The organism is Acidimicrobiia bacterium (assembly GCA_035651955.1).
Classification (GTDB): domain Bacteria; phylum Actinomycetota; class Acidimicrobiia; order IMCC26256; family JAMXLJ01; genus JAMXLJ01.
In genome coordinates, this window is record DASRES010000069.1 from 57,672 (window position 1) to 115,342 (window position 57,671).

Consider the following 57,671-nt stretch of genomic DNA (forward strand, 5'->3'; position numbering starts at 1 on the left):
GTGCTCGCCTGCTAAGCGAGTAGGGGGTGTTGAGCCCCCTCGAGGGTTCAAATCCCTCTCCCTCCGCCAAGGAGCCTGCATGCCGAGCCCGGACCGAACCGCCGACGCGTTGCTCGCGCTCGGCGCGGCGACGTTGGGCGAGTCAGGTGCGTGCGCGATGCGCGACCGCATCCGCGCGGCATGGTCGGGCGCGCGTGTCGCGGCGCCCGCGTACCCCGTGCGGTGCAGCACCGGCGACAACCTCGCCGTGCACGTCGCCGTGACTCGCGCACCGGCGGGTTCCGTCCTCGTCGTCGACGTCGGTGAGCTGCGCGAGCTGGGCTACTGGGGCGAGGTGCTGACGACCGCGGCCGAGGCGCGCGGGCTCGCAGGCCTCGTCATCGACGGTGGCGTTCGCGACGTCGCCGCGCTCCGCGCACACGCGTTCCCGGTCTTCTCGACGACGATCGCCCTGCGCGGCGCGACCAAGTCGCGGCCCGGCACGATTGGCGCGCCGGTCCGCGTGGGCGACGCGACCGTCGAAGCAGGCGACTGGGTCGTCGGCGACGAGGACGGCGTCGTCGTTATCCCGGGACCCGCGCTCGACGACGTCCTCGCCGCGGCGCGCGCACGCGCCGAGAAGGAGGACGGCTTCTTCACGGCGCTGCGGTCCGGTGCGACGACCGTCGAGCTGCTCGGTCTCGACCCGGCACCGATCGAGGGCGCACGAGCCCGGCCGGTGGAGGGCGCGTGACGGAGGAGGAGACGACCGCGTGAAGGTCCTCATCGCGACCGACGGCTCGGAGCTCGCGGTCCACGCCGCGCGCCGCGCGGTCGAGCTCCTCGGCTCGCCCGCCGAGGTCGTCGTGCTGTCCGTGGTCGGCGACGTCCCGGGCGACGAGGCCGGCGGCTTCGAGGGCCCGGTCGAGAGCCCCGAGGAGCAGGAGCAGACGTGGCGGCAGGAGCAGTCCGACGCCGACGGCGCGGTCGCCGCGACCGTCACCGCGCTCGGCTCCTCGGGCGCGAACGTCGTCCGCCGCGTGGAGGTCGGTGACCCGGGCGGCGTGATCTGCGTGGTCGCCGAGGAGGTCGGCGCCGACGTCGTCGTCGTCGGCTCGCACGGCAGGAACGTGCTCGCGCGGGTGTTCCTCGGCTCGGTCAGCGAGCACGTCCTGCACCACGCGCCGTGCCCCGTGCTCGTCGTCCGCCGGGGCGCCGAGGGCGGCGCCGACGGGTCTGACGCGCGCTAGCGGTTGACCGCGTTCGCGGGTCGCTCGCCGGCGAGCACCGACACCACCGCAGCCGCCGCCATGCGGGCCATGCGCGTGCGCGTCGCGAAGGACGCGCTCCCGATGTGCGGGAGCAGCACGGCGCGCGGCGCGGCGAGGAGTCGCGGATGGACGGTCGGCTCGTGCTCGAACACGTCGATGCCGGCGGCGAAGATCGTCCCCCGCTCGAGCGCGTCCGCGAGGGCCTCCTCGTCGACGACCGGCCCGCGCGCGGTGTTGACGAGCACCGCGGTGTCCTTCATGCGCGCGAGCTCGCGCGCACCGATGAGGTGGCGAGTCTCCGGGGTGAGCGGCACGTGCAGGCTCACGACGTCGGACTCGGCGAGGAGCGTATCCAGCTCCGGCACGTAGCCGGGCTCGCCGACGTCGTTGCGCGCGTGGTGCAGGACCTGCATCCCGAAACCCGCGGCGCGTCGCGCGACGGCCTGCCCGATGCGCCCGTACCCGACGATCCCAAGGGTCGCGCCGTGGACGTCACGACCGAGGTACTGGTTGATGCCCCAACCCGGCCAGCGTCCGGCACGCAGGTCGGCCTCCGCCTCGGACGCGAGCCGCGACGCCGCCAGGACGAGGAGGAACGCGACGTCGGCGGTCGTCTCGTCGAGCACGCCGGGCGTGTTGCACACGATCACGCCGAGCTCGGTCGCCGTCGTGACGTCGACGTTGTCGTATCCCACGGCGACGTTCGCGACAGCGCGCAGCCGGGGTGCTCCCGCGCGCAGCACCTCGGCGTCGACCCGGTCGGTCAGCAGGCAGACGATCGCGTCGACGTCGCCCGCGAGCGCGACGAGCTCGTCGTGCGTGTACGGGACGTCGTCGTCGCGTGTGACGAGCTCGACGTCGGGACGGTCGAGCGGGTCGAGCCCGCCCGCGGGGAGTCGGCGGGTGACGAGAACGCGGGCCACGGGCGCGGGTCGCGCGGTCAGTGCGTCGTGTAGTCGACGGGACCCGAGTCGCGGACGCCGACCGCGAAGCAGAAGCAGTGGATCGGCGCGTGGTCGCTGACGGGCCGGAGACTGTGCACGGTGTCGGGCGGGATGTGGACGAGGTCGCCCTGCGCGATCTCGCGTTCCTCGTCGGCGATGGTCATGATCCCGCGCCCGGAGGTCACGTAATAGAACTCGTGGGTCGGGTGCTGGTGCGGGTCGACCATCCCGCCGCCCGCGACCTCGAACTCGCTGACGAGCTCCAGGAACCCGCCGTCGGTGACGTCCTTCATCTCGCGCGGGTTCACGAGCCACCACACGGGCACGGTCCCGTTGTGCTCCACGACCGGGGCGACGTCCTCGATCGACCGCACGTCCATCCCGACCTCCTCCTGCTCTGGCTCCCGCGCGCTCGGGCTCCCGCGCGCTCTGGCTCCCGCGCGCCGTAAGCTGACGGGCCCGTCAGCCTACGGCAGGAGACGGCGTGAGCGACGGCGAGACGATCGCACTCGATCCCGAGCGTGTCACCGTGGAGTCCTGGGCGCCCTTCGGCGAGTTGCCCGTCGACGAGACCGAGCCGGACGACCCGCTGCACCTCGAGTTCCGGCTCGCCGATCCGCACCTCAACTTCATCTTCCACTCGTTCGACGAGATCGAGCACACGCCTGCCGGCGTCGTGTGCGATCACCTGAACCGCCACGACACCGCGACCCAGGCGCTCATGCCGATGAACTGCGACGCCGTGCTCGTCGTCGCGCCCGCGTCCGTCGACTTCTCGGCGCCCGAGCACGCACGGACGATCCGGGCGTTCCACCTTCCCCGCTACGCGATCTGCAACCTCGCGATCGGCACGTGGCACTGGGGCCCGTTCCCGGTCGCACCGGGCCGCGTGCGCCTGCTCAACCTGCAGGGGAAGGGGTTCCCCGACGACAACGCGGTCGCCCACCTCACCCGTGATCTCGGCATCCGGGTGGAGGTTCGGCTCTGATCGGGCTCGGTACGCTGGAGTCGCACGGGAAGGCTGCGGTGCTCAAGCCGGAGGCGGCCGGCGACGATGCACTCGACGTCCGCTCGCAGGCGACGGGGCGGCGCGAAAGGACATGTGACGTGGCCACGACTGGCGACCGCGACGGGGACGCCTTCCCGAGCTCGGAGACGTTCGTCGACCTGACGGCCGTCCCCGCGCGCGAGGTCGCGCCCGTCCGGACGGTCTACGACGAGGTCCGCCGCCTGCTCGTCGACCGGGGCTGGGCCCGGGGCCGCGAGCACGACGACGAGGGCCGGATCGGGCTGGTCGCGGCGATCGACGAGGCCGTTCGGGACGACGCCGCCGGGCCCGGGACGGGTGCGTCGGACGGCCGGGTCATGGCTCGGGGCGCGCGGCTCGCCCGCCATCTCCGGGAGCTCGCGGGGACCAGCAACCTGTCGGCGTGGTGCGACAGCGCGGAGCGGTCCTTCGACGAGGTCCTCGCCCTTCTCGACCTCGCCGCGTTCGCGTACCCGGACGACTGACGCGCGGGGCCGCGCGGGCCGCCGCATCGCCCCCGCTCGCCGTCCGTTTTGCCGGGTTTCTGGGCGCTGGGTAGTGCTACCCCTTTGCGCGCGCGCTCGCGCGGACCGTCTCGACGGAGGGGCTCAGGAGCCCCTTATTGCCACGGAGCGCGCGCATTTTGGGTGACAAGGAGGGAACAATCAGACATGGTGTGTTGACCCTGCGTGAACTTGTCGTTTACCTTGCTCACCCACTGGGGCCGATCTTCGAACTTGGGGCGGGGTGACCCATGACGAGCAAGCCGGAACAGCGATCGGGGACGCGCAGAGCGGTCCCGGTCGAGGCAGGGGCTGCGACCGGAAGCGTGTGGACGGGGGCCGAGCGGGTCCCCGCGTTCTCGTTGTCCGTCATCGTGCCCACACGCAACGAGGCCGACAACATCGAGGCCCTCGTCGACCGGGTGGCGGCGGCCCTCGCCGGCATCCCCGCCGAGGTGATCTTCGTCGACGACAGCGACGACGACACGCCCGCCGTGGTGGAGGACGTCGTTCGCAGCCGGGAGGGCGAACGCGATCTCGTCGTGTCGCTGCTGCACCGTCCGATCGGGACGCGTGACGGCGGCCTCGGCGGCGCGGTCGTCGCGGGGCTGCGTCTCGCCCGGGCGCCGTGGGTCTGCGTGATGGACGCCGACCTCCAGCACCCGCCCGAGACGATCCGCCGGATGCTGGCGGCGGCCGACGCCGAGGACGCGACCCTCGTCGTCGCGAGCCGCTACCGCGAGGGCGGCGACGCGACCGGGCTGGCCGGGGGCACACGCACCGCGCTCTCGATCGCCGCGTCCGCGGCAGCGAAGGCCGCGTTCCCGCGCGTCCTGCGCTCCGTCACCGACCCGATGAGCGGGTTCTTCCTGTTCCGTCGGGACGCCGTCGACCCGAACGCTCTGCGTCCGCAGGGGTTCAAGATCCTGATGGAGATCGCCGTGCGCACTCCCGACCTGCGTGTCGCCGAGGTTCCGTACACGTTCGCCGAGCGTCACGCGGGTGAGAGCAAGGCGAACAGCCGCGAGGGCATGTCCTACCTTCGCCACCTCGGTCGGCTCCGCGCCGATCTGGCGAAGCAGCGGTGGGAGGACCGTCGCGAGCAGCGCGGCGCGTCGCACCGCTACGACATCCACGGCATCATCACCGTCGAGGCCGACGCGCGCCTGCCCGAGCTCGAGGCGTTCCGCGTGCGCGAGCTGAGCGGGCCGCCGACGATCCGTGTCCGCATCGGCAAGCTTCCCGAGCGCGCGCCGGCACCGACGCGGCGCGACCCGTTCCGCCGTCACCTCCGCTACGAGGAGAAGCTCGGGAACAACGGCTTCGCGGCGGACATCACGATCGGCGAGCGCGTCGAGATCCTTGCCACACCGCTGCTGCGCCGTTCGCCGCACGTGCTCTACACGAACCTGGTGGAGCCGATCCTGCGGTGGAGCTTCGTCGCACGCGGCTACGCGCTCGCGCACGGCGCGTGCGTCGTGCAGGGTGGCGACGCGTTCATGATCACGGCGCGCACCGACACCGGCAAGACGACGACGATGCTGAAGCTGCTCGACGCGAAGCCGTACGACTTCGTCGCCGACGACCTCACGATCGTCTGCCCGGACGGCAGCGTCCTCCCGTACCCGAAGCCGTTGACCATCAGCAACCACACGGTCGCGGCCGTCAGCACGCCGCTGCTCAACTGGCGCGAGCGTCTCACGCTCCCGCTCCAGAGCCGGCTGCACTCGCGCTCGGGCCGGAAGTTCGCGTTCTTCCTGACGCGTACGGGTCTGCCCGTCGCGACGGTCAACACCGTCGTCCAGCTGCTCGTCCCGCCGCCGAAGTACCCGGTGCAGCGGCTGGTGCCCGGCGTCCGGGTCGCGGAGCCCGCGAAGCTCGCGGCGCTGTTCGTGATCCAGCGCTCGAAGGACGGCTTCGAGTGGCTCGACGAGGACGACGCGCTCGAGATCCTGCTCGGCAACTGCGAGGACGCGTACGGGTTCCCGCCCTACCACTCGATCGAGGACTTCCTCCTCGCGTCGACGGGCGACAACCTGCGTGCCGTCGAGCGCCAGATCATCGCGGGCGCGCTCGAGGGTCGTCCCGCGGCCCTGCTGTCGAGCACGACGCTGGACTGGGCGACGCGCATCCCGCACCTGATCGACCAGGTGCAGGACGAGCGCTCGGTGGCGATCGACGCCGAGGAGCGCCCGGAGGCGCCGGTCCTCGCCGCCGCGAACGGCACCGACGGAACAGCGCACGCGAGCACCACGAGCGAGGGCGTCGCCACGATCGTCCCGGTCGAGGCCCAGGAGTGACAGTGTCCCGCCGCGGACGCCCGGACGCGGCGGGACGCGCGCTCCGTCGGCCCGTGCCGCGCCGCGAGGCGGCGCGCACAAGGAGGTAGCTGCGCCCGTGCCCGGCACGAGCACACTCGAGACCCCAGCGCGGACGCTCCCGGCGCCGCTCGCGCTCGTCGCGCGCCGGTGGCCGCGCCTGTGGGCGATGGTCTACCGCTTCACGCGCTTCGGTCTCGTCGGCGTCACCGGGATCTTCGTCAACGAGGCCGCCGTGTGGGCGTTCCTCGTGATGGGCCTCCCCGGGCTCGGCGCGGTCGTCGCGGCGACGCAGGTCTCGTCGCTGTGGAACTTCATCCTGATCGAGCGGTGGGCGTTCAAGCACAAGCAGCACGACGGCCGGAGCCTCGGGTACCGCGCCGCGATGTTCTTCGGGCTGAACAACCTCGTCACGCTCGTCCTGCAGGCGCCGATGATCATCGCCCTCGAGGCGGTCGGGATCGACGTGCTGTGGGGCAACCTGATCTCGTTGCTGATCCTGTCGGTCGCGCGGTTCGTGTTCTCGGACGCGGTGATCTGGGCGTCGGGCGGGTCGCGTCGCGTCGAGGCGATCGACGCGAGCGAGGACCCGGCCACCCGCGTGCTCTACGTGGCCGGTGACGTCGCGATCGAGGACCTCGCCGGCACCGTGGTCGGCGATCGCCAGATCGTCGACCTGACGGAGGAGGTGACGGTGCGCGACGCGGACGGGGGGCTCCGCGGACGTGGCAGTCACCGCAGGTTTCCCGTTCTCGGCAGCCTCCATGTCCGCTAGCCGCGTCGACACCCTCGGCATCGCGAGGCAGCGGGAGCTCGACGACCCGGTCGTCGTCGACGATCCCGTCGTCGCGACGCGTGTCGACGACGGCACCGAGCGCCCGCGCATCCCGGCCTGGGTGTGGGTCGCCGCCATCCTCGCGGTGGCGACCGTCGTGCGCGTCTGGCAGCTGAACCGGGTCGGCTTCAACAGCGACGAGACCGTCTACGCGGGGCAGGCCGCGTCGATCGCCGGCAACGTCACGCTGCAGAAGTTCTTCCCGATCTACCGCGCCCACCCGCTGCTGTTCCAGACGATCCTCTCGGTCGTCTACCGCGTCACGACGAGCGACTTCGTCGCCCGGCTGCTGTCGGTCGCGTTCGGCGTCGCGACCGTCTACGTCACGTACCTGTTGGGCCGGTTGCTCTACGGCCGGCGCGCGGGTCTGATCGCCGCCGCGCTGCTCGCCGTCATGCCGTACCACGTCGTCGTGAGCCGCCAGGTGCTGCTCGACGGCCCGATGGTCTTCTTCTCGACGCTGACGCTGTACCTGCTGGCGAAGTACGCGGTGACGCAGCGTTCGGCGTGGCTGTGCGCGACGGGCGCGGGGCTGGGCCTGACGTTCCTGTCGAAGGAGACCGGCTTCGTCTTCATTGCCGCGGTCTACGCGTTCCTCGCGCTCGCGCCGAGGCTGAAGGTACGGATCCGCGACCTCGCCGTCTCCGGTGCCGTGCTCGTGCTCGTCATGCTGCCGTACCCGGTGTCGCTGTACTTCGGGAAGTCGTCGAAGACGGGCAAGAACTTCTTCGCCTGGCAGCTGCTCCGCCGGCCGAACCACGGCGCGTTCTTCTACCTCTCGACGGTCCCGGCCGCGCTCGGCTTCATCGTGCTCGCCGCCGCGATCGCGGGCCTGCTCATCATGCGGCGCGAGCGCAGCTGGCGCGAGACGTTGCTGCTCTCGTGGATCCTCGTGCCGGTCGCGTTCTTCGCGCTCTGGCCGGTGAAGGGCTTCCAGTACCTGCTGCCGATCGCGCCGGCGGTCGCGATCCTCGCCGCGCGCGCGTTCGCGCGGCTCCCCGCCGATCCGCGCCGGCGCTTCGGCCGGACCTCGATCCCCGCGGTGGCGGTGACCGCGGTCGTCGGCATCGCGGTCGCGCTCAGCCTCGTCCTCCCGACCGTGCAGCGGATCACGCCGTCGAAGTCGGGCACCTTCCTCGCCGGGTCCGGTGGTGTGGCCGGCGGTCGCGAGGCCGGTCGGTGGGTCGGCGCGCACGTGCCCGAGAACGCCCAGCTGCTCGCGCTCGGCCCGTCGATGGCGAACATCATCGAGTTCTACGGCGACCGGAAGACCTACGGCCTGTCGGTCAGCACGAACCCGCTGCACCGCAACCCCGTCTACGAGGCGCTGTCGAACCCCGACCTCCAGATCCGCCGCGGCGACCTGCAGTACCTCGTGTGGGACTCGTACTCCGCGAACCGCTCGCCGCACTTCGCCGGCAAGCTGCTCCAGTTCGCCGAGAAGTACCACGGCCGCGTCGTGCACACCGAGAGCGTCGCCGTCACCTCGAACGGTCAGAAGACGAACAAGCGCGTCATCGTGATCTACGAGGTGCGGCCGTGACGGGCGCGCTGCGCCGTTGGGTGCTCGCGGTCGCGGGAGCGGTCGTCGTCTGCTGTCTCGCCGTCTCGCCGGTGTCCGCGTCCACGACGCACACCCGCGGCGCCGTCCCCGGCACGCCCACGGCGACGCCGATCAAGCACCTCGTCAGCGTCATGCAGGAGAACCACACGTTCGACAACTACTTCGGGACGTATCCGGGCGCGGACGGCATCCCGGCGAACGCGTGCATGCCGGTGGACCCGACCGACAAGGCGTCGAAGGACTGCGTGAAGCCCTTCCGGATCGGCAAGCGACCGATCCAGGACCTCGGCAGCAACCACGACGCGTTCCTCAGCGCGTTCGACAATGGTGCGATGAACGGGTTCGTGAAGGCGCAGAGCACGCAGGGCGTGCCGATCGACCTCGCGATGGGCCACTACGACGACCGCGACATCCCGTACTACTGGAACGTCGCCGACCAGTACGTGCTGTTCGACAAGTTCTTCACGTCGACGGGCGGCGGCAGCGTGTGGAACCACATGTTCTGGGTCGCGGGTACGCCGGGCGACACGACGCGCGAGACCGTCCCCGAGAAGGGCTACGCACCGACCATCCAGACGATCTTCGACCGCCTGGAGGCCAAGGGTGTGTCGTGGAAGTTCTACGTGCAGAACTACGACCCGAAGATCAACTACAAGGCGACGACGCAGACCGCGCACGGGGCGCAGGTGGCGCGCGTCCCGCTGCTCGCGATGGCGCGCTTCGTCGACGACCCGAAGCTCGCGAGCCACATCGTCCCGCTCGAGCAGTACTACAGCGACCTCGAGAACGGCACGTTGCCCGCCGTCTCGTACATCGTGCCCTCGGGCAACAGCGAGCACCCGCCCGGCAGCGTCCAAGCGGGGCAGGGCTTCGTGCGCACCATCGTCAACTCGCTGCAGCGCAGCACGGCATGGTCCTCGAGCGCGTTGCTGCTGACCTACGACAGCTGGGGCGGTTGGTACGACCACGTGGCGCCGCCCGCCGGGTACGGCCTCCGCACGCCGGCGCTCCTCGTGAGCGCGTACGCACGCAAGGGCGTCGTCGACCACACCCAACTCGACTTCACGTCGATCCTGCGCTTCATCGAGCGCAACTGGAACGTCGCGCCGCTCGCCCAGCGTGACGCCAAGGCGAACGACTTCAGCGCGGCGTTCGACTTCGCCGCTGCTCCTCGGGTCGCGTCGCTCGTCCCGTCGGTCCGTCATCCCGCGACGGAACCGGCTCCGACCCGGGGCGTCATCTACTTCGCGTACGGAGGCGGGCTCGCCCTCGCCGTCGCGCTCGTCGTGTTCGCGGCGGTGCGCGGTGGGCGTCGCCGCGCGGCGGAGACGCTGTCGTGACCGCGCGCCGGGTCTCGTCCCTGCTCGCAGTCGCCGCGCTCGTCGCCGTGGTGTTCGTCTCCACGGGCGCCGGTGCGGCGTCCGCGGCTTCGGGGCCGCCACCGCCCAAGCGCGCGCATCCGACGATCGGCCCCGCGCCCGGGCTGCGCAGCCTGACGATCAAGACGATCCCGCCGACGCCGGGCGCGACGTTCACGTTCGAGGGTCAGTCGTTCACGACGGCCGCCGACGGCGCGGTCACGGTCACGATCACGCAGCAGCAGCGCGACCTGCTCGCCACGAACCGCAACGACGCGCTCGTCGTGACGTCACCGACCGTGAACGTGAGCAAGGACATCCGCGCGAACTTCGCCGGCTGGTACGGCAACGGGTCGTACAAGAGCGGTGTCGAGACGCAGACCGCCACGTTCTCGTACGACTACCTGACGAGCTTCAAGTTCGTGAACACGAAGGGTGATCCGGTCCAGCCGTCGCTGCTGTCCTCGATGGAGCTGAAGAGCAGCATCGGCGCGACGATCGACCTGAGGTCCACCGATCCCGTCTGGCTCCAGGGCCGGCTCGTCACGCCCGGCGCGGGCGGCGTCGACGTCCGCGACGTCTCGTACCGCATCAACGAGGTGATCGTCGCCGGGTCGAACGTCGTGAACGCGGCGCAGCAGCAGTTCTTCCCGACGCAGCGCACGACCGCCACCGTGCGGTTGCTGTTCTTCTCCGTGCGCTTCGTCGCGACGGACGCGATGCTCGGCGGCGGCGTCGGGAAGTCGATCGAGCTGCAGTACCCCGACGGGAAGGTGCGCACGATCGCGCTCGGCCCGACGCACTCGGTCACCGTCGACGACCTGCCGCGCGGCGACTACCACGTCACGGTCGTCGGTGGCGGTCTGCGGATGGCGCGCCCGATCAGCGTCTCGCGCAACCAGGAAGCCGACCTCGACGTGATCACGTACCTCGACGTCGGCCTCGTCGCGCTGGCGATCCTCATCGTCGCCGCGGTCGTGCTGTGGTTCGGTCTGTCGATGCGCCGCCGGCATCACGGCACGGGCCGGCGCGCCGCGCGTCGTCGCCATCCCGCCGTGACCACCGCGGCCGATGCGCCCAGCCCGTCTGTCCGCGAGTCGCGCGACGTCCGCGCCGCGTCGCCGGTTCCGACGAGCAGCAACGGCAACCGCCCGGTGCGCGTCGACGACCGCGCGCACGGCAACGATCTCGAGTTCCTGCACGCGTCCGCAGACCGTGAGCCTGCCGAGCGGGCCAGCACGGAGGCGGTCGCGGAGGCGTTCGCCGACGCCGACGAGCACGTGTCTGCCGCGAAGGCGGCCGGCGAGCACGTGCCCCACGATCCGGACGAGGTCTCGGCCAACGAGCACTTCCTGGTCGACGGTCCGGGTCGGCGGCAGCACTGATGGCCCGGCCGCGCCGACGGTGGTCCCGCGCCGTGAGCGTCGTCGTCGCAGTCGTTGCCGCGCTCGGCGTGGTCGCGGCGCCGGCCGCGGGCGCCGCGAGCTCGACCGGTCGCGCCGCCGCGTCCGCACCGGCTCCGGCGGCCGCGCAGGGACCCGACGCGAGCACGTTGCGCGAAGGTGCCGTGCCGGTTCTCGCGTACTACTACATCTGGTACGACCCGACGACGTGGGACACGAAGAAGTCCGACCTGCCGAAGCTGGGGAAGTACTCGAGTGACGACACGCGCGTCATGCGCCAGCAGGTCGAGTGGGCGAAGCAAGCGGGGATCGACGGCTTCATCGTGAGCTGGAAGGAGACCCCGCAGCTCGACCGCCGGCTCGAGAAGCTCGTCGAGGTCGCGCGTGCCGAGGACTTCAAGCTCGCGATCATCTACCAGGGTCTCGACTACAGCCGGAACCCGTTGCCGGGCGGCGCGCCGCGCGTCGCGCAGGACCTCGACTGGTTCACCCTGCACTACGGCAACGACCCGGTCTTCCACATCTTCTCGAAGCCGCTCGTCATCTGGTCGGGGACGTGGGAGTTCAGCCCGACCGACATCGCGCTCGTGACCGCACCCCGCCGCAGCAACCTCTTGATCCTCGCGTCGGAGCGCAACGTCGACGGCTACTCGCGCCTCGCGGACTCCGTCGACGGCAACGCGTACTACTGGTCGTCGGTGAACCCGCGCACGTACAAGGGCTACGTCAGCAAGCTCGTCGAGATGGGACGCGCGGCACAGGCCCACGGCGGCCTCTGGATCGCGCCCGCCGCGCCCGGGTTCGACGCCCGCAAGATCGGCGGGTCGACCGTCGTGCCGCGCGACGAGGGCAAGACGCTCGACGAGGAGATCACCGCCGCGTTCGCGTCCAAGCCCGACGCGCTCGGGCTCATCAGCTGGAACGAGTTCAGCGAGAGCTCGTACATCGAGCCCAGTCAGAACTACGGCTTCACGTACCTCAACGCGGTCGGCGAACGCCTCGGGGACGGTCCGCCCGTCGTCGACCCGAGCGCGCTCGCGGGCTCGCACACGAAGAGCGACACCACGGACTCGAGCTCGCCGGGGAAGGGCTTCCCCTTGGGCGTCGTCGTGCTGCCCGCGTTCGTGCTGTTCTTCGTCGTGACGCTCGTGGTCGCGGCGCGGCGAGGCCGGCCGCGGGGCGGCCACGACGGCGGCTCGGGTGGCGACCAGGGCGGCGGTGAGGGCGGCGGCGGCTCGCCGCACGGTGGTCACCGGCCACCGCCGCCGGAGGGCAGCCGTCGCGCGCGCCGCGAAGCCCGCCGGCGGTTCCCGGCCGGCATCACCGGCTTCCGGATCGGGACCCGTCCCGCCCCGCCCCGTCCGCCTGCCGGACCCACCGACCCGCGGCGCGAACCCGTGCCGGCGGGTGCACCGACGGCGCCGCGGTCCTCCGAGGACGAGCCGGCGCCCGCGAGCGTCGCGCGGCAGCCGTGACGCGCCCGGACCCGCAAGGGTCCGCTGTCGTCTCGCGGCGGCGCTTCCTCGTCGCGTCGGCCGGTGTCGCGGGCGGCGTCGCGCTGGCCGGCTGCAGTGGCGGCTCGAGCTCGAGCCCGGCGAAACCGGTGCTCGACCCCGTGACGTCGCCGGTCGCCGCCAGCGCGGACGCGCGTGTCCGGCTGTCGTGGCGTTCCGCGGCACGGGCCCGGACCTACGACGTCGAGGTGAACGGCACGGTCGTCGCGTCGGGTCTGACGCAGTCGTCGTACGTGCTGGCTCCCGGTGACGGCGCGACGGGTCTCGCCGAGGGCCCGAACCGGTGGCGCGTGCGCGCCGTCAACGGGTCGTCGACGCGCTGGAGCGACCCGGGCACGTTCGCGGTCGTGCCGGTCGGTGTCGTGCAGGTGCGCAGGTTCGACCACGAGGACGACGGCGACATCGACCTGACGACGCGGTCCGCCACCGGGACGACCCTCGCGGTCGCATCCACCGCGGCCTTCGGTCCCGGCAAGGGGCTGGTGATGCGGGCAACCGACCCTGCCGATGCGGTCGCGTCGAAGAACCACCTGCAGCAGCCGATCTCGCAGTGCTGGGTCCGGCTCGCCGTCCGTCCGCAACAGTGGCAGCGCGACGGCGCCGTGGTGCATCTCATGCGGATTCGCTCGCAGGAGCAGACGGGCGCGACCGAGACGCTCCTGTGGACGACGGGACGCGGCCTGTCCGTCAGCAGTGCGCCGCGCGCCGTCGTCCCGATGCAGCGCAGCGCGTGGACCCAGGTACAGGTCGGCGTGGACGCCGACGGCGGCGTCGAGCTGTGGAGCTACGACGGACGCACCGAGAAGCTCGTCGCGCGGGCGCGCAACGACACGTTGACCGGCGCGATCAAGGACGCGATCGCGCTCGGGAACGACCGCGGCAGCCCGGGGACGACGTTCGAGGTGCACCTCGACGGGTTCGCGGTCGGCGAGCAGCGTCTCGCGTGGGCGAACCCGCTGCTCCCGGCGACGCTGCAGCGTCCGAAGCGCCTCGACCCGCGTGCGCTCCCCACCCCGTTCACGTTCTGCTTCGGGTCGTGCAACAACGCCAAGTCCGCGCCGTTCCGCAACACCGCCCTCGGCGCAGCCGCGGCGACGGATCCCGACTTCCTGATCCACCTCGGCGACTACGGCTATCCAGACAGCAACGCGTACCGGCAGAGCGTCAACGGCTACCACGCGCTCTGGAGCGACCTGCTCGTCGAGGACCAGCTCGCGCGCCTGGCGACGAAGCCGTGGATCTACATCGCGTCGGACCACGACATGGGCCGCAACGACTGCGACAGCACAACCTGTCTCCCCGCCGCGAGCACCGCCTTCGCCGAGTGGCAGAACAACGACCCGGCGGCCGACGGCGTGGGCCGGTACGGCAGCGTCACGCTCGACAACGGGCGCGTCCTGCTGATCTGGACGGAGGGCATCGCCTTCCGGTCACCGCTCGCGATGCCCGACGGCCCGGGGAAGACGGTGCTGGGCCCGAAGCAGAAGGCGTGGCTGCTCGACCTGTTGCGGACCACCACCGCGCGTCTGGTGATCATCGCATCGCAGACGTCGATCGGCTTCGTCACGGGCAGCGACTGGTCGCCTTACCAGACAGAGCGCGCCGAGGTGATCCGCGCGTGCCAGGCGTCGCCGGCCGCCGCCGTGCGGTTCGTCAGCGGCGACTACCACCATGCGGCCTGGTCCCGCTTCGGCCCGAAGGTGGCCGAGTGGCTCGCGGCACCGATGGCCGAGTTCCCGGAGCCCGCGTACGTGCCGGACACGCTCGTCGACGCGTCGGCCACGGCCGCCATCGGTCCGGGGTTCGACTCACGCCCACACGCGCTCGCGGGCGAGACCTGGGCGCAGTTCGACGCGGCGTCGTCGTTCGGCCACGTCGAGATCGACGGGAACGCCGGGACCGCGACGTTCGAGGTGCGTGACAGCACCGGGAACGTGCGCGTCGACGACCACGGCTTCCGGTTCCACGAGGTCGTGCAGTACGCGTAAAGGTCGGTTACGGACCGACCCGCTGGGTGCCGAAGGCGGCGTCGTCGAACACCACGTTGTAGGTGCGGCCGCTCTGGACCTCTCCGATCTGCATCTTGCCGACCGCGGTCGTGCCGAGGTTCGCGGAGGTCGTCGACAGCGCGTCGACCCGCACGCCGTCGAGCCACACCTCGATCGTGCTCGAGGTCCCGTTGACGATCGTGTGCAGCTCGACCTCGTGCCAGCCGCTGCCCGGCAGGATCGCCGCGCTGCTCGTGGTCGTCGTGCCCGCGACGTCGTTGCGGACCCCCAGCTGGCCGGACGCGGTCACGAACACGTAGGCCAGCGAGGCGTCGGCGGCGGTCCGGTGGCGCAGGAGGTTCACCTGGCTGGACGCGCTCTGCAGGTTCACGAACACGCGTGAGTACGCGTCCGTGTACGTCGACGGGAGCGTCTTCTTCGCGTAGGTCGCGCCGGTCGTGGTGTTCGCCTGCGCGGCGAACGACCCGGTGTGCGTGATCGCGCTCTCGACGGTCAACCCGGACCACGACGTCCAGGCGCTCAGCGTCCCCGACTCGAAGCCGTCACTGAAGATCGCGGCGGTCGGCGGAGGCGTCGTCACCATGAGCGGCGCGCTCGGCGCAGACGCGTTCCCGGCGCCGTCGTGCGCGACGACCTGGTACTGGTAGGTCGTGTTCGGCACCACGGTCGTGTCGAGCGCGCTCGTGGTCGAGCCGGGAACCGTCGTCACGATCGCGCCGTTGCGGAGCACGTCGTACGACGCGATCCCCGACGGATCGGTTGCCGCGCTCCACGACAACGTCACGCTCGACCCCGCGTTCGCGCTCAACCCGGTCGGCGCGGCAGGCGCGGTCGTGTCGACCGTCCACGACGCGATCGCAGGGCTCGGGTCCGTCAGACCGGCGACGGTGGCGGCGACGCTCACGGTGTGCGCGCCGTCGGTGAGCCCGTTCAGCGTGAGCGGGCTCGTGCACGGCGACACCGTCCCGCCGTCGACCGAGCACGCGAACGTCGCGCCCGGCAGCGTCGAGTGGAAGGCGACCGACGCGGACGTCGCGTTCGTCGCGCCCGTCGGTGCGCTGTCGATGACAGTGTCCGGCGGTACCGCACCCGAGAAGTCGTAGGTCTGGACGTCGAACGTGCGGCCGAGCTCGTCGGTCGGCGCGACCGTGACCTGCGAGCCGTTCACGGTGACCTTCAGGAAGTGGAACACCCGTGCGGCAGCGTCAGGGACCGGCGCGGCGCCGCACTTCGAGCCCTTGGACTTCGTCGGCGACCACCCGATCGCGTACGCGTCCCACGAGCTGCAGCCGACCTCTCCGATCGGCTCGAGCGTCCCGCCTCCGCCGCCGGTGACGTAGCTGGGGATCGTCCCCGGCCCGTTCGCGGTGTTGCGCTCGTACACGTGTGCGTGGCCGTTGAACGCGAGGTTGACGCCGTTCGACGCGAGGAGGCCCTCGAGGCTGCTCGGCCCGCGCAGGTACGTGTCGGAGCTCTGCGACTTCTGGTCGGAGTACATCGGATAGTGGAAGAACGCGAACTTCAGGCCGCCGGGATGGGCCGCGAGATCGGCCTGCAGCCACTGGTACTCGGGGCTGCTCGGCGTCCAGTGCGCGGCGTAGTCGTCGGAGTAGACGGTGCCCGTGCCGACGTTGCCGTCGGCCCACGTGGCCTGCAGCACGTAGAACCGCGCGTTGCCGGCGTCGAAGGCGTACCACGCGCTCGAGTAGTACGCCGCGTTCGTGCCGTTGACGCAGCAGTACAGCTGCTTCACGTACGAGCCGTGCGACGCCGCCGCGACACGGTCCTGGGGCCAGTTGAGGAGCTCGGTGTGCGGACTCGTCGCGCTCGCGGTGAAGCCGTGGTTGCCGCTTGCCGGGAAGACCGGGATCGAACGGCCCGGCACGGCCCAGAACGACGGGCCGAAGATCGCGCTCACGTTGGCCGCGTGCTGCTGGAGGTCGCCGTAGTTCGTCTGGCTGCCCGACGGGTACCCGTTGTCGCCGACCGTCACCGTGAACGCCACCCCGCTGCTCGCGAGCCGCGAGAGGACGTTCGCCTGGTCGGCGTTGTTGCCGTTGGCGTCGGTCTGGCCCCAGTCGCCGAGGACGGCGAACGAGAACGGCTGCGTCGACCCCGCGGGCACCTGGGTCGTGAAGCGGGGTGACGGATCCGAGCCGAGCAGGTCGGTCGTGCCGAGGAACACGCGGTAGCAGTACGTCCCCGCGGCGGGCAGCGTCAGCATCGCCTTCCACTGGTACTCGGCGACGTTGTTGACCGTGATGCCGGTCTTCGTCCCGGCGACGGTGTTCGACGGCGTGCAGCCGCCGGACCCGTCGACGGCGCCCCAGGCGACCGACCCGGTCGTCGCCGACCGGTCGGTGCCCCAGTTGACGGTCATCGCGGTCCCGACCGCATCCGTCAGGTACGGGTAGCGACGGAGCTGCGTTGCGGTGGCGGCACCGGCGGGCGGTGCTGCGACCACCGCGAGTGTCGAGAGAACGAGTGCGACCGGGGCGATCGCCCCGAGCAGACGACGGCGACGCATGACGGGTGCTCCCTGCCCCAAGAGAGCCGGCGACCGCCACCGACCCTGCCCTCACCCCGAAGCCACGCAGTGTACGGCCGCCCGCGCTCCGCGTCCACGCACCCTGGTGCGTGTACCGAGCGTGGCGGCCGGGAAGACACTCGGCATGGCGGAGAGGGACCGGACGCTGAGCTTCCTGCCCGCGCCGGCCCCGCTCGTCACGCGTGATCGCGGCCGCGATGCGGCCGCCCGCCTCACGCTCCGGGCCCTGCGCGCGGCCCTCGATCCCGACGTCGACGTCCGGGCGGCCGCGGTCGTGCTCGCCCGCCTCGCGGGCACCGATCGCGTCGCCGTGCTGCGCGCGATGCGCCGCATCGACGGCGGCGACGGCGCGGTGGACGCCCGTGCGCGCGACCTTCTGGAGCGCGCGCTCCGACGCCTCGACGAGCAGGCCGCTCTCGCCGGTCGCCGTCCCGCGTAGCCGCTCGCGACACGCGTCACGCCGCGCACGCGAAGCTGACGCGCGGTCGGGCCGATCGGGGGGAGGCAGGACGTGGTTCGTGCAGCGCGCGTCGGTGTGACGGTGCCGGAGTCGGTGTCGGAGCCGTCGCGGTACCCCGCGTTCCCGCCGCGCGGGACGAACGTCGTGCTCGTCGTGCTCGACGATCTCGGGTTCGCGCAGCTGGGTTGCTTCGGCTCGGACATGGACACGCCGACGTTCGACGCGCTCGCGCGTGACGGGTTGCGCTTCACGAACTTCCACACGACCGCGCTGTGCTCACCGACACGCGCGTGCCTGCTGACGGGCCGGAACCATCACCGCGTCGGCGTCGGCTTCCTTCCCGACGTCCCGATGCGCTTCGCGGGTTACACGGGGCGCATACCGCCCGAGGCGGCGACGATGGCCGACATGCTGAGCGCCGAGGGCTACGCGACGTTCGCCGTCGGAAAGTGGCACCTCACGCCGCGCGACGAACGCACCCCGGCCGGGCCCTACGAGCAGTGGCCGCTGGGAAAGGGCTTCGACCGCTTCTACGGCTTCCTCGGCGGGGACTCCAACCAGTGGACACCCGACCTCGTGCAGGACAACACGTGCATCGACCCGCCCCGCCGTCCCGAGGACGGCTACCACCTGACCGAGGACCTCGCGGACCGTGCGGTCGCGTACCTCCGCGAGCTGCGGGTCCACCAACCGGAGCGGCCGTTCTTCCTCTACTTCTCGACGGGTGCGACGCACGCGCCGCATCACGTCCCCCGCGAGTTCGTCGAGCGGTACCGGGGACGGTTCGACGACGGGTGGGACGCGTGGCGCGAGCGCACCTTGGAACGTCAGAAGCGGCTCGGAGTCGTGCCCGAGCGGGCCGAGCTGTCGGCGCGGCCACCCTGGGTCCAGGAGTGGGCCTCGCTCCCCACCGACGAGCGACGGTTGTACGCGCGCATGCAAGAGGTGTTCGCCGCGTTCCTGACCCACACCGATACGCACCTCGCACGCGTGCTCGCCGCGATCGACGAGCTCGGTGAGACGGACCGGACGATCGTGCTCGTCGTCTCCGACAACGGCTGCTCGTCGGAGGGTGGGCCGCACGGGTCGGTCAACGAGCTGCGGTTCATCGCCGACATGCACGAGGATCTCGAGCAGAACCTCGCGATGATCGAGGAGCTGGGCGGGTTCCGCACGTACAACCACTACCCGTGGGGCTGGGCGTTGGCCGGCAACACGCCGTTGCGCCGCTGGAAGCGCTACACGTGGGAAGGCGGCATCCGCGACCCGCTGATCATCCGGTGGCCGGCGCGCGTCCCCGACCCGGGGGGCGTGCGTGCGCAGTACTGCCACGCGGTCGACGTGCTGCCGACGGTGCTCGACGCCTGCGGTGTCCCGCTGCCGTCGGTCGTGCGCGGCGTCCCGCAGATGTCGTACGACGGCGCGTCGCTCGCGCCGATCGTCGACGGTGCCGACGCGCCCGAGCAGCGCCGCGTGCAGTACTACGAGATGTGGGGGAGCCGCGCGATCTACGCGAACGGCTGGAAGGCCGTCACCGACCACGTCAACCAGCAGCACCGCGGTGAGCGCGAGCTGACCGAGGGGAGCGCGGACTTCGCGACGGACGAATGGCTGCTCTTCCACGTCGACGAGGACTTCGCCGAGGTCCACGACGTCGCCGAGCAGCGGCCCGACGTCCTGCGCGAGCTCGTCGACCGCTGGTGGGTCGAGGCGGGTCGCAACGGTGTGCTCCCGATCGACGACGGCATCGTGAACCGGTTCGCGCACGTCGACTTCCGCTGGCTGACGGGGCGCAGACGCTTCGACCTGCCACCGGGCACGTCCGTGCACGAGGAGGCGGGCCCGTCGCTCGTCGGGAACGACTTCGCGATGGTCGCGGTGCTCGACGAGCCGCTCGTGCCGACGACCACGGGCGTCCTGTGCGAGCAGGGCGACTGGACGAACGGCTGGGCGTGGTTCGTCGCCGACGGCACGCTCACGTGGGTGCTCAACAACGTCGGCGCGTCCGTGCACCGCGTCTCGGTACCGGTTCCCGCCGGCGCGACCCGGCTCGGCTTCGCGTTCACACGCTCGTCGCCTGGAGGCACCGGCACGCTGTACGCGGACGGCGACGAGATCACGAGCGCACGCATCCCGGTCGACGTCCCGTTCCGTTGGAGCCCGAACGGCGCGTTCCTCACGATCGGGTACGGCCGCGGGTTCCCGGTGTGCGACGACTACACGCCGCCGGCGCGCTTCGACGGCGCGTTGCACCGGGTCGTGATCACGACGGGCCGCGCGGCGTTGCCCGATCCCGCGGTGGAGCTCGAGACCGCGCTGCGCCACCAGTGACCGCGCGCCGGGAGACGCCCGACGACGTCGCGGTCGTCCGTGAGGGGGTGCGTCGCGAGTTCCCCGACGTCGATGCAGATGCCGCCGCGACGCTTCTGGCAGTCGTACGCGCGGCTCGGCACGTGAGCGCGTGGGTGCAGGACACGCTCAAGCCTCTCGGGCTCAACGACTCTGACGCCGTCGTCCTCGTCGCGCTCGCGCTCGCCGGTCCACCGCACGCGATGACGGCGACGCGGCTCAACGAGGTCCTGGTCGTCACCTCCGGCGGCATCACCCGCACCGTCGACCGACTGGCGAACGCGCAACTCGTGCGACGAGTGCGCGACACGCAGGACGCGCGTCGTGTGAACGTCAAGCTGACGGCACGCGGTCACCGCGTGGCGGGCGAAGTGCTCGGGACATTGCTCGACGCGTTCGCCGAGCGCGACGGCGCGGCGCAGCTCGCGCGTGTGATCCCGGCGATGACTCGGGTGCTCGGCGCATTTGCGCGCGTCACGCCTGCGCGCTGACCGTCTCTCTGGGAGCGCGCACGAACGGCGTGTCGCCGTCGACGGTGCAGCGGCGCATCCGCCGGTCCTGCGGGTAGTGGTCGCTCAGGGCGCGGTGGTTCGTGCAGCGCTCGTCCCAGATCGCGACGTCGCCCCTGCGCCAGCTCCACCGCACCTGCAGGTTCGGGTCCTCGACCCGGCGGCGCAGCCATTCGAGCAGCCACGCGCTCTCGTCGGGGTGGAGGCCGACGATCGAGTCCATGAACGACCCGGCGACGAACAGCGCGTCGCGGCCCGTCTCGGGATGCGTGCGCACCAGGGGGTGGGTGGCGCCGGGGAACGCCTGCTGCAGCTCCTGCAGGTGCTCGGTCCCCGCGATGCGCGAGTAGCGCTCCCAGAAGTCGCGGCCCTGCGTGTGACGGACGCGCAGCCCGCGCAGCGCGTCTCGCAGGGGCGGTGAGATGCGCTCGAACGCGCCGTAGAGGTCGGCCCACATCGTGTCGCCGCCGTACGCGGGGATCTCGAGCGCGGCGAGCGTCGCGACCGCGGGTGGCCGCTCGATCCAGGTGATGTCGGTGTGCCAGTTGTCGGCGTCCGGCGGGCTGTCGGCGCTGTCGGCGATCACGTGCAGCGCCTGCGTGCCCCCGAAGTGCTTGCTGATCGGGTAGACGCTCGGCGTCCCGAACCGGCGCGCGAGCGCGAGCTGACCGTCGTCACCGAGGTCCTGGTCGCGGAAGAACAGGACTTGGTGCTCGAGGAGCGCGGTGCGAACCTGCGCGAACGTCGCGTCGTCGATCGACTCCAACGACACGCCGTCCACGACCGCACCGAGCGCGCCGTTGAGCCTGCGCACCTCCATCGGGCGCCTCCCGGACGTCTTCGAGCCGGATATGTCTGACTCGTCAGGTAAATCGTACGTCGACCAATGCCGGGATGCAACGGGCCCGACCAGCAGGTTGCCGGTCGGGCCCGTTCGCCGTGCGTGTCGCGGACGTCGTCAGGAGGGCTGCGGGAAGCCCTTCAGGTCGAAGACGTTCGCGGGATCGCAGTTGTACACGCCGTCCTTGTTGGGCTTGAGGACGTCCTTGTTGACGACGAATCCGGTCGGCGTCGCCTCCATCAGCGTGAAGCACTCGCTGCCGGGCGTCGACGCGTTGCCGGTCTTGTTCGGCGCGTGGAGTCCACCGCCGGTCCAGTTCTCGACGCCGTTGGCATGGTCGAACATGCACTTGCGCGTGAGGTTCGAGCCGCACTGCTTCGCGGCCTGCGCCCACAGCAACCACGCCGACCACGCGTTCATGCCGAGGCCCTTCGGCTGCGCGTGCGCGTACTTCGCCAAGAGGTCGATGTACTGCTTCGTCGCCGGGTTCTGGCTCGCGAGCTCGAACGGCCACTGGTAGCTGTTCACGAGCACCTTCGTGCCGGTGATCGCCGGTCCCGCGTCCTGGATCAGCTTCGGGTCGTAGTGGTTCGCGTCGAGGATCGCGTACTTCGGGTGGTACCCGAGGTCCGACAGCGACTTGAGCAGCGCCGCGACCTGGTCCGGGTTCCCCTGGTACGTGAACACCTGCACGCCCTTGGTCTGCAGGTTCTGCGCGTACGGTCGGTAGTTGTCGACCGACAACGGCAGCTCGTCGTAGTAGGTCTCCGTGTACCCGAGCTGCTTGGCGGCAGCACGGTTGCGGTTCCCGGAGTCCTTGATCGCCTGGTACTGGCTGTTGAGCAGGCCGTAGTGCTGCGTCGCGGGCTGATCGACGACCTTCAGCATCCGGTAGGCGCCGCCCAGACGACTCTGGTTGTCGGGCGTCGGGATCGCCTGCACCGACAGCGGCGCGGTGCCCGCCTGCGCCGACACGTCGTAGGCGCTCACCTCCGGCAGGCCGCACTTCACGCGCTGCGCGACGCCGCTGGAGTCGAGTGCCTCACCGTTGCCGACGAGCGAGAAGTCGACCTGGCAGGCCTGGATCATCTTCGCCGCGACCTCGGTCAGCGCGGCGTCCCACTTGTCGAGCGTGAGCTTCCGGCCGAGGATGCCGCCGGCCGCGTTGCACCACGCGACGAACGCGGTCGCGCTGTCGAACAGCTCCTGGTTCAGGCCCGGCTGCGCCTGCGCGCCGGGGTCGGACATCGTGCCGACCCGGATGGACGTGTCGGTCACGCCGAGGTCGGTCGCTCCCTTCGCGTTGCCCGGGCCGCAGACGCCCTTCATGGTGCCGAAGTCACCCGACGCCGTGTTGCTGCTCGAGGTCGTGTTGGAGCTCTTGCTGCTCGAGCTCTTGCTGCTCGAGCGACTGCACGCCGACACGCCCACCATCGCCACGATCACGACGGGGACGCACCACCGCATCACCCTCATGCGGACCTTCCCCCCTGCTTCGGCCCGGACCCGATGGCCGGGGCGCACGCACTCTAACGCTCCGTCAGATTTGTGCGCAGGGATGCTCCGAGCGCGGCTCAGCTCTTGGTCGCGAGCCCGTCCGCCTTGGTCGTCGTGGCGACGATGCGGTCGGTCTGGGCCTGCTGCTCGTAGATGAGGCGGGCCATCCAGAAGCGCAGGAACTGTGCGATCGAGTAGCGGAGGAACAGCGCGGCGCCGACCACCGAGACGGTCACGCCGATCAGCGCCACGACGATGTAGTCGCCCTGCGACGCACCCATCCCGCCCCCGGCCGCGGCCGCGGCGCTGTGCGACCCGAAGTAGGACGCGATCGAGATGACGAGCCCGGCGACGAGCATCACCCCGCCGAGTCGCAGGAGCTGCTGCTCGCGTGCGATCGACGGGTCCTTGAGCCGCATGTCGGCGATGTCCGCCTTGAACTGCTCCACGCGGTCGGTGCTCTCGATCATCTCTTCAGCTCCCGAGGTATGCACTGCTCAGCTCGGACTCCATCTCGGCCGGCGAGCCCGTCCGGACCACTCTGCCCTGCACCATGATCGCCGCGACGTCGGCCACGCCGAGGACGGTCGCGGCGAACTGCTCGACGACCAGGATCGACACGCCCTCCTTCGCCACCTGCGCGACGACCTCGTAGATCTGCTCGACGATGAGCGGGGCGAGACCCATCGACAGCTCGTCGAGCAGCAGCAGCGCCGGGTTCGTCGCCATCGCGCGCGACATCGCGAGCATCTGCTGCTCACCGCCCGACAGCGTGCCCGCCTGCTGGGTGCGACGATCCTTCAGCCTGGGGAAGCGGGCGTACGCCGCCTCCTCGATGTCGCTCAGCTTGGCGCCCGTGTACGTCGCCATGCGCAGGTTCTCGCGGACCGAGAGGTTCGGGAAGACGCCCTTGCCCTCCGGGATCGTGCAGACGCCCCGGCGGGCGAGCTCGTCGGCCTTCGCGCCGGTGACGCGCCGGCCGGCCATGTAGACGTCGCCGCGAGTCGGCCGGTGCAGACCGGCGACGACGCGCAGCATCGTCGTCTTGCCGGCACCGTTCGGACCGAGGACCGCGAACACCGCGCCCGGCGGCAGCGTGAGGTCGACGCCGTGCAGCACCTCGATGCGCTCGTACGCGGCGTGCACGTCGCGCAGCTCGAGCAGCGGCGCGATTCCGTTCGTCGACGGCGGGCGCATCATTTCGGCTCCGCGGCGGTGCCGAGGTAGGCGGCGAGGACGGCGTCGTTCACGCGGATCTCCCCGGGCGTGCCCGACGCGATGAGCTCCCCGAAGTCGAGCACGTTGATGCGCTCGCACACCTCCATGACGAGCCCCATGTCGTGCTCGACCAGCAGGACGGCCATGCCGTCGGCGGCGAGCCTGCGGAGCAGCTCGGCGAAGCGGTGAGTCTCGCTCTCGTCCTGACCCGATGCCGGCTCGTCGAGGAGCAGGACCTTGGGATTGGTCGCGAGCGCACGGCCGAGCTCGACGAGACGTCCCTGGCCGGTGGGCAGCGCGTCGACCCGGATGTCGGCGACCGGCTGCAGGCCGACGCGCTCGATGATCTCGTCGGCGATCACGTCCGGGGAGCGCCGGTCACGGGCCCAACCCCGGTGGATGTCGGCGGCGACGCGGATGTTCTCGCGCGCGGTGAGCATCGAGAACAGCTCGAGGCGCTGGAACGTCCGGGCCACGCCCTTGCGGGCGCGCTTGAACGGCGGGAGCTTCGTCAGGTTCGTGCCGTCGAGCGTCACCGTTCCCGCGTTCGGCTGCAGCAGACCGGTGACGACGTTGAACAACGTCGTCTTGCCGGCGCCGTTCGGCCCGATGAGCCCGGTGATGTGCCCGCTCTCGGCGGTCAGCGACACGTCGTTGACCGCGACGTTGCCCGAGAACCGGACCGTCACCGCGTTGACCGACAGGGTCGCCATGGCTACCCGGCCCGCTCCGCGTGCGCGACCGCCTCGCCGTCGCCGAGCCCGAGCGCGCGGTCCATCTCGGCGACCCGGTCGGCCGTGAACGGCTCGGTGATCCCGACCCATTCGAGCGGCGTCACGCCGGGCTCGATCTCCTCGGGCGCGCGACGCCTGCGCGCGAGGTACTCGCCGAGCTGCGGACCGAGCGCGAGCAGCGCGAGCTCGATGATCGCGAACGGGTAGTTCGCGATGATCCCCGTTGTGCGTAACAACCAGGTGATGATCATCGCGACGACCAGCGCGACGATCGACAGCGGCTCGCGCACCATCACGTTGTAGCGCGGCCGGATGTCCTTCTGGATGAAGCCGTTCGGGTTCTGTCCGAGCCCGATGCCGGCGAAGCCGACGAGGACCGTCTGCAACTGCTTCAGCGACGGGAACAGGTTGGCGAGGATCGGCGCGCCGAGGAAGAAGCCCGTGCTGAAGGCGGCACCGAGCGACCCGATGCCGGCGATCACCATGACGAGCAGGATCGACAAGCCGGTGAAGAAGTCGAACGTCTGGCTCGAGTCCGCCACGCGCAGCGCGCCGCCGTAGATCGCACCGCCGATGCCGGCGATGAACGCGGAGATCGCGAACACCGCCACCTTCGTGAACGTGAGGTTCAGTCCGAGCGTCGCGCACGCGGCGGGGCTGTCCTTCATCGCGAGCAGACGGTGCCCGAAACCGCTGCGGCGGATCCACGCGACGAGCAGCGCGAAGACGCCGAACATGATCGCTCCGAAGATGAAGTACGCGCGATCACTGTCCGCTTGGTAGCCGAACACCCCGACGCGGCTGATGGTGAGCGAGCCCTGCTGGAAGATGTCGAACGAGTGGTGGAAGATCGTGAACTTCGGCAGCAGCCAGATCCACCGGTCGAGCATGACGGCGAACGCGGCGGTCGCGAGCGCGAGGTAGATCCCCGAGAGGCGCAGCGCCGGGAGCGCGATGAGCGCGCCGACCGCGGCCGCGACCACGCCGCCCAGCAGCAGCGCGAGCGGGTTGCCGTGGACGCCGCCGAGGTGGGCCATGACGACGGCGCCGATCGCGCCGAACGACAGCTGGCACAGGGATATCTGGCCCGCGTAGCCGATCAGCGGGACCATCGACAGAGCGATGATCGCCAGGCCCCACATGCGGTTCACGTTGTTGAGGTCGGCCCGGCCGATGACGAGCGTCATCATCGCCGCGCCGACGACCATCGCGGCGGCGAAGAACGCCGTCCCGGACCACGTCGGCTTGGGCAGGTTCTCGCGCGTGCGGTGCACCCCGTGTCCACGCAGACGCGTGCCCGGCAGCACGAGCAGGATGATGAACAGCAGGATGATCGGCACCGACGCGACGAGGCCCGTCAGGTACGGGGTGAAGTTCGACGGCACCTTGTTGATGATGTAGCCGCGTGAGTAGTCGGCCGCGAGGCCGAGCACGAGCGCGCCGACGAACGTCATCGGGAGGCTGCGCAACCGGCCGAACATCGCAGCGGCGTACGCGTTGACGATCAGCAGCGTCAGCGGCAGCGCCGAGAGCAGCAGCGTCGGGGAGATGAGGATGCCGCTGAGGGCGGCGAGCGAGCACCCGATGGCCCACGCGAGCATCGACGCGGCGTCGGGGCGGGCGCCGTTGAGCTGCGCCAGCGGCCGGTCGTCCACCGCGGCGCGCATCGAGACGCCGATGCGGGTGCGGTAGAGCAGGAGTCTCAGCCCGATCGCGACCGCGATCGCGATGAGGAACGCGCAGCACTCGTGCCACGACAGCCGGACGCCGAGGATCGAGACCGCGTTGCCCTGCCAGAAGCTGCGGATCGGGCGGGCCTTGTTCGGGTCCCAGATCCACAGGGACAGACCGAGCAGGGCTACCAGCAGGCTCAGGGTCGCGACGAGCTTCGTCGTCTCGGACGTGCCCTGCAGGTTGCGCATGATCACGACCTCGATGAACGCCCCGAAGATGGGTGCGAGCACGAAGAGCGTGACGATCAGCGCGATCGGTGCGGGAAGGTTCCAACCGAACCGAAGGTCCCAATACGCGAAGGCGGCGACCATGCCGATGGCGCCGTGGGCGAAGTTGAAGACCCCGGTCGTGGTGTACGTGAGGACGAGACCGCTCGCGGCGACCGCGTAGATGGACGCGGTGATGAGCCCGCTGAAGGTGTATCCGAGGAATGCGTGCACACCTACCCCCGAGACCGCGGGCAGGGACGCCGACGCATCGGCCCGGCGGTCACCCGACCGCCAACGAACCGGGCCGTCGCCCGTTCGCCGTCCCCCCGGACAGTCCGCATCTGACGAGACGTTAGTTACTCGGTTCGGGCGCCGCCACTGGTTCACGTGGGCGATCCGTGCCGGTTTCGCGCCGCGCGCGCGTGCCTCTCCTGGTGATTGACTGCCCGGCCGATGAGACCTCGCGCGGTGCGCCTCGTCGCAGCCGTGTGCGCGGTCGTCGGCGCGTGCAGCGGACCGGCGAGCGGAGGCGTGGCCGCGCTCCACGTGCGCGATTCGCGCTACCTCGTGCCGGGCGGTGTCGCGGGCAGCCCGCGCGGCCGTCTGCTTGCGGCACGCGCCGTACCGGGGCGCGATCCGACGCTCGGCAGCGCCCGTCGCTGGGAGATCCTGTACGAGTCGCGGGACGTCGCGGGGCGCGGCATCGCTGTGAGCGGTCTCGTCCTGGTGCCGCGCGGTGTACAGCCACACGGCGGTTGGCGCGCCGTCGCGTGGGCGCACGGGACGACCGGTCTCGCGGATCGGTGCGCGCCGTCGCTTGCCGCCGACCTCGGGCACGACGCGAGCGCGGTGCGCGAGGTGCGATCGTTGCTCGCCCACGGCTTTGCCGTGGTTGCCACCGACTACCCCGGGCTCGGGACGCCGGGCGTGCATCCCTACCTCGTGGGTCACGCGAACGCGGCGGCGGTCGTCGACGCAGTGACCGCCGCGCACCAGCTCCTGCCCGGGCGCATCACGCGTGCGTGGGCGACCGTCGGTCACTCCGAGGGCGGGGAGACCGCGCTGTTCACCGCGCAGGACGCCGCACGCATCGCGCCGCAGTGGCCGTACGTGGGCACCGTCGCGCTCGCGCCCGCGTCGACGCTCGAAGCGCTCGTGCCGCTCGCGCAGGCAACCGCGGATCCCGTCGAGCAGGCGTACGCGCTCTATGCCGTGGCCGGTCTCGGCGTCGTGGACCCGGCCGTCCACCTCTCGTCACTCGTCGCGCCCGCGGCGCGCCGGTTCCTGCCCGATCTCGCGACGGGCTGCGTCGACGACGTGACGAACGACCTCACGGCGCATCCCGTCGGGCACGTCTTCGTCGGCGATCCGGTCGCGATGTCGCGCGTCAGCGCGGAGCTCGGCCGCGACGACGATCCCGATCGCGCGCGCTGGAACGCTCCGACGCTCGTGTTGCAGGGCCTCGCCGACGAGGACGTGCCCGCGCCCGCGACGGCCGCGATGGTGGGGCGGCTCTGCCGCCTCGGGGTACCGCTTGAGTACCGCACCTACCCGGGCCTCGACCACGAGGGCGTGGTGACGTCGTCGCTCGACGCCGTGGCGCGGTGGGTGGCCGACCGCTTCGCCGGCGTGCCGTTCGACACCACCTGCCCGGGGCCCGGCCCGGGCTGACGCGCGAGGACGCGCCTACACTGACTCCTTCACCAACCCGCGCTCGTAGCTCAATGGATAGAGCATCTGACTACGGATCAGAAGGTTGGGGGTTCGAGTCCCTCCGAGCGCGCCGACGTCGAGAGCACCGGTGCCCACAGGCGCTTCGATGTTGGAGATCTGGTCGCTTCGCGACTTCGTTCGCGTACGTTCGTCGGGATGGCGCCCGAGGAACTCGCCGATCTCGCCCACCTGCGCCGGGCGCGCGACCTGATCGACCGGGAGTACGCAGCGCCTCTCGACGTTCCCGCGATGGCGCGCGCGGCGCTGATGTCGCCCGCGCACTTCTCGCGCAAGTTCCGTGCCGCGTACGGCGAGACCCCGTACTCCTACCTGATGACGCGACGGATCGAGCGCGCCCAGCATCTGCTGCGCCAGGGGATGTCGGTCACCGACACGTGCGTCGCGGTGGGCTGTACGTCGCTCGGGTCGTTCAGCGCGCGCTTCACCGAGATCGTCGGTGAGGCGCCGTCCCGGTACCGCGCTCGCGATCACCGCGAGCTCGAGGCGGTGCCGGCGTGCGTGACGATGATCGTGACGCGTCCGCGACGCAGCCCGGTGACGGCCTGACCGCTCGAGCCGCACCGAGCAGGATCGGAGAAGCGCGCGTCGGACCGGTCCCCTTAGGGTCGCTCCATGGCAGTCAACGTCTCCGCAATGTTCATCCCCGTCCACGACCCCGACGAGGCGCTCGGCTTCTACCGTGACGCGCTCGGCCTCGAGGTGCGCCAGGACGTCGCGTCCAGCGGCTTCCGCTGGGTCACCGTCGGCGCGCCCGGGCAGGACGTCGACATCGTCCTGTTCCAGCCGCACGGCGGTCGATCCCAGGCCGAGGGCGACGCGCTCCTGTCGCTCGTCACGCAAGGATCGCTGCAGGCCGCGATCTTCCGATCCGACGATCTCGACACGACGTTCGAGAAGGTGCGCGCATCGGGTGCCGAGGTGCTGCAGGAGCCGGCCTCCCAGCCGTGGGGCGCGCGCGACTGCGCGTTCCGCGACCCCTCGGGGAACCTCGTCCGCATCGCGCAAGCCTGACCGCGTGGCCCTCGGGCGCGCCCGAGGTCACGTCGCGGCGGGGCGGTACGTGCAGATCAACACGCCGGTGCTCGCGTGCGTGACCGAGACGAGCTCGAGCGGGCGGGCGCGCCCGTCCGTCGGGAAGATGGACTTGCCGCCCCCGAGCACGATCGGCTCGATCATCAGCATGTACTCGTCGACGAGGTCGCGCTCGACGAGCTGGCGGGCGAGCGACGAGCTCCCGAGCACCTGGAGGACGCCGTCGCGGCGGCGGCCGCGCAGGTCGCGGATCGCTCCGATCGCGTCGTCGCCGCCGAGCAACGTCGTGTTGCGCCAGCGTGACGACGCCTCCTCGGCCGACAGTGTCCGCGACGCGACGTACTTGGGGATCTCGTTCATCCGGTCGGCGAACGGGTCGCCCGCGCGCTCGGGCCACGCGGATGCCATGACCTCCCACGTGCGCCGGCCGAACACGAGCGCCTCCGTCTGCGCGAGGCCTTCGCCGACCACGGGGCCCATCGCGTCCGGGTCGAAGAACGGCATCGACCAGCCTCCGTTCCGGAAGCCGCCGTCGGTGTCCTCCTCGGCGCCGCCGGGTGCCTGCACCACGCCGTCGAGGCTGATGAAGTCGCTCAGGACGATTCGCATGTCACCTCCGACGCCCCGACGGCGCGGAACTCATCGCGCCTTCTACAGCGTCCGGAACAGGCCACCGTCGACGAGGATCTGCGCGCCGTTCACGTAGCTCGCGGCGTCGCTCGCGAGGAACACGCACACGCCGACCATGTCCTCGGGGCGTCCGATCCGCTTCATCGGGTTCAGCGCGGCCGCGCGCTCCTTCGTCCCGGGAGCCCACGCCTTCGTGATGTCCGTGTCGAACGCGCCGGGCAGCACGAGGTTGGCGCGCACCTTCGGCGCGAACGCCGCCGCGAGCCCGAGGGTGAGCGCGTTCAGGCCGGCCTTTGCCATCGCGTACGGGAGGTCCGTCGGGTCGGGGCGCAACGACCCCGCGGTCGTCACGTTGATGATCGATCCCCCGTCGCCGTCCGCCATGCGCGCGCCGAACAGCGCGCCGAGACGGAACGGGCCGCGCGCGTTCACTGCGTGCACCTTGTCGTAGAGCTCTTGCGTGACCGAGGGGAGACCGTCGTAGAGCGGTGACATGCCCGCGTTGTTGACGAGCACGTCGCACCGTCCGAGGTCGCCGTACACCGCGTCGACGAGGCGGTCGCAGTCGTCCCAACGGCCGACGTGACAGGCTACGGGCAGCGCGCGCCGGCCAGTCGCGTCGCGGATCTCCGCGGCCGCCTTCTCGCACGCGTCGAGCTTCCGGCTCGCGATCACCACGTCGCAGCCGGCCGCGGCGAGCCCTTCGGAGACCGCGCGACCGATCCCGCGGCTCCCCCCGGTCACCACCGCGACCTTGCCGGTGAGGTCGAACATCTCGTCGGGTGTCTGCATCTGGGACCGTCCCACTCTCCGATCGCCGTCACCCATCACCCTGGTGTTCCTGCACTCGGTGCGCAACACTGCCGCCCGATGTCGACACGGATCCCGCCCTGGTCGCGCGCGCTCATGCTGCTGTTCGTCGTCGCCGTCGCGGCGTGCTCGAGCAACGGAGTGAAGCACGGCGCGAGTTCGACGACGACGGGAGTGTCGCCGAAGCCAACGCAGGCCGTCGCCGCGAAGCCGTCGCCCGGCTGTCGCGCGAGCACACCCGTCGCACCGGGCGAGACCCGCGTGAACACGACCTCGCAGGGCGCGGCGCGTTGGTACATCCGCCACGTACCGCCGTCCTACGACCCGCACGTGCCGATGCCCGTCGTCCTCGACCTGCACGGCTACGAGGAAGGTGCGGTCGTCCACACGAAGATGTCCGGGCTCGGACCGTACGGCGACGCGCACAGGTTCGTCACGATCACGCCGCAGGGAAGTGGCACGGCGGTTGCGTTGTGGAACACCGACCTCCACGGCGCGGACGTCGCGTTCATCGGGAACCTGCTGGACGAGGTCGATCGCACCTTGTGTGTCGACGACAACCGCGTGTTCGTCACCGGTCTGTCGAACGGTGCGTTCATGACGTCGGCCGTCGCGTGCGCGTACGCCGACCGCGTCGCCGCGGCCGCACCCGTCGCAGGCATCCGGGAGATCGACGGATGCACCTTCGCGCGTCCGGTCCCGGTCGTCGCGTTCCACGGCACCGCCGATCCGTTCGTCTCCTACAACGGCGGTCTGGGACCGAAGGCGCTCGCGCTGCCCGCGCCCGACGGATCGGGCAAGACGCTCGGGCAGTCGGGCGCCGCGGCCGCGCAGACGAAGGGCCCGTCCATCCCCGAGATCACGGCCGCCTGGGCGACGCGCAACGGGTGCGCGAGCGCGCCGCCCGCGGAGCGCGCCGTCGCGAGCGACGTCACCCTCCTCACGTGGAGGTGCCCGGCCGACGCGACCGTCGAGCTGTACCGCGTCACCGACGGCGGGCACGCGTGGCCGGGCAGCCCGTTCTCGCGATCGATCGCCGCGATCGTCGGAAGGACGACGTTCTCGATCTCGGCGAACGACGTCATCTGGCAGTTCTTCCAGCAGCACCCGTTGTAGCGAGCGACGCGCCGTCGTCAGATCGCCTGGCGGTACCCGAAGAACTCGTGATCCTCGTTGTAGCCGCCGTGACCGCCGCCGATGTGACGGAACTCGGCGACGACCTCGATCGCGCGGATCCACTTCACCTGCTTGAACCCGAGCTCGACCTCGTTGCGCAACCGGATCGGCGCGCCGTGCGCGACCGGGAGCGGTTCGCCGTTCATCTCGAGCGCGAGCAGCGACAGCTCGCGGTACATCAGCTCGAGCGGGTGCACGTCGTAGTAGGTGCCACCGTCGGACCCCTCACCGAACGAGTAGAAGACGACGTAGCGCGCGTCGGCGGCCGGCTCGACGAGCGCGAGCAGGTCGCGCATCGGGACGCCGCCCCACTTCGCGACCCCCGACCACCCCTGGATGCAGAAGTGCTGCGTGATCTGCTCCTGGTGCGGCATCGAACGCAATTCGTCGAGCGTGAAGTCGCGCGGGTGGGCGACGAGGCCGTACACGTGCAGGCGGTAGTCCGCGAAGCGCGTGTCGACGAGCCGCCGGAACTCGTCCGAGTCGGGCATGCGCCCGTTCAGCCAGAAGTGGGGCGAGATGTCGGCCTCCGTGTACTGGCGCGGGTTGGGATCGATGTGCTCGAACAGGCCCTGCACCGGGCCCGTCACCGTCGCTCCGACGCGTTGCACGACCCGCGGATGGCGCAACGTGAACGGCGTCGCCGCGATCCACGCCGCGACCACGATCGCCATCCACACCACGTACAACCCGAAGCCCGCCCAACTGCTCGTGTCGTTGCCGAGCGTGATGTGGTTGAGGTTCGTCAGCAGGCCGGTCGTCCACACCATCGCGGTGTGCATGAAGATGAAGACCAGGAACCAGCACAGCACGAGGAAGTGGATCGAGCGCGCGACCTGCGAGCTCAGGTGGTGACTGATCGGGGTCAACCGGTTCGACACCGCGGGTGACTGGCCGAGACCAGTCAGCAAGGCGAGCGGTGCCGCGACGAAGACCGTCACGAAGTACGAGATCAGCTGGAGCCCGTTGTACGCGACCCAGCCGTGGTTGTACGGCCACTGCAACGACAGGTACTGCAGCGCGACGGATCCTGCGCTCGGGAACACCTTCCACGTCGTCGGCACGATGCGCTGCCACTGCGGCGTCGCGAACAGCAACGCGTAGAACACCGCGCCGTTCAGCAGGAACAGGACGTCGAACGTGAAGTGCCACCACCGCGCGAGACCGATCGAGTGCCGGATCCCCGGCAACCCGACCTGACCCGGCAGCTTCACGGAGTCCTGCTTCGCGGTCCACATCGGATCGGGCGGGACCGGCTTCTGGAAGCGCAGCCACTCGCGTCCGGGCGTCGAGTGGCGGGTCCAGTAGAGGCGCGGGTGGTCGGCGAGGATCTGCACGCCCGAGCGGATGATGAACGCCATGAAGAACAGGTTGAAGAAGTGCTGCCAGCGCAGCCACGACGGCAGACCGAGATACGCGGGGTGCGGGTTCGGCGCGATCGTCCCCGGATACCGGTGCACGAAGTGCGCCACCGACGGCATGTTGCGCAACCCCTTGGCGACGGCGACGAGCACGACGACCAGCACGACCGCGATCGGGATCGACCAGAGGAGGTTGATCCACCGCCGGCCCACCCGGACGTGCGGCGGCGTCCCACCGACCTGCGGGATCGATCCCGCCCACTCCGCGACGTCGATCGTCTCCGACGGCTTCGTCAGCGACACCTCGAAGTCGCGCCGCGGTGTCGGTCCGGACTCGTTCGACGCCATCGAGCCGTTCTTACCCGCGCCGTCGACGCGAGGCGGCATCGCGCGGTTCAGAACATCGCGGGGACGATCGCGTCGATCAGATGCGGTCCGGGCTCGCGGAGCGCGTGCTCGAGCTGCGTCGTGAGGTGGTCGGCCGTCTCCGCGCGCGTCGCGGGCACACCGAAACCCGTCGCGATCGACACGAAGTCCAGCTCCGGCCCGTGGAGGTCGAGCATCTCCTTCGCGCGCGGTCCCGCAGCGGCACCGAGACGGTTCAGCTCCATGTTGAGGACCGAGTACGACCGGTTGTCGTAGACGATCGTCGTCACGTCGAGCCCTTCGCGGGCCTGGGTCCACAGCGACTGGATCGTGTACAGCGCGCTGCCGTCGGCCTCGAGCGCGACGACGGGACGGTCGGGCTCCGCGACCGCGGCTCCGGTCGCGACCGGGAGCCCCTGGCCGATCGCGCCGCCGGTCAGGCACAGCCAGCTGTGGCGCGGGCAATCGGCGGTCGCCGCGGGGTTCGACAGGCCCGACGTCTGCGCCTCGTCCGAGACGATCGCACCCTCGGGGAGCAGGGCGCCGATGGCGGCCGCGATCGCGTCGGTCGTCAGCGCGCCCGTCGGACGATCGGGCCGCCGGACGTCCGCAGCCGACGTGCTCACGGCGGGTGCGCCGAGGGCCTCGACCAGATCGTCGAGCGCCCGCTCCGCGTCGTCGGTCGTGCCGGCGAGGGACGACACCTCGCAATTGTCCGGCACGAGGTAGCTCGGCTTGCCCGGGTACGCGAAGAACGACACCGGCGCCTTCGCGTCGACGAGCACGAGGTGACGGAACGGCTCCAGCTGCATCGACGCGAACTCGGCCAGGTACGCGAGCCGCGTCGGCTCGGGAAGTCCGGCGCCGCGCTCGACGCGCGTGGGAAATGTCTCGGCCAGAAGCTGCGCGCCGGTCGCCTCCGCGATGCGCGCAGCCGCGTGGAGCGCGCGCTCGCTCAACGCCGTGCCGCCCAGCAGCAGCGCAACCGATTCACCGCTCCGCAGCACTTTCGCGACGGTGTCGATCGTGTCGGCGTCGACGTGGTGGCGCGCGGCCGGCGTCACCGGCGCACCGGGCGAGCCGCCGTCGCTCCACGACGAGTCGGCCGGGAGGATGAGCGTCGCGACCTGACCGGGCGGACCGAGCGCGGCCGCGACGGCCTCGGCGGCGTCGCGGCCGACGTCGGCGGCCGTCGCGCAGCGTCGTATCCACGACGACACGTTCTGGGCGACGGTCTCGATGTCGGACTCGAGCTGGGCGTCGTACTGCTTGTGGTGGCTCGCGTGGTCACCGACGACGTTGACGACGGGCACGTGGCCCTTGCGCGCGTTGTGCAGGTTCGCGAGGCCGTTGCCGAGACCGGGCCCGAGGTGCAGGAGGACCGCGGCGGGATGCTCGGCCATGCGCGCGAACCCGTCGGCCGCGCCGGTCGCGACGCCTTCGAAGAGCGCGAGCACGCCGCGCATCTCGGGGACGGCGTCGAGCGCCGCGACGAAGTGCATCTCGGACGTGCCCGGGTTCATGAAGCACGTCTCGACACCGGACCCGACGAGTGTGCGCACGAGCGATTCGCCACCGTTCACGGCGCGGCCTCCACGTCGAAGATCTTGCCCGGGTTGAGGATCCCTGCCGGGTCGAACGCGTGCTTGATGCGTCGCATCAGCGCGATCTTGGCGGGGTCCTCGAGCGCGAGGAAGTACGGCTTCTTCGCGGTGCCGATCCCGTGCTCGCCCGAGATCACGCCCCCGAGCGCGATCCCCGCGCGGAACAGCTCGAGCATCACCTGCTCGCGGGCCTCACGGTCCTGCTGGAAGACCGCGAGGTGGACGTTGCCGTCACCCGCGTGACCGCAGCCCGCGATCCACGCGCCGTGCGCCGTCCCGATCTCGTTCGCCGTCGCCATGAACTCCGGCAGCGCGGCGCGAGGCACCGCGACGTCGACGATGTCGTCCGCGCCGTTCGCCTTCGCGAGCCAGAACGCCTTCTCGCGCGCCTCGACAAGCTGCATCGCCGCGTGCGACGGCAGCACGTAGACGTCCACGGCACCGAGCGTGACGAGCAGCTCGGCGACACGTTGGACGTCCTCCTCGAGTCGGCGCTCGTCGTCGGCCTCCATGCGCGCGACGAGGTACGCGAGCGCGCTCGACTTCACGTCGGGCGGCACACCGACGTCGACGTCGTACTCCCGCTCGATCGCGGCCATCGTGAGCATGTCGACGTACTCGAGGATCGACGGCGACACGCCGCTCGTGATGGCCCTCGGCACCGCGCCCGCGACGCCGTCGACGGTCGGGAACGGCGCGAGCAGGGTCGCGGCGTGCGCGGGGCGCGGCGCGAGCTTGAGCGTCGCCTCCGTGACGAGCGCGAGCGTCCCCTCCGATCCGACGACCAGCTGGGTGAGGTCGTAGCCGGACGACGTCTTGACGGTGCGGCCTCCGGTCCGGAGCAGCTCACCCGTCGCGAGCGCGATCTCCAGGCCGAGGACGTGATGGCGGGTGACGCCGTGCTTCACGGCGCGCATCCCGCCCGCGTTGGTCGCGACGTTGCCACCGATCGTGGCGCTGTACTCGCCGGGGTAGACGGGATACGCGAGGCCGAGCGGCGCGAGGACGGCGTCGAGCTGGTCGAGTCGCACGCCCGGCTCGACGACGGCGAGATGCGTGTCCGCGTCGACGTCGAGCACGTGGTTCATCCGCGCGAACGAGACGACGATGCCGCCGGCGTGCGGGATGCAGCCACCCGACAAGCCCGACCCCGTGCCCCGGGCGGTCACCGGCACGCGTCGCTCGGTGCACAACGCCAGCGTGCGCGCGACCTCGGCGGCCGACGTGGGTTCCACGACGGCCACCGGCGCGACCGGTCGCGCGCCGAGCGTCTCGTCGTGCGTGACGTCGTCGTCGACGTCGATGTCAGTCCGGACGCGGTCCTCGCCGAGCGCGTCGGTGAGCAGGGCGGCGAGCTCGTCCACGACCCGAACGGTTGCGCGCTCACCTGCCCGAGGCAAGCGTGGGCACCCGCCGGCGACGGGGTGATTGAATGCCCTGTCCCGAAGGAGCCGTGTGATGACCCGTCCGGCGCCCGTCCGCATCCTCGACCTCGCCGAACCGGTGCTGCCGGACTCGGTGGTCGCGATGCGCGAGGGCGTCCGCGACGCGGCGGCCGCGCTGCGGTTCGATCTCGCGCAGCTCGAAGCGGACGCGGTCGCCGAGGCCGGGCTCGACGACTTCGGCGACGACCTCTACCGCGAGCCGTACACGGTGCTGCTCGGCGCGCTCGAGCGTGAGGGGCAGCTGAGCGCGCTCGGCCGGTTCAGCACCTACGAGCAGCTGAAGCGGTTCCTGAAGAACCGGCTGCTCGTCGTCGACTACCTGAAGCGCCACCCGGACGCGCTCGACACGCCCGTCGCGCGACCCATCGTGATCGCGGGCATGCCGCGCTCGGGCACCACGCACCTGCACAACCTGATCGCGGCGGATCCGGCACTGCGGTCGCTGCCGTACTGGGAGAGCGTCGAACCGGTTCCGCCGCTCGGCGAGCAAGGGAAGCACTTCGACGTCGATCCGCGCTGGCAGCGCTGCGCCGACGCGCTCGCGATGCAGGACGTCGTCATCCCGCACATGCGCCGCATGCACGACATGTACCCGGACCACGTGCACGAGGAGATCCACCTGCTCGCGATCGCAGGATCGACCATGTTCTTCGACTGCCTCGCGCCGGTCCCGAGCTGGCGTGCGTGGTACAAGGCGACGGACCAGACGCCGTTCTACCAATGGACGACGAAGGTCCTCCAGGTCCTGCAGCACCAGCGCGGCCCGACGCGCTGGGTGCTGAAGTCCCCGCAGCACCTCGAGCAGTTCCGGCCGCTCATGACGACGTACCCGGACGCGACCGTCGTCGTCACGCACCGCGATCCCGTCTCGATCACGGCGTCCTTCTGCACGATGGTGACGTACACGGCGCGCATGAGCCAGGAACGTGTCGACCCGCACCGGTTCGGCGCGTACTGGTCGCGCATCATCGAAGACTTCCTCACGGCCGCGTGCCGCGATCGCGACGTGCTCCCGGCGGATCAGTCGCTCGACGTCCGGTTCGACGAGTTCATGGCCGACGACGTCGCGACGGTGCGCGCGATCTACGACCTGGCCGATCAGCCGTTCACGCCCGAGGTCGAGAAGCTGATGCTCGCCTTCATGGCCGACCACCCGCGCGGGAAGTGGGGCGCGGTCACGTACGCGCTGTCCGACTTCGGTCTCGACGCGGGCGAGCGGCGCGCTGCCTTCCGTCAGTACTGCGAGCGCTTCGGCGTCCGGTCGGAGACCTGAACGAAGGGGAGGACATGGCGGACTCGGAGTCGCGTGCCGCGTTCCTGGAGCTGCTGGACGTGCTGCGCGAGGCGAGCGAGCGGTGCGTCGGCGAGGAACGCGGGATCACGGATCCCGACGACGTGGGCGAGGGGCTGCGCAACCTGACGCACATCCTCCAGAGCGGGCTCTACTCGCACCAGGAGTTCGACCCGGAGCGGCCGGTGTTCCGGCGCATCGTGTCGCCGACGCGCAGCTTCACGGGCGACAACCCGGACGCGCTGTACTTCGAGACGCCCGTGGCCGCCGACCGCGAATACGTCGTGCGCGGCGCGCTCGCGGGCGCGGTGTACACGTCGTTCACCATGGAAGCCGGCGCGGTGGAGGGGAAGTACGCGACCGCGACGGCGGGTGTCCTGAACGACGCCGACATCGACGTCGACGCCGACGGGAACTACGAGATCCGTCTCGGTGGCGCGCCCGCGGACCGCAACTGGCTCGGCATCCCGGCCGAGGGCGGCCGCATCACGACGCGCCACTACTTCGAGTGGCCCGAGCCCGCCGCCACCTCGCAGACGTTGCACGTCCCCTTGTCGATCGAGGCGCGCCCACCGGCGGGTCCGAGGGCGCGCTGGAACGACGAGACCGTCGCGCGCGCGATCCGTCGAGTGACGAACCACGTGCGGGGCAAGACGCTCGACGCGCCGCTACCCGGTGAGCTCAAGCCCGCGTTCCTCTCGACAGTCCCGAACCAGTTCCCGAAGCCCGTCCCGCCCGGGAACATGGCGTTCGCCGCGTTCGACGCGGCGTACTCACTCGCGCCGTACTACATCGGGGACGACGAGGCGCTCGTGATCACCGGTCGCTGGCCCGAGTGCCGCTTCGCGAACGTCTGCCTGTGGAACCGCTTCAGCCAGATGTACGACTACACGACGAAGTCGGTCAGCCGGAATCGTGCCAACACGCAGCTCGAGGCCGACGGGAGCTTCCGGATGGTGCTCGCGCACCGCGATCCGGGTCTGCCCAACTGGCTCGACACCGAGGGGCGCAACCTCGGCACGGTGTTCTGGCGCTACTTCCTCCCCCAGGGCGACGTCGAGACGCCGCAGGCCGAGGTGGTGAAGCTCTCGTCCTTGTGAGGGAGGTCAGCGCGTGTCGTGCAACGCGGGCAGGACCTGCTCGGCGAAGCGCGCGTTCGACTCCGCGACGAGGCCGGGGTCCGCGTCGAGCGAGCCCGCGACGACGATCACGCGGTCGATGCCGAGCGCGGCCAGCCCGGCGAGCCGCTCCGTGACCTCGTCGGCGCGGCCGATCGCGGCGAACCGGTCGACGAAGTCGTCGTCGAGATGCCGCGCGGCAGGTGCGCTCGCGTCGCCGTGACGCGACGGGTCGTACTCGGCCGCGAGCCTCGTGATGCCGGTGCGCGTCACGTCGGAGAGGCCGTTGGGCGGTGCGCCCTCCGCGGAGAACCGGGCCAGGATCGCCGTGCTGCCGCGCACGAGGTCGCGCGCGACGGCCCGGTCGTCGTGGACCGCGACGTTGACGAAGGCGCCGAGCGAGACGGGTCGTTCTCGTGCTGCCGCGCGCGCCGTGCCGACGGCCCAACGGACACGGTCGTGCTCGGCTCCGACGGTGAAGTCGATCCGCTCGGCATGACGGGCCCCGATCGCGATCACGCGCGGTCCGGATGCCGCCACCGAGACCGGGACCTTCGCCAGGCGGTCGTCGGGGAGCCAGCGGATCTTGCTGTCGGTGCCGTCGCGCGCGACCGCGTCACCGGCGAGGTACCCCTGCAGATCGACGAGCGCGTCCTCGAACCGATCGAGCGGGACGGGCCGGCGACCGAGCTGCGACAGTGCCGAGTCACCCCGACCCAGGCCGAGAACCGCGCGACCCCCGGTCTCGTCGTGGAGCGTCGCGGCGGCGGACGCCGTGACCGCGACGTCGCGCGTCTCGGGGTTCGTCACGCCGGGTCCGATCCTGATGCTCGACGTCGCCGCGCCGGCGAGCGCGAGCTCGACCCAGATGTCGGCGTTGAGGTTCTGACTGTCGGCGAGGATGAAGCCGTCGAAACCGAGCCGCTCGGCGTCGGCTGCGGCGGGTGCCACCCGGTGCGCGAACGAGAACGAGTGCAGCCAGACCTCCATCGGCCGGAGAGGCTACGCAGTCGTGGGTCGCCCGTTCGCTGACACACCCCTGCGGTACAACGTGCGCATGGAAACGCAGGCGCGATCAGACGTGCATCACGTGCTCGACCTGCTGGACGAGGCGTGGGTCGCGGCGCGAATCGGTGACGTGCGTCGCTTCGACGCCCTCGTCGACTGCCTCGCGGCGCGTCCGAGCCGCAGTACCGCCCACGAGATCGCCACGGTGCTCGAGGGCGCGGTCGTGTCCGCCTGGTCGCGCGGCTGGCAACCGGCAGACGTCACTCGCTTCGCCGACCGTCTCCTCGACGACTGCGCCGCGCTGCTCCTCCGGTGGGTCATCGCGTCCGAGTCGGCGAGCTACGAGCGTCTCGGCCGGCGCGTCGCGCCCGACTGGATGGCCCAGCTCGCCGCGATCGACGCCGTGCGCAGTTGGGACGCCGAGCGTCCGTATCTCGTGCAGCTCGGGCGATCGTGGCGCGACGCGCTCGTCGCGGCTGTGCACGTCTCGGGGATGTTGCAGCGGCTGCGCGTGCTGCCCCGTCTCGTCCCGCCACCGAGCGACTGGCGCATCGGGCAGCAGCGCCACGACTCGTCGTTGCCGCACGCGCTCCTGGACAAGGTGCGCGCGCTGCTGGCCAAGGCCGAGTCGACGACGTTCGAGGCGGAGGCCGAGGCGTTCACCGCGAAGGCGCAGGAGCTGATGGCGCGTCACCGCATCGACCGCGCCGTCCTCGACGCCCACAGTGGCACCCGCGAGGAGGCCGCCGGTCGGCGAATCTGGATCGACAACCCGTACGCCGATCCGAAGTTCGTCCTCCTGGCGCAGATCGGACGCGCGAACGGCTGCCGTGCCGTCTTCGAGAAGCACCTCGGGTTCGCGACGGTGTTCGGCTTCCCGGACGACCTCGACGGTGTCGACGAGCTCTTCACGTCGCTGCTCGTCCAGGCGACCGGTGCCCTGAACCGGGCCGGGTCGAAGACCGACGCGTACGGTCGAAATCGCACCGCGCGCTTCCGCCGGTCGTTCCTGCTGTCCTTCGCCTACCGAATCGGCGAGCGGCTGCGCGAGACGGTCGACGCGACCGTCGCGGCAGCATCGGCGGACACCGGCATGGCGCTCGTGCCGCTGCTGCGAGCGCGAGCGGAGGCCGCGGAAGCCGCGCTCGACGCGACGTTCGACGCCTCGGAGCTCCGATCGATCCGTCTCTCGGCGTCCGACGGCGAAGGTTGGGTCGCGGGACGCGTGTTCGCGGACCAGGCCGACATCTCCGTGGCCGCGCCGATCGGGCGCGAGAGCGCGTGACCACCCTGTCGGGTGCGCTCGTGACGCTGCGTCGCGCGACGCACGACGATGTGCCGGACCTCGCCCGGCTGCGCGCGACGCCGCAGGTCCACCGATGGTGGCGCGGTGGCGACGACATGGTCGCCGCGGTCGAGGCGGATCTCGCCGAGCCGGGCAGCACCGGCTACGTGATCCTCCACGACGAGCGCGTCGCCGGCTGGATCCAGTGGCAGGCCGAGGAGGAGCCGGACTACCGGCACGCGAGCATCGACGTCTACGTCGACCCCGCGCTGCATGGTCGCGGCATCGGCACCGACGCCGTCCGGACGCTCGCGCGCCACCTGTTCGTCGACCACGGCCACCACCGCATCACGATCGATCCCGCCGCCGACAACGTCGTCGCGATCCGTTGCTACACGAAGGTCGGCTTCAGGCCGGTCGGGATCATGCGGGAGGCCGAGCGCGGTACGGACGGGACCTGGCACGACAGCCTGCTGATGGACCTCCTCGCCGGCGAGCTGACCGAGGCATAGCGAACGAACGCCGAGGCCGCGCGTGTCAGTCGGTGATCGCGATCGCGAGACGTCGGGCCGCGAACTCGAGCAGTCGCTCGGCTGGGAACGGGTCGAGCGCGCGGCGTTCGCTCGTGAAGTGGTCGGCGAGGCCGTTCATCGCCGACCACAGCAACGCGGGCACGAGCTCGTCGTCTGCGACGCGCCGGCCGTCGCGCGCGGCGGCGTCGCGGATCGCGCGCATCAAGAGCTCGTTGTTCGCCAGCGTCGCCGCGCGCAGCTCGACGATCAGGTCACGTGGGAACGGCGCCGGCTCCTCGTGCGTGTCGTGCCGCAGCGTCGACCACAGCGTGAAGTGCCGGCCGAACCTGCGGTACAGCTCGAGGTATTCGCCGATCACCCGCTCGAGCAGCGTGGCAAGGTCGCCCGCGCCGTCGACGACCCCGCGCAGCACCTCGGTGTGCGCGCGGATCGCCTCCGCGTAGAGCGTCGCGAACAGCTCCTCCTTCGTCGCGAAGTACGAGTACAGCGTCGCGGGCGAGATCCCGGCACCGGCCGCGAGGTCGCGCATGTTGAGCGACAGGTACCCCGACTCGGTGATCCGGGTCCGGGCCGCGTCGAGGATGTCGGCGCGCCGCCGCGTGCGGTCGCCCCACTTCGTCTTGGTCGCCCGTCCCGCCACCACCGACCCCCGAGGAAATCGAACGTCGTTTGATTCGAACAGCGTTCGATTCTAGAGTGCGTTGCGGGGCGCAGCCGAGACCGGGGGATGAGGCGTGGAGCTGTGGACGATGGGCATGCCCGAGGTCGGCACGGCCGTGGCCCAGGCCCAGCGGGCCGCCGACGGCGGCTGGGACGGGATCACGTTCACCGACAGCCAGAACCTCGTGGGCGACCCGTTCGTCGCGATCGCGCTCGCCGCCGACCACGTCGCCGGTCTCCGCTTCGCGACCGGCGTCACGAACGCGGCCACCCGTGATCCCGCCGCGCTCGCGACGGTTGCCGCCACCGTGCAGGAGACGTCCGGCGGGCGGTTCGTGCTCGGGATCGGCCGGGGCGACACCGCGCTGTTCCACCTCGGACGCAAGCCGATGACGGTCGACGCCTTCACCGCGCGCGTCACGGAGCTGCACACCTATCTCGCCGGCGGGACGGTCGAGCGCAACGGCCGACCGAGTCGCCTGCTCTGGCTGGCACGCGCGCGGCAACCGAAGGTCCCGCTCGACGTCGCGTCGTCCGGACCACGCGTCATCACGTTCGCGGCGCGGGTCGCCGAGCGCGTCACGTTCGCGGTCGGCGCCAATCCCGACCGTGTGGCATGGGCGGTCGACCTCGCGCGGAAGGCCGCCGCCGACGCGGGCCGCGATCCCGCCGAGCTCTCGTTCGGCGCGTACGTCAACATCGGGTGTCATCGGGACGTCGACGTCGCGCGCGGCCTGATCGCCGGTGCGGTGTCCGCGTTTGCCCACTTCTCGGCGATGCCCGGGTCGACCGGTGCCGGGCTCGACGACCACGACCGTGCGGTCGTCGCGGAGGTCGGTCGCCGCTACGACAGCAACGAGCACCTCCGGAACTCCGCCGCGCACAACGCCGCGCTCGAGCGCGACTTCGTCGACCGCTTCGCGATCGTCGGCCCGCCCGAGCACTGCACCGCCCGGCTCCGTACGCTCGTGGGCCTCGGCATCGACCGCTTCGTCATCACCGGTGCGACGTTCGGCGCCGACCGCGACGACGCCCGTACCGCGTACCAGCTCCTCACCAGCGAGGTGCTGCCCGCCGTCCGCGAGGAGACAAAGGCATGAGCGAGCGTCGGGAGGCGGGTATCCCGCCGAGCAGCGAGCGTGGCCCGACCGGCCCGGCGCGAAGCGCCGAGAGGGGGCAAGCATGAGTGAACACGACCTGTTGATCCGCGGCGGCACGGTCGTCGACGGAACGGGATCCCCGGCGCGCACGGCGGACGTCGCGATCGACGGGTCGACGATCACCGACGTCGGGAACCTGCACACGTCCGCGCGTCGCGTCATCGACGCCGACGGCCTGCTCGTCATGCCCGGGTTCGTCGACATCCACACGCACTATGACGGGCAGGCGTCGTGGGACGAGCGGATGATCCCGTCTTCTTGGCACGGCGTGACCACGGTCGTCGCCGGGAACTGCGGCGTCGGCTTCGCACCCGTGCGCGACGCCGACCACGACCGGCTGGTCGAGCTCATGGAGGGCGTCGAGGACATCCCCGGCGTCGCGCTGCACGAGGGGCTGACCTGGAACTGGCGATCGTTCCCGGACTTCCTCGACGCGCTCGACGGCCGTCACTTCGACGTCGACGTCGCGCTCCAGGTGCCCCACGGTGCGCTGCGGCTGCACGTCATGGGTGAGCGCGGGGCCCGTCGCGAGCCGGCGACCGACGAGGACATCGCGTTGATGGCGAAGCTCGCGGCCGAGGCGGTCGACGCCGGCGCGCTCGGCTTCTCGACGTCGCGGACGCTCAACCACCGCACGAGCCGGGGCGAGCTGACGCCGACGCTCACGGCCGAGGCGGGCGAGCTCGTCGGCATCGCGACCGCGATCGGCGCGACCGGTCGGGGCGTCCTCCAGGTCGTGTCGGACTTCGCCGACGTGGATGCCGAGTTCGCGATCTTCCGTCGCATGTCGCAGGAGTCGGGGCGACCGTTGTCGTTCACGTTGCTGCAGACGCGCACCGGGACGTGGCGCCGGCAGCTCGAGCTGCTCGAGCGCGCGAACGCGGAGGGCGTCCGGATGACGGGCCAGGTCGCGCCCCGGCCGGTCGGCCTGTTGCTCGGGCTCGAGTGCACGCTGCACCCGCTCCTCACGAACCACGTCTACCGCGAGATCGCGGCACTCCCGCTCGCCGAGCGCGTCGCGACCATGCGCGACCCGTCGTTCAAGCAGCGGGTGCTCGACGCCGCCGGCGAGCACAAGCCGGGGCGCGTCATCGACGCGTTCGACCGCGTGTACGAGCTCGGCGACCCGCCCGACTACGAGCCCGATGCGTCGTCGAGCATCGCCGCGCGCGCTGTACGCGAACGCCGCGCGCCGCTCGACCTTGCGTACGACCTGCTCGTCGAACAGGACGGGCACGCGTTCCTGTACGTGCCGATCCTCAACTACGAGGACGGGAACCTCGACGCGGCCGGTGAGATGCTCGCCCACCCGAACACGGTCGTGGGTCTCGGCGACGGTGGCGCGCACGTCGGCACGATCTGCGACGCGAGCTTCCCGACGACGCTGCTCACGCTCTGGGGACGCGACCGCGACCACGGGCGACTCGACGTACCGTTCCTCGTGCAGCGGCAGACGAGCGCCACCGCGCGCACCGTCGGGCTGCACGACCGGGGCGTGCTCGCACCCGGCTACCGCGCGGACGTGAACGTCATCGACTTCGACCGGCTGACCGCGCGCCGGCCCGAGATGCGTCACGACCTGCCCGCGGGTGGGAGACGTCTGGTGCAGCGCGCGGACGGCTACGTGACGACGATCGCCGGGGGCGTCCCGACGTACGAGCACGGCGAGGCGACCGGACCGCTGCCCGGCCGTCTGCTCCGCGGACCACGGCCGGCACCGACGACGGAGGCGCGCTGACGATGACCGCCACGACGATCCCCGATCCCGCGACGCTCACGCCGCTCGAGACGCACTGCGAGTGGCGGAGCGACGAGCTCGGCGACGGCTATGTCTTCCACCTCACGGACGCGCACGTCGACGAGCTCGACGCCGCGTTGCGCCATGCCGAGTTCGTGACCGACGACGTCCTCGACATCACGCGTGACTCGTTCCCGCTGCCGACCCTCGCACCGGAGCTCGACCGCGTCGCGCGCGACCTGATCGACGGGCGCGGGGTCGTGCTGATCCGCGGTGTGCCCGTCGAGCGGTACGGCAAGGAGCGGGCGTCGAAGATCTACTGGGGTGTCGGGATGCACCTCGGCCGGCCCTGGCCCCAGAACGCCAAGGGCCACCTGCTCGGTGACGTCACCGACCAGGGCCGCGCCGCGAGCGACCCGACGTCGCGCGGTAACGAGATCGGCGGCATCGCCTTTCCGTTCCACTCCGACGGGTCCGATCTCGTCGGGCTGTTCTGTCTCGACGCGGGCGCGAGCGGGGGCGCGAGCCTGGTCGCGAACGCGGTCGCGGTACACAACGAGATGGTCCGCACCGAGCCCGATCTCGCGGCGGAGCTGTACGCGCCGTTCGCGTACGACTTCCGCGGCGAGCAGGCGCCGGGGACGAAGCCCTGGTACACGATGCCGGTGTTCACGCGTCGCGGGGACCGGCTCTTCGTGCGCTACATCCGGCCGTACATCGAAGCCGCCCGCCGTCACGCCGACGCGCCCCGACCGTCCGACAAGGCACGGGCCGCGATGGACCGGGTCGACGAGCTCTGCGCCGACCCGCGCTTCCACGCGTCGATGACGATGCAGCCCGGCGACATGCAGTTCGTGGACAACTACCACGTGCTCCACGCCCGCGACGCGTACGTGGACGACCGGCCGTCGGGCCGCATCCGTCATCTCAAGCGGCTCTGGCTCGAGACCGACGTGCTGAGCGACGACGACAAGCCCGAGCCGTTCCGCCTCGCGGGGCGGAGCGACTGGTGGTCACGCTACGGCCGCACGAAGAGCGAGCTGAAGGTCTGACGCCCGCTCCGTTCTGTGAAGCGTTCCGGCCGCATGCCGGCCGTCATGCTTCACAGAAGCGTGGGGGCTACTCGCGGGGTAGGCGGGGGAACCTCGGCGGGCGCTTCTCGAGGAACGACGCCACGCCCTCCGCGAAGTCGGCGCGACCGAAGCTCTCGACCATGAGCTCTTGCGACTCACGCTCGGCGGGGCCGAGTCCCGCGTGGAGCTGCTCGTACACCTGACGCTTCATGATCGCGAGCGACGTCGGCGACGCGTGCGCCGCGAGGTCCTCCACGTACGCGCGCGCGTGGTCCACCACCTCGTCGGCCGGGAGCGCGGCGTTGACGACGCCGAGACGCGCAGCCTCCTCGCCCGTCATCCGGCGGGACGAGAACAGGAGGTCGAGCGCGATCGCCGGCCCGACGAGGCGGGGGAGGAGCCAGCTCGATCCCCATTCCGCGACGAGACCGCGGTGCGAGAACGCCGTGATGAACGGCGCGTCGGCCGCCATGAACCGCAGGTCGCAGCAGAGCGCGATCGGGACGGCCATCCCGGCGATCGCCCCGTTGATCGCCGCGATGACGGGCTTCGGCGTCGCGAGCAGGTACGTGTACTCGCCCGCGAAGTCCTCGGGCAGCGGTGGGTCGCGTCGCACGTCGAGCGCGTCGCTGTCTCCCGCGTCGCCGGCGCCTCCACCACTCGCGAGTGACGACAGCACCCCGAGGTCCGCGCCCGAGCAGAAGGCGCGACCAGCGCCCGTGATCACGATGCCGACGACGGCCGGGTCCCGCTCCGCGCGTGCCACCGCGTGACGGACCTCCCTGCCCATGCGCACCGTCCACGCGTTCAGCACGTCGGGCCGGTTCAGCGTGATCGTCGCGACGGGGTCGTCGACCTCGTAGATGATCTGCTCGTACATCCCGCGCCGCCCGCTCAGACCATCGTCTGCCCGGCGCTCACGTTGACCGCTTCGCCGGTCACCGCGGCGGCGTCGTCCGACAGGAGCCAGCAGATCGTCGCGGCGATCTCGTCGGCGGTCTGCAGCCGGCGCAGCGGGATCTCGCGCTCGACGAACGCGTCGAGCCCCGCCTTGCCTCCCATCAGCTGCTCGAACATCCCGTCGCGGTTGACGAGATCGGTGTCGACGGTCCCCGGGCAGACCGCGTTGACGGAGATCCCCGCGGGACCGAGCTCCAAGGCGAGGCACTGGGTCAGCAGGATGATCGCCGACTTCGCCGCGCAATACGCGCCGAGCATCGGGAAGGCGCGCTTGCCCGCCTGACTCGACACGTTGCAGATGCGCCCGCCCACCCCGGCCGCCACCATCCTCGACGCGCAGGCCTTCGACACGAGCCACGTGCCGATCACGTTCACGTCGAGGACTCGCCGGAACTCCTCGACCGGGATCGCGACGAGCGGGCCGAGCCCGAAGCCCGGACCGCTCCCGCCCGCGACGTTGGCGACGGCCGTGATCGTGCCGAGCGCGTCCGTCGCCTCGGTGACCGCGCGCTCGACCGCGTCGGCATCCGACACGTCGGCGCGCAGCGCGACGGCGCGGCGGCCCGACGCGCGCACCTGCTCGACGACGTCGTCGAGATCGTCGCTCGACGCCGTTCCGTGCAGCGGGGCGTCCTCGTATGGGCGCGCGATGTCGAGGCACGCGACGTCCGCGCCGAGCGACGCGAGTCGCAGCGCGGTCGCGCGCCCGATGCCACGCGGACGTGCCGCCCCCGTCACCAGCGCGACCCGTCCCTCGAGCGGCAGCGTCGTCATCGCGAGCCCTCCGCGTCGCGCACGGCGCGCACGAAGTCGATCAGCGCCTCGTTGACCTCGGCCGGCTTCTCCTGCTGCACCCAGTGGCCGGCGCCGTCCACGATCACCGTGCCGCGATGGTCGTCGAGCCAACCGTCCATGACCGCCGGCGGCATCATGACGAGCACGGGGTCGAGGGCGCCGGCGACGAACAGGGACGGCATCGTCACCTTTGCGTCGGCGAGCCGTTCGGTGAGCGCCCAGTTGCGGTCGAGGTTGCGGTACCAGTTGATCCCACCGGTGAAGCCGGTGCGGGTGAACTCGCTGACGTAGTGATCGAGCTCGTCCTGGCGCAGCCACTCGGGAAGCCGGTCGGGCTCGGGTAGCCGTTCGACGAACCCGCGGTCGTCGCCCGTCATCGCGCTCGCGACCGCATCCGGATCCGCCGACGCGGTTGCGAGACCGCCGAGCATGCGCCGCATCGTCGTCGCGGGATCACGACCGAGGTCGGCGTCCGCGACACCCGGCTCCTGGAAGTAGAGCATGTAGAAGAACGAGTCGCCGACGACCTGGCGGAAGATCTGGGTGGGCGGCATCGGCCCGCGCGGCACGAACGGCACGCTCATCCCGACCACGCCGGCGACGCGCCCGGGCGCGAGCAACGCGAGGTTCCACACGACCATCGCGCCCCAGTCGTGACCGACGAAGACGGCTCGCTCCTCGCCGATGTCGTCGAGCAGCGCGAGCAGGTCGCCGGTCAGGTGCTCGATGTCGTAGGCCTCGATCGCCTCCGGACGGCTCGAACGCCCATAGCCGCGCTGGTCGGGCGCGAGCACGCGACACCCCGCCGCGGTGAGCGCGGGGATCTGGTGACGCCACGAGTACGCGAGCTCCGGGAACCCGTGTGCGAGCACCACCGGGAAGCCCGAGCCGGCGTCGACCACGTGCAGCTCGAGACCGTCGCGCGTCGCGACGGTGCGCTCGCTGATGGCGACGTCGGGCACCTCAGCCGACCCGCCGCTCGACACCGGCCCAGTACGGATCGCGCAGCTCGCGCTTCAGCAACTTGCCCGACGGGTTCCGCGGCAGCGACGCGGCGAAGTCGACCGACTTCGGCAGCTTGTAGCCCGCGAGGCGTTCGCGGCCGAACGCGATCAGCTCGTCGCCGGTCACGTCCGTCCCGGGCTCGAGCACGACGATCGCCTTCACCGCTTCGCCCCACGTGTCGTGGGGCACGCCGATCACGGCGACGTCCGCGACTGCGGGGTGCGCCATCAGCGCGTTCTCCACCTCGGCCGGGTACACGTTCTCGCCGCCGGACACGATCATGTCCTTCACGCGGTCGTGGAGGTACAGGTACCCGTCGTCGTCGGCGTAGCCCGCGTCGCCGGTGCGGAACCAGCCGTCGGGGGTGATCGCGGCCGCCGTCGCGTCCGGGTTGTTCCAGTACCCGGCCATGTTCTGGTGCGAGCGCGTCCACAGCTCGCCGACCTCTCCGAGCGCGCGGTCCTCGCCCGTCTGCGGGTCGACGACGCGGAGCTCGACCCACGGATACGGCCGCCCGCACGATCGCAAGAGGTGCGGCTTCGCGACGGGGTCGTGGTCGCGCCCGTCGAGCTGCGTGATCGCGCCGGTCGTCTCGGTGAGGCCGTACACCTGGATGAGCTCGCAGCCCATCGTCTCCATCGCGCGCACGAGCACGGTGTCGGTGATGGGTGACGCCCCGTAGACGAGGGCGCGCAGCGTCGAGAAGTCGGTCGACTCGACACCGGGCGTCGCGAGGAGGAACTGGATGACCGCGGGAACCATGAACGCGTTCGTCACGCCGAACTCGGGGATGACGCGCAGGATCTCGGCGGGATCGACCTCACGCAGCACGACCGTGCGACAGCCGCGATGGAGCCCGACCATGGACCAGCCCGCGCCCGCGATGTGGAACAGCGGCATCATCGCGAGGTTCACGGAGTCGTCGGTGAACCGCCACTGGTCCGCGAGCCCGGCGACGCCGGCGAAGAAGTTGTCGTTGGTGAGCATCGCGCCCTTCGGCAGGCCGGTCGTGCCCGACGTGTAGAGCTGGAACGCGACGTCCTCGCCCGTGCCGGTGAAGCCCGGGTCGTCGGGCGCGTGCTGCGCGAGCCACGCCTCGTAGCCGGGCCAGCGCCCGTGCTCGCCGATCGCGACGATGGTGTGCATCCGCGGGAGGTCGTGCTCGATCTTCTCGATGTGCGGCACGAACTCGGGACCGACGAACACCGCGGTCGCGTGCGCGTCGTCGATGATCTGCGCCATCTCGACGGACGTGAGGCGCCAGTTCACCGACACGTTGACCGCGCCCAGCTTCGCGAGCCCGAACGTCACCTCGAACCATTCGAGCCCGTTCTTGTCGATGAACGCGACGCGGTCACCGGCACGCACGCCCGCGGCCCGCAGCGCCTGCGCGACCTGGCTGGAGCGGCGGTCGAGCTCCGCGAACGTCAGCGAGCGGCCGCCCGACACGAGCGCAGGCGCATCCGGCCGCTCACGACCGTGGACGCGGACGACATCGGCAACCGTCGCGATCGGGGTCCCCGGCATGCCGGGGATCCTCGCGCGTCGGCACCGGGTCAGGTCGCGAGCTCGGTCGGCGTCACCGCGATCTCGACGACGTCCCCGCTCCGGTACACGCGCAGCGGCACCGGCCGGCCGATGCGCTCGCCGGTCATCAGCCGTTGCAGCTCGCCGACGCCCACCACCGCGATGCCGTCGACGTCGAGGACGACGTCCTCCGGTCGCAGGCCCGCTCGTGCCGCGGGACTACCGGCGACCACCGTCGTCACCTCCAGGCCGTTCGAACGTCCCGTCATGCGCGTCGCGCGTGGCGGGAGCGGTCGCGTCCCGCCCGCGATGCCGAGATACGCGCGCCGGACAAGGCCGTCACGCATCAACGCGCCGACGATCGCGCGGGTGGTCGCGTCGATCGGGACCGCGAGCCCGAGGCCCTGGCCGATGCCGGGCCCGACGACGGCCGTGTTGACGCCGACGACCTCGGCGCGTCCGTTCGCGAGCGCACCGCCCGAGTTGCCGGGGTGCAGCGCGGCGTCGGTCTGGATGACGTTCTCGACGAGCCGCGACGCGGCGCCGCCACGCGCAACCATCGAGCGGCCGAGCCCGCTCACGACGCCCGCGCTCAGCGACCCCTCGAAGCCGAGCGGGTTGCCGACCGCGACGACGAGCTGTCCGACCTGGAGCCGCGCGGCGTCACCGAGCACGGCCGCGGTCAGCGGCGCACCGGACGGGGACAGGTGCACGCGCACGACTGCGAGATCGGACAGCGGGTCCCGTCCCACGACGTCGAAGTCGAGCTCGCGCCCGTCCGCGAAGCCGGCCTCCCCGCCGTCACACCCGTCGACCACGTGGGCCGACGTGAGCAGGAACCCGTCGGGCGTCATCGCGACGCCGGATCCCGCACCGGCGACACGACCGCGTCGCCGGACCCGCAGGCTCGCGACCGACGGCGTGACGACGCGTGCGACACGCGTGACGACTCGCGAGTACGCGTCGAGCGCGTCGTCGTCCGAGACGACGTCCGGATCGGCGCGGCGGTCCTCCAGCGTGTTCACGCCGAGCCCGTCTGCGGTTGGTCGACGAACGCGACGCGCGTCTCCATCTCGTCGACGCCGCGTACGACGCGCAACGTCACGCCGGTCTCTCCCTGGGCGCCGTCGAGGACGTCGAAGAGGTCGTCCGCGGTCGTCAGCGCACGCCCGTTCGCCTCCACGAGGAGGTCTCCTTCGCGGAGGCCGGCCCGTGCGGCGGGACCGTCGGCCTCGACGACGCGCACGAGCAGCCCGTCGCGCTCGGGCAGACCGACGGCGCGGCGCATGCGCCGTGCCGCGAACGCGGGCGCGAGCCCGACGCCGAGTCGGAGTCGCGACGGCACCTCGCCGCGCGTCAGCTCGTCGACGCGCGTGCGCAGCGTCGCGTCGGCCGGCTGCGCGAGGTAGAAGCCCTCGCCGAGGCGGTGCGTGTTGACGCCGACGAGCCGCCCCTCGACGTCGACGAGCGGACCACCGGACGAGCCGCGTCCGAGCGGCGCCGTGTGCTCGACACTGCCCGTCACGCGTCGGCCGCGCGGCCCACGGAACGACCGGCCGACAGCCGACACCGTGCCGAACCCGACGCGCACCCCTTGGCCGGCCGGGTTCGCGAGCGCGAAGACGGGTGTGCCCAGACGCAGCTCGCTGTCGGGCGCCCACGCGATCACGGGCGCGCCGGCCGTGTCCACGGCGAGGACGGCGAGATCGCCGTCGACGTCCGCCGCGGTCACCGACGCGGTCACGACCCGCCCGTCGGCGAAGGTCACCGTCGTCTCGGTGCCGCGCAGGTTGTGCGCGTTCGTCAGCACCACGCCGTCGCCGACGACGACGCCCGCGCCCCGGCCGCGGCCGCGGCCGATGCGCACGACCGACGGTCCCGCCGCCTGGGCGGCCCGGCCGGCCGCCTGCTCGAGCTCCTCGGTGAGGCTCATTCGTTTCCTCCAGATCCTGACTTGCGAGAAGCAAGTAACTTGTGAATCGCAAGCTACAACCGACCGACCGGGGAATGCAAGCGCGATTCGGGGGCCGGGCACGGAAGGAGGCGAGCAGAGAAGATGGAGCCGATGGCCCGGACCGGCGACGGACTCGATCTCGCGCTCACCCGCGTCGGGGACCGGTGGGCGCTGCGCGTCGTCGACGCCCTGCTCGGCGGTCCGCGTCGCTTCACCGAGCTCCAGCACGACCTCGGCGACGTCGCGACGAACGTCCTGTCCCAGCGCCTGAAGCAGCTGGAGCAGGCCGGCGTGGTCGTCGCGCGCCCCTACTCGACGCGACCGCTGCGGAACGCGTACGAGCTCACGGCCGAAGGACGCGAGCTCGCGGGCGCGCTCGCCCTCCTCGCAGACTGGGGTGCCCGGCAGGGCGACGCCGGCGAGACGCCGCACCACGACGCGTGCGGCAGCGCGCTCGAGGCGCGCTGGTACTGCCCGACGTGTGAGCGCGTCGTCGACGATCCTGACGACGAGCCGCTGCGCTACGCGTGACCCACGCGCCTGCGCCGCCTCGTCACTCGCCGGACGAGACCCGACCGCCGCGCGGGTTGGACACCTCGCCCGGCAACGGCGCACCGCCGTTCGGCAGCTGCTGCGCGTTCGACACCGACGGATGCTGCAGGCCGGCCGGACCGCGGCCGAACGCCTCGAGCACGTTCCACGTCACGGTCACCACGGCGTCGTTGTGCAGGCACCCGCCCTGCGGGCACGGACCCGTCAGGTTGGCGACCCAGATGCTCGTGCCGGTGTCGAAGACACCCGCACCGCTCGGGGCCGTGTAGTACGTCATGTCGGCGTAGCTCGGCCGTCGCTGGCACCGCACCGGCGAGTGCGCGAGCACCGTGACGTTCTTCGGTCCGGGCAGGTTCGGGTTGTACCGGTCGTACTCGCTCCCGACGAGATGCGGGAGATGCGCACCGTTCCGCAGTCCCGTGCCCGCGAACTCCCATTGCGACGCGTCGAGCACGACCATGTCCGCGTCGACCGGGTTGCACTCGTACTCACCCCCGAGGAGCGTGCTCTCCGGGTGGTCGAGCGGCGGCGCGCGCCAGTCGACCGTCACCTCGCTCTTGTCGGTCGTCGGGTCCTCGCTCGCGCTCTTGTAGTCGACGACGTGCCGGTCGGGTCCGAGCGTCGACGGCTCGAACCGGATGTGGCGGAACACCGCGTTCGCGCCGAGGAACACGAGGTTGACGCCGTGGTCGCGGGCGTTCTCGGCGCCGGCGCGCATCGACGTCGACCAGTACTCGTCGTGGCCGAGCGTGACGAGCACCCTGTGCTGCAGGACGAGCTGCGGCGCGCGATGGAGGTCGACGTCGGTCCAGTACGTGACGTCGAGGCCCTTCGACTCCGCGAGCCAGACGAGCGGCAGCTCGTTGCCGACGAACTCCGACGCGCCGTCGTGGTCGTACGGGCGGTCGAACGACACGATTCGCGCGCGCTGGGCGAAGCTCGGATGGCTGGGGGGTCCACCGAGGTACAGGTCGTAGCCGCCCCACATGTTGTACGCCTGCCACGTCGCGACCGAGCTCTGGATCAGGTACGCGGCGTGGCTGGCGTCGTCGCGCACCGTCAACGGGATGTAGCGCTGCGCGCCGGTCGACGCGACGAGCTTGAACAGGTACTCGCCCGGCGGCCACGTCTTGTCGACGGTGACGGACAGCGACGGCTGCCAGTGCGTCTCGACCATGTTCACGCGTGGGACGACGACGGGATCGGGCTGCTTCACGCCCTGCTGCTGCGCCGAGCGCCAGACCAGCCGACCGCCGAGACCCTGGTAGTAGCCCATGCGGTACGCCTCGACGTCGAACGCGGGCGCCGTGGTCGAGACGAAGAGGCGGACGGTGTCGCCCTGCTGGACGCTCACCTGGTCCGCGTAGCCCTCGATCGCGTGGGTCGCACCGGCGTTCGTGATCGCCCAGTCGCGGGTGCCGGGCTTGCGGTTCTCCTTCTCGACCCACGACGCCGTCGGCGCGCTCGAACTCGCCAGCGCGGTCGCGTCGACGGTCGGGCGCGTCGTCGCGTGCCGGTGGTCCGCGGCGGTGCGCGACGGGCGCGACGCCGTGTGCACGATCGCGGTCGTCCCCCGCCCCGACCCGCCGGGCCAGACCGCCCAGACGCACAGCGCGACGAGGACGGCGAGCGCCAGCGGCGCGTGGCGGCGGTCCATCGAGCGGTCACCCTACCGGCGGCCTCCTCGGCAGCGCCGTCGGCGGCGGTGGTGTCTCGGCCGCGGTCTCACCAGCCGGTTCGCGGCCCTTGAGACGGTAGTAGTCGATGATCGTCAGCACGACGGCCGTCAACGGCACCGCGACGAACGCGCCCGGGATGCCAGCGAGCGCGCCGCCGGCCGTGAGCGCGATGAGCACGACGATCGTGTGCAGCTTCACCGCGCGCCCGAGCACGACGGGCCCGACGAGGTAGCCCTCGACGTTGTGGATCACGATCGTCACGCCGATGACGAGCACCGCGGCGAGCGGCCCCTTCGCGACGAGCGCGAGCAGCGCGGCGAGCGCGCCGGTGAGGAGCGCGCCGACGATCGGGAAGAACCCGCCCACGAACGTCAACACCGCGATCGGACCTGCGAGCGGTACGCCGATCGCGAGCAACGCGATGAACATCAGCGTCCCGTTCACGAGGCCGTTGATCGCGGTGCCCCGGATGTAGCCGCTCAGTGTCCGCCACGCGCGGTCGCCGATCGCGCGGAGGTCCGCGGCGTGCTCGTCGTCGAAGATCCCGAGCCACCAGTTCGTGATGACCGAGCCGTCCTTCACGAAGAAGAACGCGAAGACGATGCTCAGGATCCCGCCGACGACGAGGTCGAGGACGACGGTCGCCTGTTGGAGCGCACCCTCGACCAGCTTCGTCCGGTTCTTCTGGATCTCCTTGCCGAAATTGTGGAAGTCCCGCTTGACCTGCTTGCGCGACATGTGCAGCGGGCCGTGGACCATCCAGTCCTGGATCCGCTTGATCCCCTGGTTGGCCTGGTGCTGCAGCGCGGAGAAGTGGTTGGTGACGGACGGGACGATGTACAGCAGGATCCCGGCGACGACGAGCATCCCGGCCACGAACACCGCCCAGGTCGCGGCGAGCGGCGGCCACCCCCGCTTCCGCAACCACTGCGCGGGCGGGACGAGCACGGTCGAGAGGAACAGCGCGACGACGAGCGGCAGCACGACGACGCGCAGCCGCGCAATCGCGAGCACCACCAGGTAGATCCCGCCCGCGACGAGCAGGGCGCGCCATGCGTACGACGCCCCGACGTCGAGCCACCGCGGCACCCGAGCGGGCCGTTCCGCCACCGGACATGTCTACCCCGACCGACGCAGCGGCACGGCACACCGCTACGAGTGTTGCTTGCACTCGTTGAAGACGGACGCCGCGTTCACGAGCGCGAGGTGGGTCAGTCCCTGGGGGAAGTTGCCGAGCAGCTCGCCGCTCGCCGGGTCGATCTCCTCCGAGAACAGCCCGACGTCGTTCGAGGCCTGGAGGAGCTCGTCCATGAGCGCGCCGGCCTCGTCGAAGCGGTGCGCCCGGGCGAGCGCCTCGACGAGCCAGAACGAGCAGGCGAGGAACGCCCCTTCCTGCCCGCGCATCTCGTCGTAGCGGTACAGGAACGGCCCCTCGGCGAGCGCGGCGCGGACCGCGTCGATCGTCCCCGTCATGCGCTCGTCGTCCCCGGCGAGGAAGCCGGCGCGCGAGGCGAGCAGGCACGACGCGTCGAGCGCGTCGGTACCGGCGTGCATCGTGTAGCTGCCCCGCGTGTCCGACCAGCACTCGCGGTCGACGAACGCACGGATGTCATCGCGCGCACCTCGCCATCGGTCGAGGTGGTCACCCGGGATCTGGTCGCGCTCGGCGAGCGCGATCGCACGGTCGAGCGCGACCCAGCAGCCGAACTTGGACGACGTGAACTGCTCGGGCTTGCCGCGCACCTCCCAGATCCCCGCGTCCGGTCGCGGCCAGACCTCGCAGACGTAGTCGGCCGTCCTCGCGAGCATGGCGCCGGTCGAACGGTCGAGCAGGTTGCCGTCGCGGACGTGGATCCACACCGTGTCGAGCACGTGTCCGTACGTACCGAGCTGCAGCTGCGACCCCGCTGCGTTCCCGCTGCGCACCGGGCTCGACCCGCGATACCCGGCCAGCTCCGGGAGCTCCTCCTCCTCGTCGGGGACGCGCCCGTCGAGCCCGTACAGGACCTGCATCCACGGGCTCGTGCGCGCGGCGGCCCGCAGCAACCACACGACGCTCGCGTGTGCCTCCTCGTGGAGGGACAGTCGCATGAGCGCGTCCAGCGTGAACGAGCAGTCGCGCAGCCACGCGTACCGATAGTCCCAGTTGCGATCACCACCGATGCGCTCCGGCAGGGAGGTCGTCGGCGCGGCGACGATCGCGCCGGTTCGCGGGTCGACGAGGAGCTTCAACGCGAGCGCGCTGCGCAGGACCGCCTCGGACCACTCACCGTCGTAGGACGAGTTGGACAGCCACCGCCGCCACCCGTCGACGGTCGCCCGGATGCGCTCCTCGACGTGCTCGGCGGTCG

Annotated in this window: 51 protein-coding genes and 2 tRNA genes (2 of these 53 cut by a window edge); 28 read left to right on the top strand and 25 right to left on the bottom strand. The window is 71.3% G+C overall.

The features are described 5' to 3' along the window. The 3 genes from VFC33_14600 to VFC33_14610 all read left to right on the top strand — a co-directional run. Window positions 1-69, top strand: a tRNA-Ser gene (locus VFC33_14600) (it extends 24 nt beyond the left edge of the window). A 10-nt stretch (window positions 70-79) separates the two neighbouring features. Further along, window positions 80-733 (top strand): RraA family protein, encoded by a 654-nt coding sequence (locus VFC33_14605; GenBank protein ID HZR14467.1) that lies wholly within the window; start codon window positions 80-82, stop codon window positions 731-733. Window positions 734-752: 19 nt separating this feature from the next. Further along, window positions 753-1,229, top strand: coding sequence for a universal stress protein (locus VFC33_14610; GenBank protein HZR14468.1), 477 nt, complete (start codon window positions 753-755; stop codon window positions 1,227-1,229). On the opposite strand, the gene VFC33_14615 is transcribed toward VFC33_14610, so the two are convergent. Then, the gene (locus tag VFC33_14615) at window positions 1,226-2,173 is read right to left on the bottom strand and encodes a D-glycerate dehydrogenase (GenBank protein ID HZR14469.1); all 948 of its coding nucleotides are present in this window, start codon (window positions 2,171-2,173) and stop codon (window positions 1,226-1,228) included. The genes VFC33_14610 and VFC33_14615 overlap by 4 nt on opposite strands. 17 nt (window positions 2,174-2,190) lie before the next feature. Next, complete coding sequence (locus VFC33_14620) at window positions 2,191-2,574, bottom strand: cupin domain-containing protein (GenBank protein ID HZR14470.1); 384 nt, start codon at window positions 2,572-2,574, stop codon at window positions 2,191-2,193. Window positions 2,575-2,678: 104 nt separating this feature from the next. On the opposite strand from VFC33_14620, the gene VFC33_14625 reads away from it, so the two are divergent. The 9 genes from VFC33_14625 to VFC33_14665 all read left to right on the top strand — a co-directional run bounded on the left by VFC33_14625 (window position 2,679) and on the right by VFC33_14665 (window position 14,704). Next, window positions 2,679-3,182: an ureidoglycolate lyase gene (locus VFC33_14625; protein ID HZR14471.1), complete on the top strand. Its 504-nt coding sequence runs from the start codon at window positions 2,679-2,681 to the stop codon at window positions 3,180-3,182. 119 nt (window positions 3,183-3,301) lie between these two features. Then, on the top strand, window positions 3,302-3,706 hold the full coding sequence (locus tag VFC33_14630; protein ID HZR14472.1) for a hypothetical protein: 405 nt from the start codon (window positions 3,302-3,304) through the stop codon (window positions 3,704-3,706). Between the two features lie 344 nt (window positions 3,707-4,050). Further along, window positions 4,051-6,024 carry a glycosyltransferase gene (locus VFC33_14635; protein HZR14473.1) on the top strand — a complete coding sequence of 658 codons (1,974 nt, stop codon included), beginning with the start codon at window positions 4,051-4,053 and terminating at the stop codon, window positions 6,022-6,024. A 97-nt stretch (window positions 6,025-6,121) separates the two neighbouring features. Continuing rightward, window positions 6,122-6,817 carry a GtrA family protein gene (locus VFC33_14640; GenBank protein HZR14474.1) on the top strand — a complete coding sequence of 232 codons (696 nt, stop codon included), beginning with the start codon at window positions 6,122-6,124 and terminating at the stop codon, window positions 6,815-6,817. Further along, on the top strand, window positions 6,807-8,420 hold the full coding sequence (locus tag VFC33_14645) for a glycosyltransferase family 39 protein (GenBank protein ID HZR14475.1): 1,614 nt from the start codon (window positions 6,807-6,809) through the stop codon (window positions 8,418-8,420). Before VFC33_14640 ends, VFC33_14645 begins: the two co-directional genes overlap by 11 nt. Continuing rightward, window positions 8,417-9,781 carry an alkaline phosphatase family protein gene (locus VFC33_14650; GenBank protein HZR14476.1) on the top strand — a complete coding sequence of 455 codons (1,365 nt, stop codon included), beginning with the start codon at window positions 8,417-8,419 and terminating at the stop codon, window positions 9,779-9,781. The genes VFC33_14645 and VFC33_14650 overlap by 4 nt, the downstream gene beginning before the upstream one ends. Further along, a complete protein-coding gene (locus VFC33_14655) occupies window positions 9,778-11,184 on the top strand; it encodes a hypothetical protein (protein HZR14477.1) in 1,407 nt (468 codons plus the stop codon). Before VFC33_14650 ends, VFC33_14655 begins: the two co-directional genes overlap by 4 nt. 32 nt (window positions 11,185-11,216) lie before the next feature. Beyond that, window positions 11,217-12,677 (top strand): endo-1,3-alpha-glucanase family glycosylhydrolase, encoded by a 1,461-nt coding sequence (locus tag VFC33_14660; protein HZR14478.1) that lies wholly within the window; start codon window positions 11,217-11,219, stop codon window positions 12,675-12,677. Continuing rightward, a complete protein-coding gene (locus VFC33_14665) occupies window positions 12,674-14,704 on the top strand; it encodes an alkaline phosphatase D family protein (GenBank protein HZR14479.1) in 2,031 nt (676 codons plus the stop codon). The genes VFC33_14660 and VFC33_14665 overlap by 4 nt, the downstream gene beginning before the upstream one ends. 7 nt (window positions 14,705-14,711) lie before the next feature. Here VFC33_14665 and VFC33_14670 read toward each other — a convergent pair whose 3' ends face one another. Beyond that, window positions 14,712-17,252: a metallophosphoesterase gene (locus VFC33_14670; GenBank protein ID HZR14480.1), complete on the bottom strand. Its 2,541-nt coding sequence runs from the start codon at window positions 17,250-17,252 to the stop codon at window positions 14,712-14,714. 145 nt (window positions 17,253-17,397) lie between these two features. Between VFC33_14670 and VFC33_14675 the strand changes: the two genes are divergently transcribed. From VFC33_14675 to VFC33_14685, 3 genes are all read left to right on the top strand, one after another. After that, window positions 17,398-17,712, top strand: coding sequence for a hypothetical protein (locus VFC33_14675; GenBank protein HZR14481.1), 315 nt, complete (start codon window positions 17,398-17,400; stop codon window positions 17,710-17,712). 72 nt (window positions 17,713-17,784) lie between these two features. Beyond that, window positions 17,785-20,064, top strand: coding sequence for an arylsulfatase (locus tag VFC33_14680; GenBank protein HZR14482.1), 2,280 nt, complete (start codon window positions 17,785-17,787; stop codon window positions 20,062-20,064). Beyond that, window positions 20,061-20,573 carry a MarR family transcriptional regulator gene (locus VFC33_14685; protein HZR14483.1) on the top strand — a complete coding sequence of 171 codons (513 nt, stop codon included), beginning with the start codon at window positions 20,061-20,063 and terminating at the stop codon, window positions 20,571-20,573. Before VFC33_14680 ends, VFC33_14685 begins: the two co-directional genes overlap by 4 nt. On the opposite strand, the gene VFC33_14690 is transcribed toward VFC33_14685, so the two are convergent. The 6 genes from VFC33_14690 to VFC33_14715 all read right to left on the bottom strand — a co-directional run bounded on the left by VFC33_14690 (window position 20,557) and on the right by VFC33_14715 (window position 27,055). Next, window positions 20,557-21,411: a TauD/TfdA family dioxygenase gene (locus tag VFC33_14690; GenBank protein ID HZR14484.1), complete on the bottom strand. Its 855-nt coding sequence runs from the start codon at window positions 21,409-21,411 to the stop codon at window positions 20,557-20,559. The genes VFC33_14685 and VFC33_14690 overlap by 17 nt on opposite strands. Window positions 21,412-21,549: 138 nt before the next feature. Next, complete coding sequence (locus VFC33_14695; protein HZR14485.1) at window positions 21,550-22,908, bottom strand: ABC transporter substrate-binding protein; 1,359 nt, start codon at window positions 22,906-22,908, stop codon at window positions 21,550-21,552. A 98-nt stretch (window positions 22,909-23,006) separates the two neighbouring features. Next, window positions 23,007-23,399 (bottom strand): hypothetical protein, encoded by a 393-nt coding sequence (locus VFC33_14700; GenBank protein ID HZR14486.1) that lies wholly within the window; start codon window positions 23,397-23,399, stop codon window positions 23,007-23,009. Window positions 23,400-23,403: 4 nt separating this feature from the next. Further along, window positions 23,404-24,129, bottom strand: coding sequence for an ABC transporter ATP-binding protein (locus VFC33_14705; GenBank protein HZR14487.1), 726 nt, complete (start codon window positions 24,127-24,129; stop codon window positions 23,404-23,406). Further along, a complete protein-coding gene (locus VFC33_14710; protein ID HZR14488.1) occupies window positions 24,126-24,860 on the bottom strand; it encodes an ABC transporter ATP-binding protein in 735 nt (244 codons plus the stop codon). The genes VFC33_14705 and VFC33_14710 overlap by 4 nt, the downstream gene beginning before the upstream one ends. Before the next feature lie 2 nt (window positions 24,861-24,862). Continuing rightward, on the bottom strand, window positions 24,863-27,055 hold the full coding sequence (locus tag VFC33_14715) for an ABC transporter permease (protein HZR14489.1): 2,193 nt from the start codon (window positions 27,053-27,055) through the stop codon (window positions 24,863-24,865). 222 nt (window positions 27,056-27,277) lie between these two features. On the opposite strand from VFC33_14715, the gene VFC33_14720 reads away from it, so the two are divergent. The 4 genes from VFC33_14720 (at window position 27,278) to VFC33_14735 (ending at window position 29,569) form a co-directional block, all read left to right on the top strand. Next, the gene (locus tag VFC33_14720; GenBank protein ID HZR14490.1) at window positions 27,278-28,495 is read left to right on the top strand and encodes a lipase family protein; all 1,218 of its coding nucleotides are present in this window, start codon (window positions 27,278-27,280) and stop codon (window positions 28,493-28,495) included. A gap of 39 nt (window positions 28,496-28,534) precedes the next feature. Further along, a tRNA-Arg gene (locus VFC33_14725) sits at window positions 28,535-28,607 on the top strand. An 86-nt stretch (window positions 28,608-28,693) separates the two neighbouring features. Further along, entirely contained in the window at window positions 28,694-29,104 is a 411-nt protein-coding gene (locus tag VFC33_14730) for a helix-turn-helix transcriptional regulator (GenBank protein ID HZR14491.1), read from the top strand. Between the two features lie 66 nt (window positions 29,105-29,170). Next, window positions 29,171-29,569, top strand: a complete 399-nt coding sequence (locus VFC33_14735) for a VOC family protein (protein HZR14492.1) — start codon at window positions 29,171-29,173, stop codon at window positions 29,567-29,569. A 27-nt stretch (window positions 29,570-29,596) separates the two neighbouring features. Here the strand turns inward: VFC33_14735 and VFC33_14740 are convergent, their stop codons facing one another. Beyond that, entirely contained in the window at window positions 29,597-30,199 is a 603-nt protein-coding gene (locus tag VFC33_14740) for a dihydrofolate reductase family protein (protein ID HZR14493.1), read from the bottom strand. Between the two features lie 42 nt (window positions 30,200-30,241). Next, on the bottom strand, window positions 30,242-31,012 hold the full coding sequence (locus tag VFC33_14745; GenBank protein HZR14494.1) for a glucose 1-dehydrogenase: 771 nt from the start codon (window positions 31,010-31,012) through the stop codon (window positions 30,242-30,244). 78 nt (window positions 31,013-31,090) lie between these two features. On the opposite strand from VFC33_14745, the gene VFC33_14750 reads away from it, so the two are divergent. Continuing rightward, window positions 31,091-32,146 (top strand): PHB depolymerase family esterase, encoded by a 1,056-nt coding sequence (locus VFC33_14750; GenBank protein HZR14495.1) that lies wholly within the window; start codon window positions 31,091-31,093, stop codon window positions 32,144-32,146. 17 nt (window positions 32,147-32,163) lie between these two features. Here VFC33_14750 and VFC33_14755 read toward each other — a convergent pair whose 3' ends face one another. From VFC33_14755 to VFC33_14765, 3 genes are read right to left on the bottom strand one after another with little or no spacing between them, the layout of a single operon-like run. Then, window positions 32,164-33,915, bottom strand: coding sequence for a molybdopterin-dependent oxidoreductase (locus VFC33_14755; GenBank protein ID HZR14496.1), 1,752 nt, complete (start codon window positions 33,913-33,915; stop codon window positions 32,164-32,166). Between the two features lie 47 nt (window positions 33,916-33,962). Continuing rightward, on the bottom strand, window positions 33,963-35,516 hold the full coding sequence (locus tag VFC33_14760) for an acetolactate synthase large subunit (GenBank protein ID HZR14497.1): 1,554 nt from the start codon (window positions 35,514-35,516) through the stop codon (window positions 33,963-33,965). Beyond that, window positions 35,513-36,901 (bottom strand): FAD-linked oxidase C-terminal domain-containing protein, encoded by a 1,389-nt coding sequence (locus VFC33_14765; protein ID HZR14498.1) that lies wholly within the window; start codon window positions 36,899-36,901, stop codon window positions 35,513-35,515. Before VFC33_14765 ends, VFC33_14760 begins: the two co-directional genes overlap by 4 nt. Window positions 36,902-36,995: 94 nt before the next feature. Here VFC33_14765 and VFC33_14770 point away from each other — a divergent pair, with 94 nt between their 5' ends. Next, window positions 36,996-38,255: a sulfotransferase gene (locus VFC33_14770; protein HZR14499.1), complete on the top strand. Its 1,260-nt coding sequence runs from the start codon at window positions 36,996-36,998 to the stop codon at window positions 38,253-38,255. Window positions 38,256-38,269: 14 nt separating this feature from the next. After that, window positions 38,270-39,373, top strand: a complete 1,104-nt coding sequence (locus VFC33_14775) for a DUF1214 domain-containing protein (GenBank protein ID HZR14500.1) — start codon at window positions 38,270-38,272, stop codon at window positions 39,371-39,373. A gap of 6 nt (window positions 39,374-39,379) precedes the next feature. On the opposite strand, the gene VFC33_14780 is transcribed toward VFC33_14775, so the two are convergent. Beyond that, window positions 39,380-40,381: an LLM class flavin-dependent oxidoreductase gene (locus tag VFC33_14780; protein ID HZR14501.1), complete on the bottom strand. Its 1,002-nt coding sequence runs from the start codon at window positions 40,379-40,381 to the stop codon at window positions 39,380-39,382. A 67-nt stretch (window positions 40,382-40,448) separates the two neighbouring features. Here VFC33_14780 and VFC33_14785 point away from each other — a divergent pair, with 67 nt between their 5' ends. Beyond that, the gene (locus VFC33_14785) at window positions 40,449-41,684 is read left to right on the top strand and encodes a DUF2786 domain-containing protein (GenBank protein ID HZR14502.1); all 1,236 of its coding nucleotides are present in this window, start codon (window positions 40,449-40,451) and stop codon (window positions 41,682-41,684) included. Next, window positions 41,681-42,196 (top strand): GNAT family protein, encoded by a 516-nt coding sequence (locus VFC33_14790; GenBank protein HZR14503.1) that lies wholly within the window; start codon window positions 41,681-41,683, stop codon window positions 42,194-42,196. Before VFC33_14785 ends, VFC33_14790 begins: the two co-directional genes overlap by 4 nt. Window positions 42,197-42,221: 25 nt before the next feature. On the opposite strand, the gene VFC33_14795 is transcribed toward VFC33_14790, so the two are convergent. Further along, a complete protein-coding gene (locus VFC33_14795) occupies window positions 42,222-42,860 on the bottom strand; it encodes a helix-turn-helix domain-containing protein (protein ID HZR14504.1) in 639 nt (212 codons plus the stop codon). A 91-nt stretch (window positions 42,861-42,951) separates the two neighbouring features. On the opposite strand from VFC33_14795, the gene VFC33_14800 reads away from it, so the two are divergent. The 3 genes from VFC33_14800 (at window position 42,952) to VFC33_14810 (ending at window position 46,827) form a co-directional block, all read left to right on the top strand. Next, window positions 42,952-43,977, top strand: a complete 1,026-nt coding sequence (locus VFC33_14800; GenBank protein ID HZR14505.1) for an LLM class flavin-dependent oxidoreductase — start codon at window positions 42,952-42,954, stop codon at window positions 43,975-43,977. An 82-nt stretch (window positions 43,978-44,059) separates the two neighbouring features. Continuing rightward, entirely contained in the window at window positions 44,060-45,775 is a 1,716-nt protein-coding gene (locus VFC33_14805) for an amidohydrolase family protein (protein HZR14506.1), read from the top strand. A gap of 2 nt (window positions 45,776-45,777) precedes the next feature. Then, on the top strand, window positions 45,778-46,827 hold the full coding sequence (locus VFC33_14810) for a TauD/TfdA family dioxygenase (protein HZR14507.1): 1,050 nt from the start codon (window positions 45,778-45,780) through the stop codon (window positions 46,825-46,827). A 67-nt stretch (window positions 46,828-46,894) separates the two neighbouring features. Here the strand turns inward: VFC33_14810 and VFC33_14815 are convergent, their stop codons facing one another. Genes VFC33_14815 through VFC33_14840 form a run of 6 tightly spaced genes read right to left on the bottom strand, consistent with a single transcriptional unit; the run spans window position 46,895 to window position 53,068 of the window. Then, the gene (locus tag VFC33_14815) at window positions 46,895-47,728 is read right to left on the bottom strand and encodes an enoyl-CoA hydratase-related protein (GenBank protein HZR14508.1); all 834 of its coding nucleotides are present in this window, start codon (window positions 47,726-47,728) and stop codon (window positions 46,895-46,897) included. A gap of 14 nt (window positions 47,729-47,742) precedes the next feature. Beyond that, on the bottom strand, window positions 47,743-48,582 hold the full coding sequence (locus VFC33_14820) for an SDR family NAD(P)-dependent oxidoreductase (protein HZR14509.1): 840 nt from the start codon (window positions 48,580-48,582) through the stop codon (window positions 47,743-47,745). Beyond that, window positions 48,579-49,565, bottom strand: a complete 987-nt coding sequence (locus VFC33_14825) for an alpha/beta hydrolase (protein HZR14510.1) — start codon at window positions 49,563-49,565, stop codon at window positions 48,579-48,581. Before VFC33_14825 ends, VFC33_14820 begins: the two co-directional genes overlap by 4 nt. A gap of 1 nt (window position 49,566) precedes the next feature. Continuing rightward, entirely contained in the window at window positions 49,567-51,135 is a 1,569-nt protein-coding gene (locus VFC33_14830) for a long-chain-fatty-acid--CoA ligase (protein ID HZR14511.1), read from the bottom strand. Window positions 51,136-51,164: 29 nt separating this feature from the next. Then, window positions 51,165-52,160: a trypsin-like peptidase domain-containing protein gene (locus VFC33_14835; protein ID HZR14512.1), complete on the bottom strand. Its 996-nt coding sequence runs from the start codon at window positions 52,158-52,160 to the stop codon at window positions 51,165-51,167. Beyond that, complete coding sequence (locus tag VFC33_14840) at window positions 52,157-53,068, bottom strand: S1C family serine protease (protein ID HZR14513.1); 912 nt, start codon at window positions 53,066-53,068, stop codon at window positions 52,157-52,159. Before VFC33_14840 ends, VFC33_14835 begins: the two co-directional genes overlap by 4 nt. Window positions 53,069-53,200: 132 nt before the next feature. On the opposite strand from VFC33_14840, the gene VFC33_14845 reads away from it, so the two are divergent. Continuing rightward, window positions 53,201-53,620, top strand: coding sequence for a helix-turn-helix domain-containing protein (locus VFC33_14845; GenBank protein ID HZR14514.1), 420 nt, complete (start codon window positions 53,201-53,203; stop codon window positions 53,618-53,620). 22 nt (window positions 53,621-53,642) lie between these two features. On the opposite strand, the gene VFC33_14850 is transcribed toward VFC33_14845, so the two are convergent. The 3 genes in view from VFC33_14850 to VFC33_14860 are tightly spaced (at most 42 nt apart) and all read right to left on the bottom strand, a layout consistent with a single transcriptional unit that may run on beyond the window. Then, window positions 53,643-55,298, bottom strand: coding sequence for a N,N-dimethylformamidase beta subunit family domain-containing protein (locus VFC33_14850; GenBank protein HZR14515.1), 1,656 nt, complete (start codon window positions 55,296-55,298; stop codon window positions 53,643-53,645). Between the two features lie 7 nt (window positions 55,299-55,305). Continuing rightward, a complete protein-coding gene (locus VFC33_14855) occupies window positions 55,306-56,430 on the bottom strand; it encodes an AI-2E family transporter (GenBank protein HZR14516.1) in 1,125 nt (374 codons plus the stop codon). 42 nt (window positions 56,431-56,472) lie between these two features. Continuing rightward, window positions 56,473-57,671: the 3' portion of a glycoside hydrolase family 15 protein gene (locus VFC33_14860; protein ID HZR14517.1), read on the bottom strand. Its footprint extends 613 nt past the window's final position; only the last 1,199 of its 1,812 coding nucleotides appear in the window; its start codon lies off the right edge, out of view — the gene reads right to left on this strand; it ends in the stop codon at window positions 56,473-56,475.

Coding starts and splice junctions, on each gene's coding strand:
- VFC33_14845 (HZR14514.1), top strand. CDS start 53,201: ATGGCCCGGACCGGCGACGGACTCGATCTCGCGCTCACCCGCGTCGGG.
- VFC33_14775 (HZR14500.1), top strand. CDS start 38,270: ATGGCGGACTCGGAGTCGCGTGCCGCGTTCCTGGAGCTGCTGGACGTG.
- VFC33_14750 (HZR14495.1), top strand. CDS start 31,091: ATGTCGACACGGATCCCGCCCTGGTCGCGCGCGCTCATGCTGCTGTTC.
- VFC33_14850 (HZR14515.1), bottom strand. CDS start 55,298: ATGGACCGCCGCCACGCGCCGCTGGCGCTCGCCGTCCTCGTCGCGCTG.
- VFC33_14720 (HZR14490.1), top strand. CDS start 27,278: ATGAGACCTCGCGCGGTGCGCCTCGTCGCAGCCGTGTGCGCGGTCGTC.
- VFC33_14645 (HZR14475.1), top strand. CDS start 6,807: ATGTCCGCTAGCCGCGTCGACACCCTCGGCATCGCGAGGCAGCGGGAG.
- VFC33_14620 (HZR14470.1), bottom strand. CDS start 2,574: ATGGACGTGCGGTCGATCGAGGACGTCGCCCCGGTCGTGGAGCACAAC.
- VFC33_14710 (HZR14488.1), bottom strand. CDS start 24,860: ATGGCGACCCTGTCGGTCAACGCGGTGACGGTCCGGTTCTCGGGCAAC.
- VFC33_14815 (HZR14508.1), bottom strand. CDS start 47,728: ATGTACGAGCAGATCATCTACGAGGTCGACGACCCCGTCGCGACGATC.
- VFC33_14840 (HZR14513.1), bottom strand. CDS start 53,068: ATGAGCCTCACCGAGGAGCTCGAGCAGGCGGCCGGCCGGGCCGCCCAG.
- VFC33_14780 (HZR14501.1), bottom strand. CDS start 40,381: ATGGAGGTCTGGCTGCACTCGTTCTCGTTCGCGCACCGGGTGGCACCC.
- VFC33_14785 (HZR14502.1), top strand. CDS start 40,449: ATGGAAACGCAGGCGCGATCAGACGTGCATCACGTGCTCGACCTGCTG.
- VFC33_14695 (HZR14485.1), bottom strand. CDS start 22,908: ATGAGGGTGATGCGGTGGTGCGTCCCCGTCGTGATCGTGGCGATGGTG.
- VFC33_14830 (HZR14511.1), bottom strand. CDS start 51,135: ATGCCGGGGACCCCGATCGCGACGGTTGCCGATGTCGTCCGCGTCCAC.
- VFC33_14805 (HZR14506.1), top strand. CDS start 44,060: ATGAGTGAACACGACCTGTTGATCCGCGGCGGCACGGTCGTCGACGGA.
- VFC33_14730 (HZR14491.1), top strand. CDS start 28,694: ATGGCGCCCGAGGAACTCGCCGATCTCGCCCACCTGCGCCGGGCGCGC.
- VFC33_14700 (HZR14486.1), bottom strand. CDS start 23,399: ATGATCGAGAGCACCGACCGCGTGGAGCAGTTCAAGGCGGACATCGCC.
- VFC33_14735 (HZR14492.1), top strand. CDS start 29,171: ATGGCAGTCAACGTCTCCGCAATGTTCATCCCCGTCCACGACCCCGAC.
- VFC33_14705 (HZR14487.1), bottom strand. CDS start 24,129: ATGATGCGCCCGCCGTCGACGAACGGAATCGCGCCGCTGCTCGAGCTG.
- VFC33_14820 (HZR14509.1), bottom strand. CDS start 48,582: ATGACGACGCTGCCGCTCGAGGGACGGGTCGCGCTGGTGACGGGGGCG.
- VFC33_14690 (HZR14484.1), bottom strand. CDS start 21,411: ATGGAGGTGCGCAGGCTCAACGGCGCGCTCGGTGCGGTCGTGGACGGC.
- VFC33_14755 (HZR14496.1), bottom strand. CDS start 33,915: ATGGCGTCGAACGAGTCCGGACCGACACCGCGGCGCGACTTCGAGGTG.
- VFC33_14810 (HZR14507.1), top strand. CDS start 45,778: ATGACCGCCACGACGATCCCCGATCCCGCGACGCTCACGCCGCTCGAG.
- VFC33_14745 (HZR14494.1), bottom strand. CDS start 31,012: ATGCAGACACCCGACGAGATGTTCGACCTCACCGGCAAGGTCGCGGTG.
- VFC33_14770 (HZR14499.1), top strand. CDS start 36,996: ATGACCCGTCCGGCGCCCGTCCGCATCCTCGACCTCGCCGAACCGGTG.
- VFC33_14740 (HZR14493.1), bottom strand. CDS start 30,199: ATGCGAATCGTCCTGAGCGACTTCATCAGCCTCGACGGCGTGGTGCAG.
- VFC33_14675 (HZR14481.1), top strand. CDS start 17,398: ATGGCGGAGAGGGACCGGACGCTGAGCTTCCTGCCCGCGCCGGCCCCG.
- VFC33_14605 (HZR14467.1), top strand. CDS start 80: ATGCCGAGCCCGGACCGAACCGCCGACGCGTTGCTCGCGCTCGGCGCG.
- VFC33_14670 (HZR14480.1), bottom strand. CDS start 17,252: ATGCGTCGCCGTCGTCTGCTCGGGGCGATCGCCCCGGTCGCACTCGTT.